This is a genomic window from Ornithinibacillus halophilus (genome assembly GCF_900129485.1).
GTDB lineage: Bacteria > Bacillota > Bacilli > Bacillales > Amphibacillaceae > Ornithinibacillus > Ornithinibacillus halophilus.
In genome coordinates this window covers 1-57234 of the sequence record NZ_FQVW01000015.1, presented here as the reverse complement: position 1 = coordinate 57234, position 57234 = coordinate 1, and the positions used below count along the sequence as shown (strand labels likewise).

The following is a 57234-nucleotide window of genomic DNA, read 5'->3' as shown; positions in this document are numbered from 1 at the left end:
CATATGCTCAATAACGTTCTGGCTAATAAAACTGCATATTTTGTGGGGGATCTATCTGTAGCAAGGGAATACATTTATACTCCAGATGGGGCTAATGCTATTGTGGAGTTGGCATTTAATAATAAATCATATGGCGATAATTGGAATATCCCTGGTTTTGGTGTAATCAGTGGAGGAGAATTAATTAATATGATACGAGATTACACTGGATTTAATAAATCTGTTAGATCAGTAAATAAACGTATGCTAGGATTATTAGGGATATTTGACAAACAAATGCGGGAGTTAGTTGAAATGCAGTATCTAAACGAAAATCCAATCGTATTAGATGGGACTAAATATCAAATTATGATAGGAGAATTACCTAGGACTTCCTATCATCAAGGACTAATAGAAACCATTAATAGTATGTCGAATAAGAAATGAAAAAAGAAGCTGTCAACTAAATGACAGCTTCTACTTATCAATCAATCTAACACAGGAGCTTTACGATGTTTTGTTGTTTGCTCATAGCTATAAGCAAGCTCTATAAGTTGGCCTTCTGTAAAGGCACTTCCTGTAAACGTAATTCCTACAGGTTTTCCATCACTAGTATATCCTGCTGGAACCGTAATTGAAGGGTAACCGGCCTTGGCTGCAATACTAGCACCATGATTATTAGCAAAAATCAATGCATCTAGATTATCCTTATTAAGTGCCATATCTATTCCTTCATCTTGTGATAGTCTAAGATCTTTTAGGCGATCATTAATATATTCTGCTTCCGTTAATGTTCCGCTTTTCTTTTCTGAATCGATTAATAGTTTTTGACCATATTTTAGTGCATCTTTTGCATGAGATTGATTGAAATTAATAATGTCTAATAAAGTATTTAATTTTAGACGATGATCAACAGTGGAAAGGTAGGCATTCAAGCCATTCTTGAACTCATGGAATAGAACTGTTGGTACTGGGAGATCAGTTGGTAGTGCAATAGGATCTACAATAGTAGCACCTAATTCCTCCATAACTATTAATGCTTTGTTTACTAACTCCAATTCTTCGTCTGGTAGATTTCCGATGTAATCGCGCGATATCCCAAGTCGTTTTCCTTTTAAACCATCTTTATTTAGATAGTTAGTGTAATCTGTGATGCTATTAGGATTCGTTTTTGTTGCTGGATCACTTTCATCTACGCCTGTCATTGCATCAAGGATGAGGGCTGCATCTGTAACAGTACGTGCCAATGGACCTGCAGTATCTTGGCTACTAGCTATAGGTATCACTCCTGTTCTACTAATTAACCCAACGGTAGGCTTAATACCGACTAATGAGTTACTACTGGCAGGACTTAAGATAGAGCCACTAGTTTCTGTTCCAATCGCCCCTAAAGCAAAATTGGCTGCAATTGCTGCACCAGGTCCTGAACTAGAACCCCCAACATCGAATTTACCTGGACCATATGGGTTTAGGACTTGTCCACCGTGTGAGCTATATCCATTTGGCATCCCAACTGCCATGAAATTCGCAAATTCAGTAAGGTTAGATTTTCCTAGAATAATAGCCCCAGCATCTCGAAGTTTTTTCGTTAAAAAAGCATCCTCTTTAGCATAATGATCTTTAAGTGCAAGTGAACCGGCAGTAGTATGAGTTTTATCCCCTGTGTCAATATTATCTTTTAATAGAAGGGGAATACCGTGAAGAGGTCCTCGTGGTCCTTTTTGTTGTCGTTCTAAGTCTAATGATTCTGCAATAAATAATGCATCTGGATTAATTTCTAATACTGCATTAATCTTGGGCCCTTGTTGATTGTATTTTGCTATCTGTTCTAAGTATAATGCGGTTAGTTTCTTAGCAGTTAAATTTCCATTTTCCATCGCCTGTTGTATGTCATTGATTGTTGTCTCATTTATCATAAATGAATTTTTCATAGGTTTTCCTCCTACTATTAGAATATTATTCTATTTTATCAGATATTTAAAAATATACACTAAAAGTAATAGTTGTTGTCTATTTTGGTAAGTCTAGTAAAGGGCAAATAATTGGAAAGAATGCTATTACTTTGTTAGAATAATCCAGCTATAGAATGAAAGGAGTTCAGCAAATGAATTATATAACATTAAATAATGGACTTAAAATGCCACAATTAGGTTTTGGTGTTTGGCAAGTACCAGATGAAGAAGCTACACCAGCTGTTGAAAAAGCATTAGAGGTAGGTTTTCGTTCAATTGATACAGCAATGGTTTATAAAAATGAAGAAGGGGTAGGACGTGCTCTGGCTTCATCCAATATTCCACGGGAAGAACTTTTTATCACTACAAAAGTTTGGAATACAGACCATGGTTATGAAAATACACTGAAAGCATTTGATGCCAGTTTAGAGAGGTTAGGTCTTGACTATGTTGACCTTTATTTAATTCACTGGCCAACTCCACAATACGATGAGTATGTTGAAACGTATAAAGCACTAGAAAAACTATATAAGGATGGACGAGTAAAGGCGATTGGAGTATGTAATTTCCACATTGAACATTTACAACGTCTAATAGATGAATGTGAGGTCGTTCCGGCAGTCAATCAGGTAGAATGTCATCCTTATCTACAACAGGTTGAATTAAAAGCATTTTGTAAGCAACATGACATTTATTTGGAAGCGTGGAGCCCACTAATGCAGGGTGGAGAAGTATTAGAGAATGGTATCGTAAAACAAATTGCAGAGAACCATGGAAAAACTCCAGCACAAGTTATCATTCGTTGGCATATGCAGTATGATAATATTGTTATTCCTAAATCAGTAACTCCGTCTAGGATTGAGGAAAACTTTAATGTTTTTGACTTCGAGTTAACAACTGATGAAATGGATAAAATGGCTAACTTGAACCGCAATCAACGAAAAGGCCCAGATCCAAATGATATGAACGTTAGGTAACATATGAATGATAAAAAGAAGGCTTAGAGAGACAATTCTCTAAGCCTTTATAATAGATTAAAACAACTAATCCTTAAAATTTAATAATACCTAGTGCATCTAAAAATACAATAATAATGGCAATTGGTGCGATATATTTTATGGCTAAGAACCAAATTGCAAAGAGTTTTTTAGATTTACTTGAACCAGAGCTAATCTCTTCAAGTAGTTTATTCTTAGGTATAGCAATTGATGCAAATATCGCAATTCCTAAGGCTCCTAAAGGCATTAATATATTTGATACTAAGAAATCAGCAAGGTCAAAAACGGTTTTTCCAAATAAGGTAAAGTCGCTCAGTACCCCATAGGAGAGTGCTGAAGGAATACCTATCATAAAAATAAATAAACCATTTAGCCAAGTAATTTTTTTACGTTTCGAACGGTCCCCTTTTGTAATTGCTGCAACAATAATTTCTAACATAGAGAAGGCAGAAGTAAGTGTTGCAAACAAAAACAATACTAAGAATATAACTAGGAAAACAGAGCCGAATGGCATCATATCAAATACTGCAGGAAGAACAACAAATAATAATCCAGGTCCTTCTGCAGGCTCAAAGCCGAAGGAGAAAACAGCTGGGAAAATAGCAAGACCAGCTAATAGCGAGATAAAGATATTCATACTAACAATCATTAGTGCTGATTTTGGTAAATTCTCTCCTTTTGGCAAATAGGAACTGTAGGTTACCATCACAGATGACCCTACACTAATTGAAAAGAATGATTGCCCTAAAGCAAACAATATCGTATCAGATGTCATACTAGAGAAATCAGGATATAAGAAAAATTCTAGTCCTTCACTTACATTGTCAAGTGTTAGTGAACGAATAATTAAAATAATAAAAGCAATAAATAATGTTGGCATCATAATTTGACTTGCCCGCTCAATTCCCTTTTCGACACCTCTAGCTACAACTATTATCGTAACTAATATAAAAATAAATTGGGAAATAACTGCAATTAATGGATTGGCTATAGAACCTTCAAAAATTACACCAAAATCATTATCCGGAACATTTGATAATTGTCCTGTTATGGTTTTAATAATATAAAGTAATACCCAGCCCCCAACAACGCTATAAAAAGACAATACAATATAGCTAGTAATTACACCTAACACCCCAACTAAATGCCACTGTTTACCAGGGGCAAAATGAGTATAGGCGGAAATGGCATCTTTTTGAGAGCCTCGTCCAATAATAAATTCGGCCAGTAAAATAGGAAGGCCAACAAAAAGTGTAAATAAAATAAAAATGAAGAAGAAAGCTCCCCCACCAGAAGTACCTGCTATATAAGGGAATTTCCAAATGGCTCCAAGTCCAATTGCTGAACCAGCTGTAGCTAAAATAAAACCTAATTTTGATGTCCACTGTTCTCTACGATGTCCCATAAATCCTCCTTAATTAAGTCGAACTTTCCACTATACGGATTAATGGAAAGTGGTAGGCAGTATAATAATCTTCTTGTTATTTTTTCTAACAAGTGAGTTTTTAGCCTAAAAACACATAAAAAGTATTTTAACATATTCATTAACGAAAAAAAGGATAAATGTTAAATTAAATTTTACCGTGTAGAATTAGTGAAGCTGTTTCCTTGGAATATTTCTGAAGAATTTCAATAGATTCATCTTTAAGGACATTCCCCAAATAGTTATGAACTCGTTTTTTGAGATATGGGTTAGATTGTATAAAATGATCCATAGCCATATATTTATCTTCAATTGCAAAAACAATATTTCTTATATTAGCCATGACAATAGTGGGAAGACACATAACACATGGTTCAACGGTAGTGTATAGAATGCTTTCTCTAGCGTGTTCTCTTATGTATCCTGGGTTGCTGTGGATGGCATTAATCTCGGCATGTGCAACATTATTATTTGACGTTTCAATACTGTTTGCACCTTTAGCGACAATTTCTCCATTATGTACAATGACACAACCTATTGGACGGTCACCACGTTTTCCAGCTAAGTCAGCCTCAATAAGAGCTTCTTTCATAAATTCCTCATGATTAATTTGATTGAAATTTAATATCATAGAAAAAAACCTCCTTATTAGCTAGTGAAAACCCTGTGGACTGCTTTCTCAAATTCATGAAAATAACTTGGAACCTCATCATCATTCAGGCCTACAAACATATTTTCTGCGATGGAACGATTATACCAAGCTTGCTGCTCAATACCTGCATTGAAATTATTCCAAACATGAACGCCTTGTTCTTTTAAATCCTTTTCTAAGCTAAGTAGATTATCTAATTTGTCAGCCACAATTAAATACTTCACTTCTTTTTCGCCATTTTTAATGGTATCAATGGTGTGTTGCTTTCGTTCTTTCCATGTTTTTGTTTTATCTTCTGTATGTGCTAATACTAGGGTCGCAACACGTTCTCCGAATAACTTTTTAATATCTTCAATATCATAAGGGGTATCTTCTACCACATCATGCAAATAACCAGCACAAATTAATTCTTCTGAGAATCCAGCTTCTTCTAAACGTTTTGCTACGCGAATTGGGTGGGTAATATAAGGGACATCAGAATTTTTTCGAGACTGTCCTTGGTGAGCCTTTTCAGAAAATTCTTTCGCTTTCTCCGTTAACTGCGACATTTTTTAACCTCCATTGATAAAATATATTAGTACAAGTTTACCATAATAATTAACTGAAAAGTTTGGAATAATCTTATGGAGAGTATTAAAAGCAGGATAAAACAACAATGTACCACTAATGAAATGTAGATGTTGCACGTGAAGTACAATTCACTTTCAATAAACTGCTGAAAACAGTAAACTAAACATGAAAGCATATAAAAATATGATTGAGTGATACGGTTTCGATTTCAAATTAAATATTGTTATCATAAAGTGTAGATAATAGGAACGGAATTTAAAAATAGTACAGTAAGGGTGGTAATGATGGCAGAACAAGGAATTAATAAAAGGAAAACAGAACATATTCGGCTTTGTTTAACAGATCATGTTGAAGGGGTAAATAAGTCAACAGGTCTTGAGGGGATTTCATTTATACATAATGCATTACCTGAAATAAACTTTCAGGATATCAACTTAGAAACTAGTTTCTTGAACAAAAGCCTAAAAGCACCATTTTTAGTTAGTTCTATGACTGGTGGATCTCAAATGGCAGAAGAAATCAATAAAAATTTAGCTATAGCTGCAGAAGAACGGGGCTGGGCAATTGCACTTGGCTCAACAAGGGCGTTACTTGAAGGAGATAAACATCAGGATTCCTTTTTGATTAGAAAACAAGCTCCTACTGTGCCATTAATAGCAAATCTTGGTGCGGTGCAATTAAATTATGGTTACGGTGCCGAAGAAGCGCAAAAATTAGTTGATTTAACAGAAGCAGATTCCTTATATCTTCATCTAAATAGTTTACAGGAAGTCATTCAAGATGAAGGGGATTTGAATTTCGAGGATTTATTACCAAAAATTGAAGAAGTTTGTAAAAAAGTTACTGTACCTGTGGGTGTTAAAGAAGTAGGTTTTGGTATTGATGGGCATGTTGCGAGACAATTATACGATGCTGGTGTATCTTACATTGATGTGGCAGGTGCAGGTGGTACCTCATGGAGCCAAGTAGAGAAATTAAGGTCTAAGGATCCTTTGAGAAAAGCAGCTGCTGAAGCATTTAATAATTGGGGAATCCCAACAAAAGACTGTATAGTCTCTGTCCGAAGCGAGTTAAACAACGTACCATTAGTTGCTAGTGGTGGGATGAAAACAGGAGTAGATGCAGCAAAAGCAATCACAATAGGTGCCGATATTATTGGTTTTGCACGTTCTTTACTAAAAGCAGCAACAACATCTTCAGAAGAGGTAATGAAAGTAATGGAACAAATAGAATTTGAATTGAAAATTACGATGTTTGGTATCGGAGCAAAAAATCTTGATGAATTAAAAAACACAAATCGAGTTGAAATAATGGGAAGGTCATTAATGGAGGATAAAGATTAACCTTGTTTGTCTTTAACCTTAAGCAGAATGCTATTAAATAAGAAAGTCACTATGCTAAAATATGATTAAAAGTGAGGTGTGACTTATGAAAATCGAGGTATGGTCTGATTTCGTATGCCCCTTTTGTTATATAGGTAAACGAAGATTGGAAGCTGCTTTAAACAACTTTGAGAATAAAGATAACGTGACTGTTGAATATAGAAGCTATGAGCTTGATCCGAATGCAGAAGTTAATCCTGGTAAGAGCATTCATGAATTACTTGCAGGAAAATACGGAATGAGTGTTGAAAAAGCAAAGGCAATGAATGAGAATGTAGGATTACAAGCAAAAGAAGTTGGTTTAACGTATCATTTTGACACGATGAAGCATACGAATACGTTTGATGCACATCGACTAGCACAATACGCTGATGGAAAAGGGAAAGGCAAAGAAATGACTGAACGGCTGCTTTATGCATACTTTACCGAGTCAAAACTGCTAAGTGATCATCAAACATTAATTGAACTTGCAGAAGAAGTTGGCTTAGATGCAGAGGAAGTAGAGGAAATGCTTAAAACCGATGAATATGGAAACAAAGTTCGTTTTGATGAAAATCAGGCGAAACAAATTGGTGTCCAGGGCGTTCCTTTCTTTGTATTCAATGAGAAATATGCTGTATCCGGGGCCCAACCAGTTGAAACCTTTAAAGAAGTATTAGATAAGGTATGGGAAGAAGAAAATGAAAAGCCAGTATTAAAATCTCTAAATCCTAATAACTCAAAAACAACCTATTGTACCGATGAAGGATGTAATATTGAGGAAGAGTAAGAAAAAGACTTATTGAGAATATATTTCTCGATAAGTCTTTTTCTTGGCATAGGAAATGAGAATATATATGAAAACGGTATAAAGGTTGATAAATTCACTAATTTGTAGAAAATTGTTGGGTGCTTTTTATTGACGAATGTCACATATATGCTATACTCAACATAGATAATCTAATTGATAATGAATCTCATTCTTATTTAGATTCATTTGTACGTAATAATTATTATTAATAATAGTTAAGAAGGATATTCTATGAAAATACGATACTTGGTTATTGCACTTATTGTTTTATCATTTACATCGATATTTATTGGCGTCTCTGATCTGACACCAATGGATTTGTTTAGCTTAACGGAAGACCAAGCTCAGATCTTATTAGTAAGCCGTATTCCACGATTAGTTACAATTCTAATCGCTGGTATGAGTATGAGTATCTGTGGGCTAATTATGCAGCAGTTAAGTAGAAATAAATTTGTTTCCCCAACTACTGCAGGTACTCTCGATTCTGCAAGATTAGGGGTATTAGTTTCTTTAATGATATTTACGGCTGCTAGCCCAATGCAAAAAATGCTAGTTTCCTTTATCTTTGCTTTAATTGGTACATTTGTCTTTATGAAAATTTTGGAAAAAATTAAGTTTAAAGATGCCATTTTCATTCCTTTAGTTGGTTTAATGTTTGGGAATATTATTGGGTCATTATCCACTTTCTTTGCCTATCGTAATGACTTAATACAAAATATGTCATCATGGATGCAAGGCGATTTTTCAATGATTATGAGTGGTAATTATGAACTCATGTATATCAGTATACCTATACTAATGGTTGCATTTTTCTATGCTAATAAATTTACTATTGCAGGAATGGGAGAAGATTTTTCAAAGAATCTGGGGTTAAATTATCGTCAAGTTGTTAATCTTGGTCTTATCATTGTTGCATTAGTTACAGCATCTGTTGTTTTAACGGTAGGTGTCATACCATTTTTAGGATTAATTATTCCTAACATCGTAACAATTTATCGGGGAGATCACTTGAAGAAATCCTTAATTCATACAGCATTGTTAGGAGCATTATTTGTTTTATTCTGTGACATCATCGGTAGGGTAATCATCTATCCATATGAAATTCCGATTAGTTTAACAGTTGGTGTTATAGGTAGTGCGATATTCATCTACCTGTTGTTAAGGAGAAAGAAATATGGACTTTAAGAAGAAGACTATCATCCTGGCGGGTATTTCTGTACTGCTTGCAGCCTTGTATATATTTTATGACTTACGTGGAAACATTGGTTATATTCTACCCAGAAGAGCCATAAAAGTATTAGCGATTGTCATGACAGGTGGAGCAATTGCATTTTCTACAACCATCTTTATGACGATAACCAATAACCGTATATTAACACCAAGTGTATTAGGGTTAGATTCTCTTTATATGCTAATACAAACAGTTATCATCTTTATCTTTGGCGCAAATTCACTAGTGATGATGAGTAGCAACCTTAACTACTTAGTATCCATTTCAATAATGGTACTATTTTCACTGGTTCTGTATCACTTTCTCTTTAAAGGGGAAAAAAACAATATCTACTTCCTCTTACTAATTGGAATGATATTAGGAACATTCTTTGGCAGCTTTACAGATTTTATGCAAGTCCTTATTGATCCAAATGAATTCATGGTTGCGCAAGATCGAATGTTTGCAAGTATTAACAATGTGAATACAGATTTAGTTTACATTTCGTTAATTTTAATTGGAGCATGTGTAATTTACTTTATGCGGTTTTATAAATATTTAGATGTTATGGCATTAGGGAAAGATAATGCAGTTAACTTAGGAGTACCATATGATGCCATTGTGAAACGCCTACTTGTTATTGTTGCTATCCTAATTTCAGTAGCAACTGCGTTAATTGGCCCAATTACATTTTTAGGTTTATTGGTTGTGAATGTCGCTTATGAGATGATGAAAACTTATCGGCATCTGTATATTATTTTAGGATCTGTATTCATCAGTATAATTGCTTTACTCGGTGGACAGTTTATCGTTGAGAGATTGTTTGCCTTTGAAACAACAATTAGTGTCATCATCAACTTTGTTGGTGGAGTGTACTTCATATATCTATTGTTAAAGGAGAATAAGTCATGGTAGATATCAAGAATTTATTTAAAACGTATAATCAGAAGAAAGTTATTGATGATGTATCGCTTTCGATTGAAAAAGGAACAATTACATCATTTATTGGCCCGAACGGTGCTGGAAAAAGTACGTTGATTTCTATGGTTAGCCGATTGATTGCTAAGGACAATGGAGACATAACGATTGACGGCCAAGATATTATGAAGACCAAGAATAATGAATTAGCTAAAAAGATTTCTATTTTGAAACAATCCAATTCGATTAATTTAAAGTTAAGTGTACGTGAGTTAGTTGCATTTGGTCGTTTCCCTTATTCACAAGGGAAATTAGAAAAAGAAGATTGGGTTAAAGTAGATGAAGCAATTGATTATATGGAATTAAGAGATATTCAAGATAAATACCTTGATGAGCTAAGTGGTGGTCAACGTCAGCGTGCACATATTGCCATGGTTTTAGCACAGGATACAGAGTATATTCTGTTAGATGAACCATTGAATAACTTAGATATGAGACATTCCGTACAAATTATGAAGACATTAAGAAAGCTTGTTGATGAATTAGGTAAAACAATTTTAATTGTAATTCACGATATAAACTTTGCATCCTGCTACTCCGATCAAATTGTAGCATTGAAAGATGGAAAAATTGTGAAACAAGGACGTACATGTGACGTCATTGATCAATGTGTATTGAAAGATATCTATGATATGGATATTGAAATTCAAAACATTGATAATAAACGTATTTGCGTTTATTTCTAGTAGTTGATTTTCCACCTAAAAAGGTGAAGTTAATTTGTTTAATAACAAATGATGGTATGCAAAATATTTGCAGTATCCAATAAGGCAAAAAAAACCCCTTTATAAAGAAGATAGCAGACGTGCTAAATCCTTTATAAAGGAGAATACCTTACTTATAGTTTACCGTATACATAGAAATAGGTAAACGAAATTGCCTATTATAAAATAAATAAATAAAAATAAAATAAAAAAATGTATGTTTGAGCGCTCATGCATACCAAAATAACAAATGCCTATATTATTGGTATACCTGAGATGTTTTGCTAATGCCCTCATTTGATTATATATATTAAAAAAGGAGCATCCTTATGAAAAAAATACTTATGGTATTAGCAATTAGTTTTATTACACTCGTTATTACTGCATGTGGTTCCACAGAGGATAACGAAAATACAAATACAGGTTCAAATTCTAATGATGAAGTAACCATTTCACATGAATTGGGTGAAACAGATGTACTTGTTAATCCGAAAAAAGTAGTAGTATTTGACTTTGGTATCTTAGACACACTTGATGCATTAGGTTTAGAAGTAGCAGGAATTCCAAAATCATCAACAACACCAGATTATTTAGAAAAATATTCCGGTGATGATTATGAGAATGTTGGAAGTCTTAAAGAACCTGATTTTGAGAAAATAGCTGAGATTAATCCAGACCTAATCATCATCTCTGGTCGACAAGCATCTTTAATTGATCAATTTGAAGAATTAGCACCAACAATACACCTTGGAGTTGATACAACAAGGTACATGGAGTCATTTAAAGAAAATATGAATGCAGTTGGTCAAATTTTTGATAAGCAAAAAGAAATCGATGAGGAACTAGCAGAGATTGATACTTTAATTCAAGAGTTAAATGATAAAGCCTCTTCAACGGACAAAAATGCACTTATCATATTAGCAAATGATGATAAAATTAGTGCGTATGGAGCAAACTCCCGCTTTGGGTTAATTCATGATGTATTTGGAGTGACACCTGTAGATGAAGGTATTGAAGCTTCTACGCATGGAATGAATGTAACTTTTGAATATGTAAAGGAAAATGATCCTGATTTATTATACGTTATTGACCGAAGTGCTGTTGTTGGTGGAGAGAGCAATGCAAAGCAAATCGTAGAAAATAAATTGATGGAAAACACAAAAGCATATCAAAATGATACAATTTACTACCTAAATCCAGATTACTGGTATTTATCTGGTGGAGGACTGATCTCTGTTAAGGAAATGATTAAAGAAATCGATGGAACATTGAACTAAATCACTTATAAAGGTAACTCCAGTTAGAATGGAGTTACCTTTTTTATACTCATCCAACAATGTTGATATGATAGGGTTTAATTAGATTTTAAAGTTTCATAAAACTTGAATTATAGGTACATTCTATGGTTGAATGGAATTATCATCTTTTGAAATGAGGTATAGGAATGAAGAAGCTATTTTTACTATTAATTGCTTTTAGTCTTGCATCAGTAGTCACTGCATGTGGAGATGATGATAATAATGAATCAAATAATGACGGGAATACAACGGAACAATCGTTTGAAGTTACTGACGAAGAAATAGTGGATGAAGAGGAAGTTGTCCTTTCAGTAAACGATAAAGATATCTTTGGTAATAAATATAACCCAGTATACTACCAAACAAAGCAACGTTTATATCAAGCTGGTCAGGATATAAGTGATTTGGAATTAGTGAAGGAACAAACATTTAATGAATTAATTGCTCAAGAATTAATTAGACAAGATGCAATCGAAAGTGGACTTGAAGTCACTGATGAAGAAGTTGAGAATCGATTAGAAAATGTGAAATCAGAAGATGAGGAAGGCTACGAAGCATATCTTAAACAGTTTGACTTAACAGAGGATGCTTTCAAAGAACAATTAAAGTTTAATTTACTAGTCGATAAATATATGACTGATGTAATTACAGTTGAAGAAGTACCAGAAGAAGAGATTAAAGAACTATATGAGCAATTAAAAGAACAGAATGAAGATATCATGGAATATGATGAAGCAAAAGTATTCATCGAACAACAATTAACACAACAAAAGCAATCTGAACAACTTTTAACTAAAATAGAAGAATTAGAAGAATCAGCAGACATTGAGAAAATGCTATAAAGACTTTTTAAAGGAGACTGGTAAATCGGTCTCCTTTTAATATTGTCATATCAAACCTGCTTTATGAGTATTTTTGCTATTGTTTTCATAAGCTCCATCATGTCATTGTCCTTACCAATCGTTATGCGTAAATAATTATCGATAGGTGCTTTGTTGAAGTGACGTACAAGTATATTTTCTAATTTGAGAGCTTGATAAAGGGATTTGGCTGAAAGGCTATAATGACTAACAAATAAAAAGTTGGCTTGAGAAGGTAGCACTTGAAACCCTAGTTGTTTCAATTCAATAGAAACCCATTCTCTTGTCTTTAGAATCTTTTCAATAGTTTCCTGATGATAATCCTTATCTTCAAATGCTGCCTGTGCACCTGCGATTGCTAACCGGTCAATCGTATACGAGTTAAAAGAATCTTTAATTCTAGTTAAACCCTCGATTAAATCAGGGTGTCCTAAAGCGTAACCAACCCTTAATCCTGCTAATGAACGTGATTTAGAAGTAGTTTGTATAATAAGAAGGTTATCATACTTATTCAATAGAGAGACAGCTGATTCCTGGGCAAAATCAATATATGCTTCATCAATAATCACCACATTATCTTGATTTTGTTGGACAATTTCTTCTATCTTGTTAATAGAAAGGAAAAGGCTAGTTGGTGCATTCGGATTTGGGAAAATTACCCCACCTTCTGATTGGAAGAACCTCTCTACAGGTATAGTGAAATCACGGTTTAAAGAAATTTCTTCATAAGAAATATTAAATAGTTTACTATAGACTGGATAAAAACTATACGTCACTTCCGGAAAGCGTATCGTTTTACCAGGCTCAAAGAAGGCCATAAAAGAGAATGCCAAAACTTCATCCGAACCGTTCCCAATAAAAACATTTTCCTTTTTTAGTGAAGTATTACTAGCCCTTGCTATAACTTCACGTAATTGTTCGACTGTTGGCGATGGATATAATTGAAGGTTGTGCTTCATTTCATTTGAAATGGCATTTAGAACACTAGGTGAGGGAGGGTAAGGATTCTCATTCGTATTCAATTTTAAAATTTGCCCCTCCAGTTGTTCACCTGGGACATAGGGATCCGTTCGTTTAAGCATCGTGCTCCAATAGTTACTCATCTTTTACACCTATCTTTTGTAAATGTCTTTTAACGAGTTCGTTCTTAATGTCCTCATCACTAACCTCTAGTAATTCCATTAATACTAGTAGATGATAGGTTAAATCAGCAATCTCCCAAGTGACTTCTTGCTTATCATTATTTTTGGCACCAATAATCACTTCACTAGCTTCTTCCCCAACCTTTTTGAGTATTTTATCAATCCCTTCTCGGAATAAATACGTAGTATAAGAATCCTCCACCGGATTTTTTCTTCGGTTATGAATGTTTTCCTTAAGGATTGGGATGATATTATGAGTAGTAGTTCCCTCATCGAAGACATTGTTATAAAAGCAAGTATGCTCTCCCGTATGGCAAGCTGGTCCAAGAGCCTTAACTTGAACTAATATAGCGTCTTGATCACAATCATAGGATATCTTTTTTACAAATTGTTTATTGCCTGATGTGGCACCTTTATTCCAAAGTTCCTTTCTTTTTCGGCTAAAGAACCATGTTTCTTTTGTTTCAAGCGTTTTACGATAAGCCTCTTGATTCATATAGGCTAGCATTAAAACTTCACCTGTCGCTTCTTCTTGAATAATAGCAGGAATTAATTTGTTTTCCGTAAAGTTTGGTTCGATATTACCCATTTGCAATTCTCCTCATAGGAATAGTTTTATTCGCAAGTTGTTCTTTTAGCTCAGGTATACTAATTTCTTTATAATGAAAAACCGAAGCTGCTAATGCTGCATCAGCTATATTACCCCTAAGGACTTCTATGAAATGCTCTCTTGTTCCAGCCCCGCCACTTGCAACAATTGGAATGTTAACACTAGATGAAATTTCCTTGGTTAAAGGAATGTTATAGCCATTTTTTTCTCCATCAGAATCAATAGAATTTACAACGATTTCTCCTGCACCGAGCCTTTCTCCCTTTACAGCCCATTCAATCGCATCTAATCCTGTGTTCTGTCTCCCACCATTTATAAAAACGCTCCATTTGTTTTGAGACACTTCTTTGGCATCGACTGATAAAACAATGCATTGTGAACCGTATTTTTTTGCTGCCTTTGCAATAAGCTCTGGGTCTTTTACAGCAGCACTGTTGATGGATACTTTATCTGCACCTGCACGAAGTACATCGTGAATATCTTCCAATGTACGTATTCCACCACCAACCGTAAAGGGAATTGAAATTTCAGCTGCTACTCTTTCCACAACATCTATAAAAATACTTCTCTCTTCATTAGAAGCAGTGATATCATAAAATACTAACTCATCGGCACCGGAATCACTATAAAACTTAGCCATTTCAATTGGATCTGCGACATCCTGGATATTTTGAAATTTTTTTCCTTTGACGACTCTTCCTTTATCCACATCAAGACAAGGGATAATTCGTTTAGCGAGCATTTTTATCACCTTCCAAAAGGGTTTCTAAGAAAATAGAACCGTCATAAAGTGCTTTTCCGATAATTGCTCCATATAGATTCATAGATTTTAAGGTGTCTACATCATTGGTATTGGTAATTCCACCTGAAGCAATAACTTGTATAGAAGACGCATCATTCATTACTTGTAGTTCTTCAAAATTAGGGCCTTGAAGCATTCCATCTTTAAATATATCTGTATAAATGATTGTTTTCACACCAATTTCTTCTAGCTCTTTTAATAAATCAATTGCCTGGATTTTACTTGTGTTTTTCCATCCATTCGTAGCAACGTAGCCATTACGGGCGTCGATGGAAACAGCAATTTTATCCTGATATGAAGTAACTGCTTTTTGTAATAATGTTGGATTCTCTATTGCAGCAGTTCCAAAAATAACGCGACTAATTCCATTGGATAAATATGATTCTACTTGTTCGAATGAACGAACTCCACCACCAACTTGGACGGGGATAGTTACGTTTTTAGCAATATCAATTATTATTTCTTTATTTGTTGCTTCACCAGTTTTTGCTCCGTCTAAATCGACCAGGTGTAATCCCTGTGCACCTTTTTTTTCCCAAGTCAAAGCCATTTCTAGCGGGGAGTTGCTGTATACCTTCTCTTTGTCATAATCGCCTTGGATAAGTCGTACACAGTTCCCATTTCTAATATCTATTGCTGGAAAAAGAATCATGAAATCATCTCCCCAAAATTTTTAAGTAATTGCAGTCCAACTCTCCCGCTTTTCTCAGGATGAAACTGCATACCAATAATGTTTTCCTTTTGAACAATTGCTGGGATCGTGACACCATAATCAGTACTACTAACTAAGTCTTTAGAGTTCTGGTTAGTTGCATAAAAAGAATGGACGAAATATACATAAGGATTTTCTGGTAACCCTTTAATAATCGGACGGTTCTGATTGATGGATAATGTATTCCAACCCATATGAGGAACTTTAACTGTGTCAGGAATTCGGTTTATCGATCCTTGCAGTAAATTAAGACCTTCAGTAAAACCGTCTTCACTACTATTCTCATATAATAGTTGCATACCAAGGCAAATCCCAAGTAGCATTTTTCCTTTGTTTACCTCATTTTTTATGACATCCACTACGTTCGCATGTTGGAGTTCGAGCATGGCTTCTTCAAATGCCCCGACCCCCGGTAGAATAATCGCATTACTACTCTCAATCACATCTTGGTTGGTTGTTATACATGAATCTATATTTAACTTGGATAATGCAAACTGTAAACTTTTTAAATTACCTGCACCATAATCAATGATAGCAATCATAGAAAGCCTCCTTTTAATAAATATGACATTGAAGTTGTCGAGTTCATCTATAGTAAAATAGAACGCGAAACTCGGTTTAGGTCCATACATCCGAAGGAAAAGCTACTTATGTTTAAAGAACCCCTTTTGTAGAAGGAACTCCTTGAATTCTTGGATTTTTTTGACTGGCTTCATCTAAAGCTCTTCCAAATCCTTTAAAAATCGATTCAACGATATGGTGGCTATTTCTGCCGTACTCTAAATTAATGTGTAAGTTAATATTTGCTTGATTAACAAAAGCTTGGAAAAATTCTTCAACTAATTCAGTATCAAAGTTGCCGACTTTTTCTTTTAATCCTTCTACGTTGAACACCAAATATGGTCTTCCACTAATATCAATGGTTATGGATGATAGTGATTCATCCATTGGTGTTTTTACGGAGGCATAACGGTTTATTCCTTCCTTGTTACCGATTGCTTGAGAGAAGGCTTGACCTAAGGCAATTCCAATATCTTCAACCGTATGATGTTGGTCAACTTCTAAATCACCTTGGCAAGAAACAGTTACATCAAATAATCCGTGTTTTGTAAATAGTGTGAGCATATGATCAAAAAAGCCAACCCCAGTATCAATGGTGGAGATTCCACTTCCATCAATAACAAAATCCAAATTGATATTTGTTTCTGACGTCGTACGGGATATGGAATAGTTACGCATCTTCATCTTCCTTTCGAACAAGAATTGAATTTGCATGTGCTGTTAAGCCTTCAGTACTAGCGAGCTTTACAATTTGGTCAGAAGCTTGAAGTAAAGCTTCTTTCGAATAATGAATAATACTAGATTTTTTAACGAAATCATATACACCAAGTGGGGAAGAAAACTTAGCTGTACCACTTGTAGGTAAAGTATGGTTTGGACCGGCAAAATAATCACCTAAAGGTTCAGGAGAGTAGCTTCCTAGAAAAATGGCACCTGCATGTTTGATGTATGGTAATTTCTCTGTTGGGTTTTCAATCATTAATTCTAGATGTTCGGGTGCCAACTCATTTATAATTTGAAAAGCATTTTCCAATGAGTCTGCTAAAACAATTCTTCCGTAATTTTCTATAGAGCTGGATGCAATTTCTTTTCTCTCTAATTTGTCGAGTTGTTGATAAACTTCATTACGGACTTTTTCAGCAAGACATGAACTAGTAGTAATACAAATTGCTCGAGCTTCTTCATCATGCTCAGCTTGAGAAAGTAGGTCTGCAGCTATATAAGTTGGATTAGCATCTTCGTCGGCTAGAATACAAATTTCACTAGGTCCAGCAATCATATCAATAGCAACATCGCCAAACACCCATTTTTTGGCTCGAGCAACATAGGAGTTACCTGGACCGACAATTTTATCGACCTTATTAACCGTCTCTGTTCCATATGCGAGTGCGGCAATGGCCTGAGCTCCACCAAGTTTATAAATACGTTTAATTCCTAATAGTGAAGCAGCAGCTAATACGTATGGATTTACCTTTCCAGCTCGATTAACTGGAGTTGTGATTGAAATTTCATTAACACCAGCTATTAATGCTGGGATTCCATTCATTAATACAGTTGAAGGATATGCAGCCTTACCTCCAGGAACATAAATCCCAACTCGATCAAGTGGGGTGATCTTTTGTCCTAAAAGAGTACCGTTTGTTGATTCAGTAAACCACGATGTTTCTCTTTGGTTGGAATGGTAAGATATGATGTTATCTTTTGCTTGTTTTAATGCCAAAGTGAAATCTTTGTCAACGGAATCGTTTGCTTCATCTATTTCTTTCTCAGATACTAAAAAGTTATCTAATTGAACAAGGTCATACTTCTTTGTATAAGAATATAAAGCTTCATCTCCATTTTGTTGTACATTATTAATGATGGATAATACCGTTTGGTCAATGTCTAGATTTTGGGAATAAGAGGGCTTGGACTTTTCAATAAACTCATCAGCAGCTATGATTTTCACGATATTCACTCCAATGCATTTTTTATTTTAGAGATAAAGGGCTCTAATAAAGCAGATTTTGTAGCGAAACTAGCTTTATTTACAATTAATCTAGTAGAGACATCCTCAATTTCCTCAATAACAGAAAGACCATTTTCTCGTAATGTTCTGCCAGTTTCTACGATATCGACAATGAAATCGGCCATACCAATTAATGGTGCTAGTTCTACCGAGCCGTTTAGTTTGATTGTTTCAATTGGGATGCCTTTACTCTCAAAATGAATTTTGGCAACTGAAGGATATTTTGACGCAACTGTTAGTTTGGTTTTCGTATTCAGTTTCTGTTCAGTTAATCCAGCCACTACCAATTTGCATTTTCCAAATTTGAGGTCTAACAGTTCATAAACACTGGATTGAGACTCTAGAATATTATCTTTTCCAACGATACCTACATCAGCTGCTCCATTTTCAACATAGGTTGGTACGTCTAGAGCTTTAACTGAAATGAGTTTAATTTGTTGTTCAGTATCATAGAATACTAGTTTTCGAGTTTGATCATGAAAGTCATCAAAATGGAATCCAGCGTTTTGTAATAGGGCGATGGATTTTTCTGATGTACGCCCTTTTGCTAAGGCAAGTGTGATAGATTCCATTTAATTTCCTCCTTCTAATTTTTGGATGATTTTTAATAATTCATTACTACTCTTAACCTCATATGAGTCCTTTTGATAGGATAGTGTGTATGAATTTTTATTAAGCATGATTATATATTTGCTCTTTACTTTTTGTTGTTCATTTGAAAGAGTGACACTGTAATTGTGCTTTCTTAAAAATTGAGCGGTTTGAATGCCTTTCTCTTTATTAGACTGGTTATATTGAATGGTACAGTTGAGTAGTGTATCCGTTTGCTTAGGTGACTGATTAACCAATAGATCTACATCAAAGGCAAATCCAATGGCAGGAATGGAGGAATGGAACTGATTAGCTAATTGGTCATATCTTCCACCAGATAGAATAGGTTTTCCGATATTCTCAATATAACCCTGAAAAATGACGTCAGAGTAATACTCCATATGGTTAATTAGTCCTAAATCAAGAATCACATGTTCCTCATACCCATATGAAGACAATGTTTCGTAAATAGCTTTAATTCTATTTAGTTTTTCTACCATTGATTTTGTAAGACTAAGCATTTTGGCCTTTTCAATAACCTTGAGTGGTTCACCGTAAAGAAAAGGGATTTCTTGAATAAGCTCTTTAACGCTTTCCTCAATTTCTAAGTGATGTAGGAATTCCTCTAGTCCAGGAATGTTTTTAGCCTGTATAAATTGTTTTAGAAGTTGTTTTTCTTCTTTTGATATGGAAACCATTTCTAATATTTCTTTAAAAAATGCAGCATGGCCAATTTCAATTGTGAATTTCTTGAACTTTAAATCTAGTAATGTTTGATTAGCTAGGGCAATCACTTCTGCATCGGAGTCAGCAGTTTCGTTTCCAAAAAATTCGATGCCAGCTTGTGTCTTTTCATAATCGTGTTGTTGGTTGAATGTCGTTCGATATACGTCTAACACGTAAAAATATCGTAGTTCTTCTGATTGGTGATTTACATAGGAGGCTACTTTTTGTGTAATTGGGATCGTGATATCTGGTCTCAGAACCAACACACGACCAGATGGGTCCATAACTTTTATCATGTCATCGGGATGAATGGTTCCAGTCACTGTTGTATATAAGTCATAAGGCTCAAACGCTGGTGTTTGAATTTGTTGATAGCCATAGGACATAAATCTGTCTCTCAATTTCTGAATTATGTATTCTTTTTGTTTAAAGCTTGTAATATTAACATCCGGTTTTAACTCATCTAAGTAGGATTGCATAAAATCTCCACCCCGTTCATCCACTTTATTACTTTATCGCTTTAATTAAGTAAAGTTATATAGTATTCTAGTAGTAAGAAACGAAATTGTCAACCAATAGGGGGAGATATTTTATGTTTGATTACCATATTCATAGTGATTTTTCAGCTGATTGTGATACACCAATGGAAAAGACAATTGAAAAGGCCATTGAATTAGGGTTAAAGGAAATTTGCTTTACTGAGCATATAGATTATGAGTATCCAGACCAATCGATTGACTTTGCTTTAGATATCCCGTCTTATAATCAGAGATTAATAGAAATGAGGACTACGTATGGGGAGAGTTTAAAAATCCAAAAAGGAGTGGAGATTGGGGTACAACCCAATTTATTAGACAAATACAGAGCTTTATTCAAAGAGGAAACTTTTGACTTTATTATTTGTTCCATGCATACAACGGAAAAAAAGGATCTTCATTCTGGATCTTTTTTTCAAAATAAAACTTTAGAAGAGGCTTATTCGAAGTATTATGAGGAGCTGTTGTATTGTGTGAAAAACCTAGAAGAATTCTCAATCCTTGGTCACCTAGATTTAGTGAAACGGTATACAAAAAAAGAAAGTAAGAATTTGTTTCATGACATTATTGCTGAGATATTTAAGGTGATTATACCAAGAGGGCAAGGGATTGAAATTAACACTTCTGGGTATCGTTATGGGTTGGAAACTGCGATGCCAAGTAAAGATATTTTAAAGCTTTATAAGGAGTGTGGAGGAGAAATTATAACAATTGGTTCTGATTCACATATAGATTCTACTGTAGCATTTAAGTGGAATTCATCTTTAGAGTTATTAGATCAACTTGGATTTAAGTATGTCACCACATTCGATAAGTTAGAGCCGACCTTTCATTCGATTAAAACACTGCGTTAACCGTCAAATAATTGTCGGAACTGTAATCAGCCAAATTTAATTATGATTGTTATAATAGGAGTAACGAAAATATCTCAATTTATAGCTGGTGGTACGCGTGAATTATTTAAAGAAAGTTTTCTTAATAATTAGTGGCTCTCTTTCATTGGGAATAGGTATTCTAGGAATATTCCTTCCTTTAATTCCTACAACTCCAATGTTATTATTAGCTGCTGCTTGTTATATACGAAGTTCAGAACGTTTATACAATTGGTTAATTACCAATAAATATTTTGGTCCTTATATTAGGAATTACCGAGAAGGAAAGGGAATTCTATTGAAAGCCAAAGTGATTGGGGTTTCTACAATATGGATTTCAATGTTGTATACAATCTTTTTTGTTGTTCCATTATTATTTGTTAAGTTACTGCTAGCATTAATTGCTGCTTACTTTAGCTGGTTTATCTTAAAGCAAAAAACATTGGATAAAGCCCAGGTTTCTATCCATACAAATATAAATAAACCAATTTCAGAGCAAACGCATATAAATAAAATATGATATTCGCCCAAAGAAAGTTTTGTATTCCATTAAAGTGGGTACCAATATTAGATGTGCCATTTTTTTCGTAATGATAAAGAGTGGCACATTTTCTTATTGCTTTCCAATTGGGACTGTTACATGTATAAATTAGGAAGGAAAAAAAAACTTACTATTCATGCGTGACACTTTACTCGTTATGTCTTACAATATAACAGATGGTCATTAATTACATCGTCTATAAAGGAATGATTTATTTGACAAATATGTACGAAAAAATTGTTGACATTGTTTCTGAAGAAAATGTCATGTCTAAAGAACCATTAAAAAATCATACGTACACTCGTTTGGGTGGTGTGGCTGACTATTTAGTAACACCTACTACCTATGAACAAGTACAAAAAGTAGTAAAATTAGCGAATAAAGAAAATATAAAGTTTACATTGCTAGGAAATGGTTCCAACTTAATCGTAAAAGATGGTGGAATTCGTGGAATCGTAATGAACTTAAATAAATTAACTACCATTCTAACAGATGATAAAAAAATTGTTGCACAGAGTGGCGCAAGAATAATAGATGTATCTAGAGAAGCATTGAAACAAACGTTAACAGGACTAGAATTTGCTTGTGGTATTCCAGGTTCCGTTGGTGGCGCTTTGTATATGAATGCTGGTGCCTACGGTGGAGAGATAAAAGATGTGTTGGAAAGTACCATCGTTGTTGATCAAGATGGAGAATTACTTTCTTTAAAAGCAGAGGATCTAGATTTATCCTATCGCACAAGTAATATTCCTGACAATGGATATATTGTACTTGAAGCGACATTTGCACTACAAGAAGGTAATTATGAAGAGATTAAAGCTGTAATGGATGATTTAACCTTTAAGCGTGAATCGAAACAACCTTTAGAATATCCATCTTGTGGAAGTGTATTCAAGCGACCACCAGGATACTTTGCAGGAAAATTAATTCAGGATAGTGGACTGCAAGGAACTCAAATTGGTGGAGCACAAGTTTCCTTGAAACATGCTGGTTTCATTGTTAATAAAAATGAAGCAACAGCACAGGAATATATAGATTTAATAAAACATGTACAAAAAACAGTGAAAGATAAATTTGATGTGAGTCTTGAACGTGAAGTTCGAATAATAGGAGAAGATTTACAAAATAGCTAGTTACTTAGCACCCTTAATTGCAGTTTGACAATACTTAATCATTGTCATCTTGTGGTTAGGGGTGCTATTTTTAATTGCAAAATATACTATAAAAACATACTTATCTTTACAATAGTTAAGTTTTACCTTAATAATATTATTAATATTATTAAAAAATACTTTAACTTTATTTATAAACATGTTAAAATAATCTTAACAAAATAAAAGAAGGAGGGATTATTTTGGATTCAAATAAAATTCCAAACTGGGTTTTAACATTGGAAAATGAAGACATAGAATTTATTAAGAACTTTATTCTAAACTCAGGATCATTGAAGGAAATTGCGAAGGTTTACGATGTTTCTTATCCAACAGTAAGAATTAGGCTTAATCGCCTAATTGAAAAAATTAAAATGAGTGATTCATTTGAAAATGAGGAGTTTATAAAGTTTATTAAAAGTCTCTCAATTGATGATCGTTTAAGTGTAGAAGATGCCAAACTGATAATTGAAAAATACAAAAATGAAAGGAATGAGTAGAAGTGGACTTTAGTTTTTACGGGGTTTTTATTATTGCAGGAATTTTTGCAATCCAATTCTTCTTTTCTACGAGAAGAAATGTATCTTGGGGAGCAATTTTACCAGTAGCATATATTGTATTATTGACTTGGCTTTTAGTAATAAATCGTATTGGTAGTTCTATTGAATATATTTTATATTTACTATTAGGATTACTTTTTCTTATTGCAGAATGGAGTGGAGGAAGAAAGTATCTACGTGAGAAAGTAAAAAAAGAATTACATAAAATGAATTCTTTAGATATAAATTAGGATCATATTGAAAACTTGATAAAAAGCAAATAACAGAAGTGAACCAAATATTGGATCACTTCTGCTATTTGTAGTGTATGATGCATCCTGTGCATTTCTTAATTACTAGAACGGAAACGATGTAAGAACTGTTGGAGACGTTCATTATCAGAATGCTCTAGTACTTCACTTGGAGTGCCTTCTTCTGCAATAACACCTTCATCAAGGAAGATGACACGATCTGCGACATCTAAAGCAAAGTCCATTTCATGTGTTACAAGAATCATCGCCATTTCGCCTTCTTCAGCTAAGTCACGGATAACTTCTAATACTTCCCCAACTAACTCAGGGTCAAGTGCTGAAGTTACTTCGTCAAATAGCATAACCTTTGGCCTCATAACTAATGCACGTGCCATTGCTACACGCTGCTTTTGTCCACCAGATAATTGACTAGGGTAATTTTCTAATTTATCACCAAGACCAACTTTTTCAAGCATTTCAATCGATCGTTTTCTAGCACTTTCCTTATCTTCTTTTTGAACGTGGATAGGTGCAGTCATGCAATTTTCTAAAATAGTCATATGTGGGAAAAGATTGAAGTGCTGGAATACCATGCCGATATCACCACGAACCTCTCGTAGGTGCTTCTCATTGGCAGGAACCTTTTTCCCGTTCTTTTCCATATGCCATAAGTTTTTTCCATCAACGATGATTTCACCAGCAGACGGTTCTTCTAACGTCATTAACATTCGAATGATCGTTGTTTTCCCAGAACCACTTGGTCCAATCAGTGCAACCTTTTCAGCAGGTTTAATATCTAAATTTATCCCTTTTAAGACATGAACATCACCAAATGATTTTTTTACATCTTTATAGCTAACAATTACATCCTCATTATTAGTGGATGTCTCTTGTAGACTTTCACTTTTAACTTCAGGCATTATGACACCGCTCCTTTACTTTCTTTAAGAACTGCTTTCTTATCAAAACGACGGTTCATTTTCACTTCTAGTTTCTTAATAAGAATTGCAGATGGATAGCTTAATACTAAGAATAAAATCGCAACAATTGTTAATGGCTCAAGGTATCTAAAGTGTTGCGCGCCATAGTTATTTGCTAATTGTAAGATACCAACAACCCCAACAGTGGATGCTAGAGGTACTTCTTTAAACATAATAATTAAATAGTTACCTAGCATTGGAATGGTTGGTGGTATTGCTTGTGGTAAGATAATTTTAGTCCACTTCTTACCGGTTGAGAAGTTTAATGCTTGCGATGCTTCCCATTGACCTTTATCTACACTATCAATACCGGAGCGATAAACTTCTCCGATATACGTACTATAATGGACACCTAAACCTAAAATGGCACAAGTAAATGGATCTAGTGCTACTCCTATAACTGGAACCATTGGTAACCCAAAATATAAAAAGAATAACTGAACAAGTGGTGGAGTCGAGCGAATAAACTCCATAATCCATAAAAGAATCCATCTTAAAGGTTTAAATTTCATACGACGAATAAATGTCCATACAAAACCAACGATTAAGGCGCATAAGTAACATGCAAAAGTTAGTGATATCGTAATTCCTAATCCCTGTACTACCATGGGGAAGGCATCAAAGAATGTATCCCATTGCCATTTACTCATTAGCTAGCCACCCCTTTCTTAGACATTCCTTCCATTTTCTTCGTTAACCAGATTAATGGAAGAGCAATAATAAAGTAGAATACTAGTACTAAAAAGTATACTGTAGGTGCTAAAGAAAGATTAGCATCTTTTAATAGATCTCCTTGATATAAAATGTCTGCCATACCAATTAAGGAGACAAGGGATGTTGATTTTAACATTAAGATTAGGTAATTACCGAATTCTGGTAGCATCATTCTTACTGCCTGCGGTAGGATAATTAACCTCATACGCTGAAAACGACTCATGTTTAAAGCAGTGGATGCCTCATATTGACCTTTAGCTACAGATTGGATCGAACCACGCACAATCTCTGACATATATGCTCCATAGTTTAAGGAAATAGCTAATACACCAGCCCAAAAGTTACTACCAATATCCCAACCAAACAACATCGGTAACGCATAATAAAGCCAAAACAATTGAACAATTAAGGAAGTACCGCGAAAAACTTCGACATAGAAGCCGGTGAAGCTACGGAGGATAATATTGTTGGAAAGACGGCAAAACCCAGCAATAAATGCCATGGAATATCCTAGTAAAATTGATGCGAAGAGAACTTTAAGTGTTATTTCCACACCTTTCATAAGTGCGGGGAAAATCTCTATAATCGCACTAATGGTAATCACTCCTTTACTGTTTTAATTAAATAAGGGTCAGACTCCCTGGGCGAGGGAGCCTGACCCTATGGAGTCATGAATAAATTAAATTAATAATTAGTATTGATCTCCGCTACAAACTCCTGCTGTAGTAATATCTTCTGGAACTTCATTATTTAAGAACCCATTTTGTTCTAATAGTTTCGCAACTGTTCCATCTGCTTTAAGTTCAGCTAATTTTTCATTATAAGCTTCACGTAATTCGTCGTTGTCTTGGTGGAAGGCTGCAGCACCGTAACTTGGAATACCTTCAATATCTGGTTGTTCGAAGTTCTCAACAAATTCAAGGTCGTCACCAGAAGTTTCTAATGCCATTCTAAGTGTCATCTCTGTACCAGTTGTTGCATCAGCACGTCCAGAAGCAACAGCTGAGAATGTTGCAGGAATATCTGCAGCCGCTTGGATTTGGCTGTCTTCTACACCTTCAGATTTTACATATTCATTTTCAGTAGCACCTGACATAATTGAAACTGTTGCTCCAGATTCAGCAATGTCAGCGTAGCTATGTAAATCTAATGGGTTACCTTTTTGAACAACAAGACCTTCACCATAAACCATTTCTGGTTCACCGAAATCTACTTGTTCACAACGATCTGGATTGATTGCCATACCAGCAGTAACAACATCAAATTTACCTGCATTTAAACCAGGAATTAGCTGACCGAAATCAGAAAGTTGGGATTCCATTTCTTCGATCCCTAATTCGGCGAATACTGCAGCTGCGATATCAACAGCAGCACCTTTTAATTCTCCATCTTCTTGATAAGCATAAGGTTTTTCGTTAGCGAAACCGATTGTTACTTTACCTTCTTCTTGTAGTTGTGCTAGTAGACTATCGTCTCCACTATTTGCACTGTCTCCATTATTAGAGTTGTTTTCACTTTGATTGTTGTCTCCACTATTATCATTGTTTCCTTCGTTGTTTGAATCATCTCCACAAGCAGCTAATAGTAGAATCAATGAAACACCTAGTACAGAAGCTAATAAAAACTTCTTCATATTCTAAATGACCTCCCAATTTTTTTTATACTATATAATAGTTGGTCAATGACCAATTATTATTGTATTTTCGCGCATACAACTGTTTGATTAGTTTTTGAATGTTGTCCAAAACTTTCACACTATAACTATATTACTAGTTACAAATCAGTATTTTTCCGGAAAAATTGTGATTAATAATTATTTTTATATGCTCAAACAGCTATAATATAATGGTATCGTTATTAAGAAAACGTTTCAAATACGTTATTTTTTGATAATTTGGAAATAAACACTGTATGCTTGTTTCTCACGAATTATGCTTGGTTATACTAATTTATGCTATATAAATGTTGCCTTTTACTCTGAAATCCCCAAAATTCGCTAAAAAAGCATGTTTACCTAATTCTATTCATCTAGTAAAAATAATATTCAAACTTTATGTTGGAAAATTTTAGAAATAGGTAATTTAAACTATCTATGAAATTGTAAAATATGGCTGGATTGTTTAGAATGAGTTGTAGAATGTGTTTAACGATGGATAGGTAGTTTAAGAAAGGAGAAATAATATGATTTGGTATATTGTCATTGCAATCGTTATTATAATAGCAGTTTTATTATTATCATTGATGACCATAAATAAAGGATATGCATATAAACATACAATAGATCCGTTGCCTTCAGAAGAAAATGAAACGGAGAACAACGAAGAAGAGAAATAAAAATGAGGAAAGAGGATAAACTCTTTCCTTTCTGTTTTCAATATATTATTATTCATTTTGCTTCGGGCGCAGTCCTCTTTGTAATTGAGAAATGCTTAGTCCATAAGTCATTTCCAAATGAGGATAGTCCTTAAAATTTTTCCAGTCTCCACCCCATTCAAATCCAAGTTCTTTTGCAATTTCACCTACTTCGAACCAGTCAATCTCACCATTACCATTTCCATCATATGTATAATCCCAGGTCTTATTACCGGTATGGTCAATTAGGACAAAGTCTATGGCTAATCCATAGTTATGGTATGATTCCCCACCTTTTGCATACGTCACAATATTCCCTTCAGTAGATCGACCTTGTTCATACAATTTATTTTGTCTTTCTACCGATCGCAATCCTTCTGTAATTTCTATAAGAATGCCTTTTTTTTCAGATGTTTCTATTAATATATCTTTGTTTAAAGCAACACCAGGGTCTAATTCTGTTGGCATTGGAGCATTTTTTCCATGATTAACGTATTTCCCATATCCATAATAATGAAATATGTAAATTATGAGAACAGAAATACATAGTATAATGAAAGTAGCGATACCTTTTTTCATTTAATTCCCTCACTCTTTAATAAAATAAGTAGTATTTTTTTGTTACGATAAAGAAGAGAAATCTAGCTAGGAGGTGAACTGATGTACTACCTAGTTTCTTGTTTAATTGGTTATATGTTTGGTTGTTTACATGGTTCCCAAATCGTAGGAAAACTAAAAAGTATTGATATTAAAAATTCAGGAGTTAAAAATGCTGGAGCATCGAATACGACAATATTATTAGGGTGGAAATATGGGATTCTAGTTGGACTTATTGATATTTTTAAAGCGACTGCGGCAATACTATTAGTATTATTTATATTAAATGAAAACGGGATTATTGGTAATTTGCAAATTTTTCTTGTTTACTTAACAGCCTTCTTTATTATTATAGGACATAATTTTCCTATTACCATGAATTTTAGTGGAGGAAAAGGTACTGCTTCACTAGTAGGAGTACTTTTAGCCATTGACTGGAAAATTGCTGTTATCGGTATTGGAATCTTGCTTTTATTTACGATTGCAACGGACTATCTAGTAATTGGTGTATTATTTATGTACGTTTCTTTTTTAGCTTCAACTTACTACTTTTTTGGTATTGAGCCAGCTATGATTGTAGTGCTTTTATCAGTATTAAGTATAATGAAACATATAGAAAACTATAAACGTATTATTAATAGAGAAGAGAAAAAGTTATCAAGTATGTTTAAGAAACAAATAGATTAGTTTATAAGGTGGAATAATAGGAGGTATTGAATTTATGCTAGATGTGATTATGTGGATTATTATAATAGCTTTATTTATTTTAAGCTTTGTAGGATTGTTATTTCCAATTGTTCCATCTGTTTTAGTATTATGGGTTGGATTTTTACTGTATCATTTCGTATTAAATGGTGACCAACTTAATATAGTCTTTTGGATAGCGATGGTCTTTTTTACAATTATTCTTATTGTAGCTGATATCGTAGCAAATAGTTACTTTGTTAAACGGTTTGGTGGAAGTAAATGGGGAGAGCGTGGGGCAGCAATTGCTGTTATTGTTGGCTCATTTGTCGTACCACCATTTGGAATTATTATCGTCCCGTTTATAGCTGTTTTACTCATCGAAATTATTCAAAAGCGTACGATGAAAGAATCAGTTATGGCTTCCATAGGTTCTCTATTAGGGTTTTTAGGTGGGACTTTTGCTAAAATAATAGTACAGTTAATTATGATTATATGGTTTTTACTTGTAGTTATATTCTAGAGAATTTTTAAGATAGGTAGTGATGTTATGAATTTTCCAAAACGTGTGATGACAATTGCTGGTTCTGCTGCAGGAGGTAGTGCAGGAATTCAAGCGGATTTAAAGACCTTTCAAGAACTTGATACATATGGGATGAGTGTAGTAACGGCAATCGTTGGGAGACATCCAGAAACAAAGAAAAATGTTCATATGCAAACTATTGAGGCCATTGAAGCACAATTTGATACAGCTATGAAACAGGTTGGAGTTGATGCACTGAAGACAGGGATGCTATTTTCTTCAGAAGTGATCAATAAAACAGCTGAATTAATTCGTCATTCATCTATTAAACAAATAGTAATTGACCCAGTAATGGTGGGTAAATTAGACTCCAAATTACTTGCAGATGATGCAATAGAAGTGTTAAAAAAAGAGCTACTTTCATTAGGTACTATTATTACTCCAAATATGCCTGAAGCATCTGAGTTACTAGGTGGAAGGAAATTAGAGAGTGTAGATGATTTAAAACAAGCTGCAATTGATCTTTATGAATTTGGTCCTAAATCGGTATTGGTTAAAGGTGGTCGACTAACTGGTCCTGCAGTGGATGTATTATATGATGGAAAAACATTAACCACGTTTGAAGCACCAAGAATTGATACCGTCAATACGAGTGGTGCGGGATGTACGTATTCTGCAGCAATTGCGGCATACTTAGCAAAAGGGTCCACTATTCAAAATGCTGTTCACAAGGCAAAAAGCTTTGTGACGACGGCCATTCAATATGGTTTTTCTTATACGGAAATGGTAGGTCCAACCTATCATGCAGCGATGAGAAAAAATGGCGCGGCATTTGAAATTAAAGTAAATTAAGGAATGACTTATTAAATAGACCTCATAGAATAATGCAGAAAATGGATTAATAAAATGAGGAGGATTTTTAATGGGGAAGCGAGCACTAGTTAATGTTGATTACACATATGATTTTGTAGCAGAGGATGGTAGATTAACTTGTGGAAAACCTGGGCAAGAAATTGAGTCCAAGGTAGTTTCCATTACTAAGGAATTCATTCAAGCAGGAGACTATGTTGTTTTTGCAATTGATGCACATAATGAAGGGGATGAGCTTCATCCTGAAACAAAGCTTTTCCCACCACATAATATTAAAGGTACCAAAGGAAGAGAATTATTTGGTGAATTGGGAACTGTTTATGCCGAAAGTAGAGAAAATGAGAATGTGTATTACTTTGATAAAACTCGTTATAGTGCATTTGCTGGTACCGATCTCGAATTAAAGCTTCGTGAGAGAGGTATCACTGAGGTTCATATTATTGGGGTTTGTACCGATATTTGTGTGCTACATACTGCAGTTGATGCGTACAATAAAGGTTTTAACATAGTTGTTCATAAAGATGCAGTTGCAAGTTTCAATCAACTAGGTCATGAGTGGGCACTCGATCATTTTGTGAAGACACTAGGTGGAGAGGTAGTTTAATTAATAATCTCTTTATAATCCAAATACAATATGGTTATATCGTTAATAAGGTACCAATGAAACGAATGGATAATCATTCAATGAAACAATTGCAACAGAGTTTGCTGAAGAAAATGATGTACACAATATAGAAAAAATTATAAACAAAAAAGAGATTAGCAACATAACTTGACTTTATAGGTACATCCTTATATATTTAACAATAAATAGGGAAACGTCGATAAGGACTAGTACAGTTTAAATGTCTTTAGCAGAGAGGAAATGGTTGGTGCAAATTTCCAAAGGCTTAAGCTGGAACCTACCTTGGAGTTCGCCATCAGATAAAGCGTTGCTTTTGAAGGTGTGCGCGGTTCATAACCGTTATCAAGAAGAGTGTGTAGTTCAATAGTAATCCACTGTATGGGTGTTTTTGCTATTGTACACTACAAACAAGGGTGGTACCACCAGACCTCGGTCCCTTTTTATGCGGATGGAGGATTTTTTGTGTTCTAAAAAAAATTTATATAAATGAGGTGTTTGCTGTGGGTAAGAAGAATAAACAATTTGTTGAAAAGATTACAGCCATGGAAGACGATTTTGCCCAATGGTATACAGATGTTGTTAAACAGGCAGAGTTAGTTGATTATGGACAAGTTAAAGGAACAATGATCATTAAACCTTATGGTTATGCTATTTGGGAAAATGTGAAAGATGAACTGGATCGCATGATTAAGGAGACAGGCCATTCAAATGTAGCCTTCCCATTATTCATACCTGAAAGTTTACTGCAGAAAGAAAAAGACCATGTAGAAGGGTTTGCGCCTGAAGTTGCATGGGTTACACACGGTGGGGAGGAAAAACTTCAGGAGCGTATTGCTGTACGTCCGACTTCAGAGGTGCTTTTCTGTGAATACTATGCAAAAAATATTCATTCCTATCGTGATCTGCCTAAGCTGTATAATCAATGGGGAAATGTGGTTCGTTGGGAAAAAACAACACGTCCATTCCTTCGTTCATCTGAATTCCATTGGCAAGAAGGGCATACTGCACATGCAACCGATGAAGATGCTGCTAAAGAAACAGATAGAATGTTGAATGTCTATGCAGACTTAGTAGAGGAATATCTAGCTATCCCAGTACTTCGTGGACGCAAAACGGAAAAAGAAAAATTTGCCGGTGCGAACTATACATTAACGATCGAAGCATTAATGCATGACGGAAAAGCATTACAATCTGGAACTTCTCACCACTTCGGTTCAGGATTTGCTGAGGCTTTCAATATTACTTATTTGGATGAAAATGGGGATAGCCAATACGTCCACCAAACTTCATGGGGATTATCCACTCGTATCATGGGTGCATTAATTATGGTTCATGGAGATAATCGTGGGTTAGTTGTTCCTCCACGTATTGCACCAACACAGGCAATGATTGTTCCAATTGCTCAGCATAAAGAAGGAGTATTGGATAAAGCGTATGACCTTCGTGACAAGCTTAGCAATTTAGTACGTGTTGATATTGATGCAAGTGATAAAATGCCAGGATGGAAGTTTAATGAGTATGAAATGAAGGGGATCCCAGTAAGAATTGAAATGGGTCCTAAAGATATCGACAAAGAACAAGTCGTACTCGTGCGTCGTGATACTGGGGAAAAAGAGTTCGTTGCTTTAACAGAACTAGAAACTCGTTTACCAGCCTTATTAGATGAAATCCAACAAAACTTATATAAGAAGGCATTAGATCACCGTAATGAAAAAACATCTGTTGCTAAAAATATGGATGAATTAAAAACAGTCCTTGATAACCAAGGTGGATTCATTAAAGCAATGTGGTGTGGCGATATCGCATGTGAGGAGAAAATTAAAGAAGATACAACTGCTACATCTCGTTGTATTCCATTTGAGCAAGAAAAGGTTTCTGATACATGTGTATGTTGTGGTAAAGACGCTAAAGAAATGGTGTATTGGGCTAGAGCATATTAATACAAAGAGGTTGTCCAATCAGAGAGTGATTCCCCTGATATTTTGGGGAGTGTCATACTTTGATGGATGGCCTCTTTTTATATTGCTTTATCTCAGGTTCTCTGCGCTGTTATTCTTTGATATGTACAATTAAGTAAATCATGGATTACCAGTTCTCGACTTATATCATCAAATGGTCTATGTCCAATGCCTCGAAGACTTCTTCGTTATTTGCAACTGGGAATGTATCCTCCAATATTTTCATAACTATTCCTCTAAAATTAACTTAATAATAAGAAAATATAAATAAAATGTTATCGTAAATTTTTCTAAGATTAAAGTGTAAAAAACTGTTGCACAAAATTAAATTGAGTGGTATAAATATATTTAATAATTAATAAATATACATAAAGGTGAATAAATATGAATAAACAATTAGAAAATGAATTACTTACGATTAAGGATGATTTGGAAAGTATGAGTGATTACCTCTATAAAAATCCAGAACTTGGTGATCAAGAATATAACTCTATGAAATTACTAACAGATTATCTTAAAAAACATGATTTTCTTGTAGAAACCGGAATTGTTGATCGACCAACTGCTTTTAAAGCATTATTTGATAGTGGAAAAGCAGGTCCAACGATTGCTTATTTGGCTGAGTACGATGCATTACCTAGTGTAGGACATGGTTGTGGCCATAATTTGATTGGGACTATGAGCGTTGGTGCTGGTGTAGTGATAAGTAAGCTTTTAAAAGAAATAGGTGGTAGTGTAGTAGTTTTGGGGACGCCAGCTGAAGAAACGAATGGTGCAAAGGTTCCAATGTCAGAACAGGGGATATTTGACGATATTGATGTTGCTATGATCTTGCATCCTAGTGACCAATCTTATGAAAGTGGAGAGGCGCTTGCAATGGATGCTATACAATTTGCATATAAAGGAAAAGCTTCCCATGCTGCAGCATCACCTGAACAAGGGGTTAATGCATTAGATAGTGTCATCCAATTATTCAATGGCATTAATGCCTTAAGAGAACATCTTCCAACAGATGTGCGTATTCATGGAATTATTGCTGAAGGTGGCCAGGCAGCAAATGTAGTTCCAGACTATGCAGTAGCGCAGTTTTACATTCGTGCAAAAGAAAGAACCTATCTGAATGATGTAGTAGATAAGGTGAAAAACATAGCAAATGGAGCGACTTTAATGGCTGGTACTTCTTTGGAAATATCAAACTACGAATTGAGTTATGACAATATGAAGACAAACCAAACACTGTCTAAAGTATTTAATAAACATTTACAAGAATCTAGTAATCAACCAGTACTTCCTCCCAAAGAAGGGTATGGATCAATTGATATGGGGAATGTGAGTCAGGTAGTGCCTGCAATTCATCCATATATTAGTTTAAATAAGCCTGGATTAGTAGCACATACGAAAGAGTTTGCTGATCAAACAATCACAGCTGCTGGTCACCAAGCATTGTATTCTGGTGCATTAGCTCTAGCATACACAGGTTATGATGTTTTAACAGATTCCGAATTATTAGAAGCAATTAAGAATGAATTTTTTATACATAAAAATGTATAAAAATAAAATAAATTTAATTAAAATTAGAGGAGAGATTTATATGAAAAAAGGGTTAATTCAAGTTTTATTAATTGGATTTTTATTAAGTTTGTTAGTGGCATGTGGCTCAGAAAGCAACAATGGAACAGCAGCAAATAATGAGTCAGACCAAAATGATGAAAAAGAAGTACTTATAATGGCGACTTCAGCAGACTTTCCTCCGTTTGAATCCTATGATACTGACGGTAATTTTGAAGGATTTGATATTGAAATAGCAAAGGTAATAGCTGAAGAACTGGGATATGAATTAGAAATAGAAGATATGAGTTTTGATGGATTAATTGGGGCACTACAGTCAGGCCGAGTAGATTTTGTGATGGCTGGGATGAGTGCAACAGAAGAACGACGCCAAAATGTTGATTTTTCTAAAGAATACCATCGTTCAGGTGAAATGTTTATTTATCAGCCGGATGAATCAATAAACGGATTGGAAGAGTTAGAAGGGAAAACAGTAGGGGTACAATTAGGAACCATTCAAGAAGAGGGAGCAGACGTTTTAAGTGAAGAGTATGGGTTTGAAGTGAAAAAGGTCGATGATGCAAGTGTGTTAATTCAAGAATTAATGTCTAATCGTATTGACGTCGCTTATATGGATAAAACGGTAGCCACTGGTTATATCAATTCACAAGGTTTAGAAGGATTTGATGATCCAACAACTAGTTCACCAGGTATGGGTATAGCCTTTCCTAAAGGCAGTGAGTTGGTAGAACAAGTAAATGAAATTTTAACTGCTCTTGAAAAAGATGGAACGATTGATGAATTAGAAGAAGAATGGCTATCTGAATACGAATAGGTTGCTACTAGAAGGAGAGGTGTTAAGGCATGAATTTGGATTTCAGCCAAATCGTGCCTTATATTCCTTTTATCTTAAAAGGAATAGGGGCCACGTTACAATTTGTTAGTGTTTCAATTATTATTGGATTATTTTTAGGAATCATTTTAGCATTATTTAAAATTATGAAGAAGCCCATACTTAGATGGTTTGCAGATGCGTATACATCCATTTTTAGGGGTACGCCATTAATCTTGCAATTATGGATCATTTATTTTGCAGTGCCACAGTTAAGTGGTTACGATATCTCAGCATTTTTATCTGCCGTGTTAGCATTTGGCTTAAACTCTGCAGCTTATGTATCTGAAATTATTCGGGCAGGGATTTTAGCTGTTGATAAAGGACAAACCGAAGCGGCAGAAGCGCTAGGTGTTCCGTACAAGTCAATGATGGCAAATATTATTTTACCACAAGCTATTAAAAATATATTACCAGCCTTAATGAATGAGTTTATTACATTAACTAAAGAATCAGCTTTAGTTGCTACAATCGGCTATTTAGATCTAATGAGGCGTGCACAAATTGTTGGGGCAGATTTGTATCGAAACTTTGAACCCTTGTTAATTGCAGGAGTTATTTATTGGGTTATGGTTTTTGTCTTAACTAAAATTGGACGAATGCTGGAACGGAGGTTAAGAAAAAGTGATTAAAACAACGGAATTAACGAAAGTGTTTGGAGAGAATACAGTTTTAAAGAATATATCAACAACTATCAAGCCGGGCGAAGTGGTGGCAGTTATTGGTCCTTCAGGATCAGGGAAATCAACTTTCTTGCGTTGTTTAAATCTTTTAGAAGAACCTTCAGCAGGTGATATTGAAATTGATGGAAAAGTAATTACCACTCCAAAAGTAAACAAATTAGAGGTACGGAAAAACATAGGAATGGTATTTCAACATTTTCACTTATTTCCTCACATGACTGTTTTAGATAATGTAACCTATGCACCTATAAAAGTGAAAAAGTTCAGTAAGGAAGCAGCTGAGGAGATGGGGAAGGAATTGTTAGCAAAAGTGGGTTTATCTGATAAGGTAGAGGCTTACCCCAATCGATTATCAGGTGGACAGAAGCAGAGGGTTGCCATTGCGCGTGCACTGGCTATGGACCCAGAGGTCATGTTATTTGATGAGCCTACTTCTGCATTAGACCCAGAGATGGTGAAAGAAGTCTTAGATGTTATGAAAGATTTGGCACAAACAGGTATGACAATGGTTGTAGTAACTCATGAAATGAACTTTGCTAAAGAAGTTGCAGATCGGATACTGTTTTTAGATAATGGGGTCTTAATGGAAGAAGGAGAACCAAGTACGTTTTTCGCCAAGCCTAAAACACAAAGAGCAAAAGACTTTCTTGATAAGGTGCTTTAAATCCTGATTACTGATAAATTAGAGGTTTTTTTACCGATATATGGTAAAAGATCCCCGATAAACTAGAGATATTCACCGATATACTTAATAAGTCCCCGATAAATCTAGACTATTTGCCGATACTAATTCATCCCTATAGAAAAAAGCTTGAGGATAAAAACCTCAAGCTTTTCATATTATGCTTCTTGTTTTACGTTTTCTTCTTCAGCAATAATTGCTAGTCTACGGTCAATTTCCTCTTGGGAAAGGTTATGTTTTTGAACGTAGAGGTTTCTTGGGCTAACACGGCATTCATGTGTACAGCCACGCATATATTTATGCTCATTTTCTTCAGAGCAGAGAATTTGTTTGTTACATTCAGGGTTTGCACAGTTAACATAGCGTTCACATGGTTCGCCATCAAAGTAATCTTTACCTACGACAACGTGTTCTTTACGGTTAACAGGTACAGAAAGACGTTCATCAAATACGTAGCATTGTCCATCCCATAGTTCCCCTTGTACTTTAGGGTCTTTACCGTATGTCACTATTCCACCGTGAAGCTGTGCAACATCTTCAAAACCTTCTTTAATCATCCAACCAGTGAATTTTTCACAACGAATTCCACCGGTACAATACATAAGAACTTTTTTACCTTCGATCAAATGTTTGTTTTCACGAACCCATTTTGGCAAGTCGCGGAACGTTTTAATATCAGGGTTAACAGCGCCACGGAAGTGTCCTAATTCATATTCGTAGTCATTACGTGTATCGATAACGATTGTATCTTCACGCTGCATTGCTTCGTACCACTCTTGCGGACTTAATTTTTCACCTGTAAGTTCTTTAGGATCCGTATCTTCATTTTCATCTAAACGAAGTGTCACTAATTCCTTACGAGGGCGTACGTGCATTTTTTTAAATGCATGTCCATCATGTTCGTCAACTTTAAAAACAATTCCCTCAAAGCGTGGATCATTTTTCATTGTTTCCATGTACTTATTCGTATTCTCTACAGTACCAGAAACAGTTCCATTAATTCCTTCTTTGGCGACAAGAATTCTACCTTTTAATTCAATGTCCTTACAGAACTTTAGATGCTGATCAGCAAAGCTTTCAGGATCTTCAATGTCTGTGTAATAATAATACAATAATACTCTGTAATCTTTCTTCTCCATGTAATTACCACCTATCCATTCATATTTGCAAGATATAAATGTTTGGTAGTTGATATTTATTTTTTATAATCTTGCAAGAGTATAGTTTACCAAACAACACGCCGGTTTTCAATATATACACAGTATTAATATGCAAAAAAATGACGATTTCTGATGTATTTTTCAATGAAAATCGGACATGATAAAAATGAATCTATTCTAGATTTGTAAGGAAATCACTAAAGTAGAGCATTTTTAAAATTATATAGTGATTTACTTGCAATTTAATTTAGAAAAGGGTAAAGTTAAAGTGCAAAAGGAAATTGAAATTGGTAATACTTTACGATCTCTTTAACAAGTGGGTGTAAAAGTATTAAGATTCAATTATACTTTGCACGATATTTGTAAAAGGAGGTCATTTTAATGACTGGTAAAGTAAAATGGTTTAACGCAGAAAAAGGTTTCGGTTTCATCGAGCGCGAAGACGGAGACGACGTATTCGTACACTTCTCAGCAATCCAAGCTGATGGTTTCAAAACTCTTGAAGAAGGTCAAGAAGTTGAATTCGAAATCGTAGAAGGTAACCGCGGACCACAAGCAGCTAACGTAGTTCGTATATAATTACAAAATATATAAGGCCTATCTCATCAGGAGGTAGGTCTTTTTTAGTATTTTAGAGGCGGTGGAATTAGTGGATTCGTTTAATTGGAAAGAAGAAGCTAAAGATCAGTGGGATAACCGGGCTTCATTTTGGAATAGTCGAAGCCAATCAATGTGGGAGCATGGAAGTAGAAAAGATATTATTTCTTTTATAAAGCAACATATCATATCTGGACACAGGGTATTAGATGTTGGATGTGGAGATGGTTATGGTTCTTACAGATTACAACAAGCAGGTTATGAGGTAACAGGTGTTGATTTATCCCCCAAAATGATAGTAAAAGCAAAAGAACAATTTAACGATATTGAATTTTTCCAAGCAGATGTAGGTGAATTACCATTTGAATCAAAGTCATACGATGGGATTATGACCATTAATGTATTGGAATGGACTGAGATTCCTGCGATGGCGTTAAAGGAATTGAGTCGGGTGTTGAAGGACGATGGATTGTTATGTGCTGGGATATTAGGTCCTACAGCTGGCCCAAGGTCGACTAGTTATCCAAAGGTATATGGCAAAGAAACGATTAGCAATTCGATGATGCCATGGGAATTCCAAAAATTAGCTAGTGATTTGAATTTTGAATACATAGATGGATTTGGAGTTTACAAAAAAGGTGTAACCAATTCACATACAAATGGGTTAAGTACCGAATTACAACAAGCACTATCATTTATGTGGGTATTTATGCTAAAGAAAGTGAGTGGAGAAAAAGATGGATCCTAAAGAGATAGAAAAACAAGTAATTGAAAACTACCAGAATGATGAGAAGATGATGATTTTGATTTATGCACAGTGGTGTATCAACCATGATTTGGATCCTATTTCATTGTATGAGGAAGCTTATCCTGGGCAAATGAAAAATACTGCTCTAAAAGAAGCCATGGAGTTAACTGTTCCCAAAAAGGAGTCGGAAGAGATACCTGTCCAAACGGTTCTTAATGTTTTACAGCTTTTTGGGAACGATGATTTAGCTTTTCTAGTTCAACGAGAAGTGGACAAAAAGAAATGATTACTGATCAAATAGCTTAATTAATGCTTGTGTTCCACTGTCTTCTTCCCCGTTTTCTGCTAATTCCTTATACAGGGATAGGGATAAGTTTAAACCAGGTGTATCTAGCCCCATCTCTTGTGCAGATTCTAAGGCAATCGTCATATCTTTTATAAAATGTTTGACATAAAAGCCAGGGGCGTAATCCTCTTTTAACATTCTCGGTGCTAAATTTGAAAGGGAAAAACTTCCTGCAGCCCCTGTTGAAATGCTGTCTAATACTAAACTAGGGTTTAATCCTGCTTTTTTAGCATAGATAATCGCTTCACAAACTCCTACCATATTGGAAGCAATAGTAATTTGGTTGCTTAATTTCGTATGTTGTCCTGCGCCTGCTGGTCCTTGTAAGATTATGTTACTACCTAATACATCAAAAATAGGAAGAACTGTATCAAAGGCTTGTTTGTCTCCACCAACCATAATCGCTAAGGTTCCGTTTTGGGCACCAATATCCCCACCAGACACTGGAGCATCAAGAGAATGAAGTCCTTTTTCAAGTGCTTGTTGGTATATATCTGTTGCCAATTGTGGCTTCGAAGTAGTCATATCAATAAGGTATGAGCCCTTCTTTGCATTCTCAATAATCCCGTTACTACCGAAATAAACCTCCTCTACATCTGAGGGATAGCCAACCATCGTAATAATGACATCTGACTCTTTTGTTAACTCAGCTACAGAATTGCTCCACTGGATACCTTCCTCTAATAAATCCAAAGCTTTTTCTTTTGTTCGCGTGAATATTTTTACTGTGTAACCCTTCTTATGTAAGTTTCGTACCATGCTTTTCCCCATTACACCTATCCCAATAAAACCAATCTTCTGCTTAGTTGTTTGCATCTCTTTCCCTCCAACTATTTTAAATTTCTCCTATTTTCATTATATAATATCATTCAAGGGAGTGTGGAATAATGGAATGGAATATTAAAAAATTTACGGATTTATCTAATAAAGAAATGTACGAGTTGTTAAAAGCAAGGGTAGATGTATTTGTTGTTGAACAAAATTGCCCGTACCCTGAACTCGACAACTTAGATCAACAGTCTATCCATTATTTCTTAAAAGTGGATGGAGAAATTGCTGCAAATGTTCGATTGCTACCGAAAGGACTAAAGTATGAAGAGGCAGCATCCATTGGAAGAGTGTTAGTGGTTGAAAAGTTTCGGGGAAATGGCTTTGCCCATGAAATAATGAAAAGAGCCATTCGCTTTATTGAAGATGAGTGGAATGAAGAGTGTATTAAGATTCAAGCACAAGAATATTTGAATGATTTTTATGGTTCTCATGGATTTGATCGAATTTCAGATACATATTTAGAAGATGGGATTCCACATATTGACATGTTACGAAAAAGAAATTAGAGAATCATTACAAGGCTTTTACACATAGTATAATTAGCAACCTTTTTAGGAATGTTTGACTAAACAAAGCGCGTGCACTTATCTCTTTATAAGGAGGCTAATTATATGATTAGTGGTGAACAGTTACAAAAACTTAAAGAAGCATTATTACAGCGACAAAATGAATTGATTCATCATGTACAGGACCATTTTGGGAAGACAATGGAAATGGCTAAAGAATCAATGGGAGAATTATCGAATTATGATAACCACCCAGGTGATCAAGGAACCGAACTTTTTGAACGAGAAAAAGATGTTGCTTTAAATGAACATGCTGAAAAAGAGTTAGAAGAGATAAATGCAGCATTACATGCTATAGATGAGGGAACGTATGGAATTTGTACGGAATGTGGTGCAGATATTCCATTCGAGCGATTAGAAGCTATTCCTACCACAGACCGTTGTATAGAACATGCTACCAATAATACATTTGAGAGCAATCATCCTGTGGAAGAGGAAGTCGTAAGTCCTAACATAAATCCAAATGAAGTGACCGAAGAAGAGCAAGTGGGGTATGATGCAGAGGACGCTTACCAGGAAGTTAGTCGGTATGGAACATCGGAGACTGCTTCAGACTTTTACGGAGACCAAGAACATTATAATGAAATGTTCCTTAATAGTGATGAAGAAGTTGGTGCAGCAGAAAATATCGAGGAGTTTTTAGCAGCAGATCAACATGGGAAATTCACAGGCGTCACTCCAAATCATAATAAATATGAGGAAGAATACGACAAGAATGAGGATTAAATAAATACAAGAATAAGTGCGCAAATCCATTTATTTGTGCGCTTTTTTGTGAAACCAATACAGCGATTTTAACGTAAGAATTAATAAGGAGAGTGATACAATGAGTGAACATGGATGTATTAAATGTGGAAGTACAAATGCAGAGCAGAAAGAAGTTGCGATGACAGGTACAGGATTATCTAAAATGTTTGATATTCAGCACAATCAATTCATCGTAGTTTATTGTAAGAATTGTGGATACTCGGAGTTTTACAATAAACAAAGTTCTGGCGGAAGTAATATTTTAGATTTATTTTTTGGATAAAGAAACAGAGGCTGTTATCTGGAACAGCCTCCGAAAGATCCTCTACTAATAAGATTTATTAAATTGAGTCACGATCTGCAAGTTCTAATTCAACTGTATGTGCTTCTCCATTACGGTAAATTTCAATCGAAACTGTTTCACCTACGGATGTTTCAGAATACATATATTTACGTAATTCTAGGATTGAGGTTACGGCTTCACCATTTATCTTGGTAATTACATCAAATTGTTGTAATCCAGCATAATCAGCAGGAGAACCTGTCTCTACACTTGCAATAACCATTCCACCCTCAATATCTTCTGGTACTTTAATGTTATGTTGATACTGTGGTGGTACTTGATGAATAGCTGCTGTACTAATACCAATGAATGGACGAGCAACTTCACCATTGACTTCTAGTTGTTCCATAATTGGTAATGCGGAGTCTATTGGTATTGCAAAACCAATCCCTTCTACTGCGCGAGTTGCAATTTTCATGGAGTTAATACCAATAACTTTTCCATCAGCATCTACTAATGCACCGCCGCTATTTCCAGGGTTGATGGCAGCATCCGTTTGAATAACCTCAGTAATCCAGTCGGCAGAACCGTCTCTATTCGTATCAATGCTCACAGAACGATCCTTCCCACTAATAATGCCTTTCGTAAGTGAATTCGCAAATTCCAGTCCTAAAGGATTTCCGATAGCAAGAACAGTTTCACCAACTTTAATGTCACTAGATGAACCTAGGCTAGCAACAGTATCTATCTTGCTGCCATCGACTTGCAAAATGGCTAAGTCTGTTAATTCATCAGAACCTAACACTTTTGCGGCAATTCGGTCTTCATTGTTTAACACAATTTCAACTTCTTCTGCACCATCAACTACATGGTGATTTGTCACAACATATGCCTTTCCATCTTCTTTTTTATATATAATACCGGACCCAGTACCTGCTTCCTCACTAGTGGTCCAGATGCTCTGTCTTCTCAAGTTGACGACCCCGACTACTGCTTTTGAAGCTTCTTCGATAGAGGAAGCTGATACAGCATCATCGGTAGCTAATGTCGTAACAATTTCAGGTTCATTTTCTTGTTGGCTAGCACTTGCAATGAACGTATTATCAGGTTGTTGTTGAATTGGAAGTACATTATTTATAATTAATAAGATGACGATGGTTGATGGGATAAGTCCACCAATTAAACCCACAAAAAAGCTTTTTAAGTTTGGATTACTCTTTTTAGGAGTTACTTGATTTTGTAAGGTGTTCTCCTCGCGATTATAATTAGTATGATAAGTATTTTGTTTGTCTTCATAATTAAGAGTGTTTTGTTCCTCTCCAAAAGGTTTATTGTTGTTTTCCATACTATGTCACCCTCTACTATATGATTATCGTGAAAATACCATTAACAGTATTATCACTTCTATAAATAATCATACAAATAGGTCTAGGGATAGCTTGGGAAAAATTGTGGAAAAAATGTGTAAAAATATTCTTTCGTTGTCCAGTAATCCTTAATTATGTAAAAATAAGAGTAAATAAGTTGCGTGGCTAGGGAGGTACGGTTTATGAATCAACACATAGGGATTGTGGAAGATGATCCGAATATCCAAAATATTGTCTCTGCCTTTTTAAAAAAAGAGGGATTTGAAGTAACAGTATTGGGTTCTGCAGAGGAAGGATTGAAATTATGGGAGTCAAATCCTCCAGATATGTGGATCTTAGACATTATGTTACCTGGTATGGATGGCTATGAATTCTGTAAAAAAATTCGTAACGAAAGTGATGTACCAATTATTATAATATCCGCAAAAGATGAGGAAATCGATAAGATACTAGGCATTGAATTGGGTGGGGACGATTATTTAACTAAGCCATTTAGCCCTAGAGAGTTAGTTGCTCGGGCTAAACGATTATTCAAGAGAGTACAACCTACGTTAACAAAGGAAGAGAGTGAAAATTTAAAAGTAGAAAAACTCGAAATTTACCCAGAAGAGCGTCGTGTCTTTTGGAATGGTCAGGAAAAGGAAGTGACTACAAAAGAGTTCGATATGCTTCGTTTATTTGCTGAAAATATAAACCGAGCATTTTCTCGTGAAGAATTACTTGTGAAAGTTTGGGGAGAAGATTATTTTGGTAGCGATCGGGCAGTAGATGATTTAGTCAAAAGAATTCGTCGAAAGTTTGCTGATTTACCTCTAGAAACAGTCTGGGGTTATGGGTATAGATTAAGGATGAAAGAGGAATAGATGCATGAAACTTCAAAATCAGTTAATTGCTGCGTTTACTGGGTTACTACTTATTATTATGGCTGTTACAGGTTATGTGATCTATTCTTTAATTTTGGATTTACTTATTCAAGATGAACAACGTCAATTAGAGCAAAAAGGAGAAATTTTAGTTTCTGTTCTAAATGAAACATATAGTACTCGACAAAGTATGGAACAATTAAATGATTTCTTAAAAGAACAAGACTTACAGTTATTTCTCTATGATCGAAAACAGAACGCAGTTTTACAATCTACTATGTCCAATCAAGTTGTAACTGGATTTTTCCTAAATAATGACTTTTCAGATACAAGTGAAGAACTATGGGAATTCGGCAATAATAAATTTGTAACATCACGTATCAAGTTTTTACCAGAAAGTTTAGGAATTGAGATGATTCTTTTAACCCCCTTAACGGATTTACAACTGGTTCAACAAGATTTTATTAAGAGGATGTTACTAGTATTTCTAATCGGGGCTCTTATTGCTATTCTACTCAGTTACTTCTTAACTAAAAAGCTAGTGACACCACTGTCCAACTTAAAACTGCAGTTAAAGAAAATTGAAAATCGCAAATTTAATGAAGTGGAACCTGTTGTTGCTTCAGGTGAAATAAAAGAAGTCGCTCAGAGTGTATATGAAATGGCTAATGAACTTCAAAGATACATTAATACGCAACAAACCTTTTTTCAAAATGCGAGTCATGAGTTAAAAACTCCACTAATGACAATTCAAGGTTATGCAGAAGGAATAAAAGAAAAAATTTTTGATGACAAAGAGCAAGAAAAGGGACTTGAAGTGATGGTTTCTGAGGTCAATCGGCTCAAGAAGATTATTAATGAAATGATTCTCTTAGCTAAGCTAGAGAGTGAACAATCTGTTTATAAGCGAGAGAGAATAATTGTTAATGACCTAATAACGAAAGTGAACGACAGACTAAAGCCATTGATGAACGAGAAACATTTAAGATTGGATTACAAAATAGAAGAAGAAATATATTTATACGCAGATGAAGAAAAAATGCTAAGGGCGCTTTTGAACTTATGTTTCAATGCAGTTCGCCATGCAAAAACTCTCGTTCAAATACATGTGACGAAACATAAAAATCAAGTGAAAATTACAATAGAAGATGACGGTGAGGGCATATCGGAGGAATTAATCCCTCATATTTTTCAACGCTTCGTAAAAGGTAAAAGTGGGGAGACTGGTTTGGGTCTTGCCATCGCTCGTGCAATAATTGAGCAATCTGGTGGAAGAATAGAAGTAGGTAATACGCATCAAGGTGGTGCAATATTTACCGTAGTATTTCAGCCAGTTAACCAATAATGGATAACTATATTAGCATCAAAAAAATAAAAGACATGCTTTAGTGATTGTGTTATACTAATATGGTTTGATTCATTTCGTATGAAAGAGGAGCGTACTTTTTATGCAATTAAGAGAAGATATTCGTAATATCGCAATCATTGCCCACGTAGACCATGGTAAAACAACACTTGTTGATCAATTACTGAAATACTCAGGAACTTTCAGAGAAAATGAACAAGTTGATGAACGAGCTATGGACTCTGGTGACATTGAGCGCGAACGTGGAATTACAATTTTGGCAAAAAATACTGCCATTAATTATCATGATACAAGAATTAATATTTTAGATACACCAGGACACGCCGATTTTGGTGGAGAAGTTGAACGTATCATGAAGATGGTTGATGGTGTGGCACTAGTTGTGGATGCCTATGAAGGAACAATGCCACAAACACGTTTTGTTTTGAAAAAAGCTTTAGAACAAAAATTAACACCAATTGTTGTATTAAATAAAATCGATCGCCCAAATGCAAGGCCACAAGAAGTGGTTGATGAAGTACTTGATTTATTTATTGAACTAGGTGCAGATGATGAACAATTGGAATTCCCGGTTGTTTATGCTTCAGCAATTAATGGCACATCAGGACTAGAACCAGAAGAGCAAGAAGAAACAATGGATCCAATTTTTTCAACGATCTTAGAGCATATTCCTGCTCCTGTAGACACTAGAGAAGATCCTTTACAATTCCAAGTAACTTTACTTGATTATAACGATTATGTAGGAAGAATTGGGGTTGGACGTGTTATTCGAGGAAGCATTAAAGTTGGACAGCAAGTAGTCGTTATGAAGAAAGACGGGTCAACTAAATCATTCCGTATTAGTAAGTTATTCGGATTTATTGGTTTGAAACGTATTGAAATTGAAGAGGCTGTTGCCGGCGATATCGTAGCCGTCTCCGGTTTAGATGATATTAATGTTGGTGAAACGATTTGCCCTGTAGACCATCAGGAAGCATTGCCTTTCTTACGTATTGATGAACCTACACTACAAATGACTTTCTTAGTAAATAATAGTCCTTTTGCAGGTAAGGAAGGGAAATTCGTTACAGCCAGAAAAATTGAAGAACGTTTAATGAAACAATTAGAGACAGATGTAAGCTTACGTGTTGATCCAACCGAATCACCAGATGCATGGGTCGTATCTGGGCGTGGAGAATTGCACCTATCTATTTTAATTGAGAATATGCGTCGTGAAGGTTATGAATTGCAGTTATCGAAACCAAAAGTAATCATTAAAGAAATTGATGGTGTGAAATGTGAGCCTGTTGAACGTGTACAGGTTGATGTTCCTGAGGAGTATACTGGTTCTGTCATGGAATCATTAGGAGAACGTAAAGGTGAAATGCTTGATATGGTGAACCACGGGAATGGACAAGTTCGTATCGAATTTAAAGTTCCTTCTCGAGGATTAATTGGGTATTCTACTGAGTTTATGTCTCAAACACGTGGATATGGTATTTTAAATCATACTTTTGAGGCATATGAGCCATTGATTCAAGGGCAAGTTGGAGGAAGACGCCAAGGTGTACTTGTTGCTTTGGAAAATGGAAAAGCCTCCACTTATGGAATTATGCAATTAGAAGACCGTGGTATTATCTTTGTAGATCCTGGTACGGAAGTGTATGCAGGAATGATCGTAGGAGAACATAACCGTGATAATGACTTAACAGTTAACATTACGAAAGAAAAACATTTAACAAATGTTCGTTCTGCTACGAAAGACCAAACATCTACTATAAGAAAAACAAGAAAGATGTCTTTAGAAGAAGCGCTTGAATATTTAAGTGAAGATGAGTATTGTGAGGTAACTCCAGAATCAATTCGTTTACGTAAAAAGATTCTTAACAAGAGTGAACGTGAAAAAGCGGCAAAACGAACAAAATTAGTTTAAAAAGTGAAAACCGACAATTGTCGGTTTTCTTTTTTTTTGTTGATGTCTCAAAAAGAGGGGTATAAAAGAAATCTTAGATAAAAGTTATGACTATAACTAATAAGGGTAAAATACAAAAGAGAATTGTAAAAGTGAACCTTAAGGCTAAAATAATAATACTGAACTATAAAGGAGGTTCCAATGGTGACGCTAAATAATAATGAGATTTTGATCTATGCTCCATTAACAGGGAATGTTATATCCTTAGAAGAAGTACCAGACCCAACATTTGCTCAAAAAATGATGGGGGATGGTATAGCAATTGCCCCCACTGATGGAAAAGTTGTTGCTCCATTTGATGGTGAAGTTATACAGGTGTTTCCTACTAAACATGCAGTTGGACTAGTTAATGAAGCAGGAGTAGAAGTACTTATTCATATAGGTTTGGAAACCGTTGCACTCGATGGAAAAGGATTTGAAGCTCATGTAGAATCTGGTGCAACCGTCAAAACAGGTGATCCTATCATTAGTTTTGACTTGGATTATATTAAGGAAAATGCAAAAAGTACGATTACACCAATCATCATTACTAATGGAGATCAATATGCTCCATTAGAGAAAACGGAAGAAAAGGATGTCGTTGCAACTGACTCTGTCTTATTAGGAACAAAATTAAAAAGTGTAGAAGAGCCAACGAAACAGGACACATCTACAGCTAAAAGCTCTAGTTCTGTGGAATACGGTGACGAAGCAAAGACGATTGTTGCAGCAGTTGGTGGTACAGATAATATTAATGCAGCGACTCACTGTGTAACTCGCCTTCGTTTTGCTTTAGATGATGAAGATAAAGTCGATAAAGACAAGTTGGAAGATATGGACCTTGTTAAAGGTTCTTTTTCAGCAAATGGCCAATTTCAGATCGTTATTGGACAAGGTACTGTAGATAAAGTTTATAAAGCAATGGTACAAGAATCAGGAATTTCTGAAGCGTCTAAGGAAGATGTAAAAGCAGCAGGTGGAAAAAAACAAAATCCATTACAACGAGGAATCAAAGTATTAGCTGATATCTTCATCCCAATATTACCTGCAATCGTAACAGCTGGTTTATTAATGGGGATTAACAACGTGTTAGCTAATCCAGGAATCTTTGGTAGGAATGCACCAGCACTCATAGAAACCTACCCACAATGGGCGGGGATTGCCGATATGATCAATATCATCGCAAATACTGCCTTTACGTTTCTACCGGCTTTAATTGGTTGGTCTGCTGTTAAACGATTCGGTGGGAGTGAATTATTTGGAGTAGTGTTAGGTTTAATACTAGTCCATCCTGACTTAATGAATGCTTGGGGATATGGTTCTGCAATAACTGAAGGGGAGATACCTACTTGGAATCTATTTGGATTAGAAATTGAAAAAGTAGGGTATCAAGGACAAGTATTGCCAGTACTACTTGCTTCATGGGTATTAGCAAAAATAGAAATATTTTTGAGGAAACGAGTGATGGATTCCTTGCAATTACTGGTAGTTGCACCAATTGCACTGCTAGTGACAGGATTTTTAGCATTCATCATTATTGGCCCAATCACATTTACACTTGGAAACTGGATTACAGAAGGCTTAGTATCCATTTTTGACGCTTTTCCAATTGTTGGTGGTTTATTATATGGTGCCCTTTATGGTCCGTTAGTTATTACAGGAATGCATCACACCTTCTTGGCAGTTGACTTACAATTATTAGGTAGTACAGGAACTACATTCTTATGGCCGATTGTAGCATTATCTAATATTGCTCAAGGTGCTGCTGTTTTTGCGATTATGCTAGCAGCCAAAAATGAGAAATTAAAAGGTCTAGCAGGTACATCAGGAATCTCAGCATGGCTTGGTATTACAGAACCTGCAATGTTTGGTGTAAATTTACGGTATCGTTACCCATTCTTTGCAGCAATAGCTGGAACTTCCATTGCTGGTGCCTTCATTACATTTCAGAGTGTAAAGGCTAATTCTATTGGTGTAGGCGGAATCCCCGCCCCGTTATCTATTGTTGCAGATGACTGGATTTCCTACCTAATAGGCATGGCAATTGTTATTATCGTTCCATTTATCATTACCTTTTTAATAGCTAAACGCAGATTAAATGAAGAAGAATAACTATGGGGGTGTACGTCATGAATGAATCATGGTGGAAGAAAGCAACCGTTTATCAAATATACCCAAAAAGCTTTAATGACACAACAGGAAATGGAATTGGTGATATTCAAGGGATTATTGAGAAACTTGATTATTTAAATGAACTAGGTGTCGACGTTATTTGGTTGACACCTGTTTACCAATCTCCACAAAAAGATAATGGATATGATATCAGTGATTATTTTTCCATAGAACCTACTTATGGAACGATGGATGATTTCCAGCAACTATTAGATGAAACTCATAATCGTGGAATGAAGCTGATTATGGATTTAGTAATCAACCACACTTCAACAGAACACGAGTGGTTTAAACAGTCAGCTTCTTCGAAAGATAATCCTTATCGAGATTTCTATATTTGGAAAGACCCGGTTAATGGAGAGGAACCTTCAAATTGGGAATCGAAATTTGGGGGCTCTGCATGGAAATTCGATGAAAAAACTGGTCAATATTATTTACATTTGTTTGATGTAACTCAAGCAGATTTAAACTGGGAAAATGAAAAAATGCGCAATGAAGTTTATGATATGATTCGTTTTTGGGCTGAGAAAGGTATTGATGGATTTAGGTTAGACGTTATCAACTTAATATCTAAGAATCAAGAGTTTCCAAATGATAATAGTGGTGATGGAAGAAGATTTTATACGGATGGTCCTAGAGTGCATGAATATTTGCATGAAATTAATCAGGCTGCATTTTCCCCGTACAATATGATGACCGTTGGTGAAATGTCATCTACTACCTTGGAGAATTGTGTTCTTTATACGAATCCAGAAAGAAAAGAATTAGATATGACTTTTCAATTTCATCATTTGAAAGTTGATTATCCAAATGGAGAGAAATGGACAAAAGCGCCCTTCGATTTCCTAGAATTAAAGAAAATCCTTACTCATTGGCAAGTTGGTATGTATGAAGGTGGGGGATGGAATGCATTATTTTGGTGCAATCATGATCAGCCACGGGTTGTTTCAAGGTTCGGTGATGATAATGACTACCGTACTGAATCTGCGAAAATGCTAGCTACAACTATTCATATGATGCAAGGAACACCGTATGTGTACCAAGGAGAAGAAATAGGAATGACAAATCCAAACTTTACATCTTTGGAGGACTATCGGGATGTAGAGTCACTTAATGCATATGAAATCCTTAAGCAAAAAGGAAAGTCTGACGAGGAAGTCATTGAAATTTTAAAGCAAAAGTCTCGTGACAATGCTCGCACACCAATGCAATGGTCAGCAAATGAAAATGCAGGTTTCACAAGTGGAACACCTTGGATTCAGCCAGCAGCCAATTATAAAATGATTAACGCAGATAGTGAACTAAAGCGTCCAGATTCAATTTTTTCACATTATCAAAAGTTAATCCAATTACGCAAAGAGTATGATATTATAACATATGGAGATTATCATCTATTGCTTGAAGAAGATCCGAAGATTTTTGCATATACGCGTAAATGGAATGATGAATTACTAGTTGTAATTAATAATTTTTATGGTGAGGAATCGGCGTTGAATTTAGAACTAACAGGGTTTGAAGACCCAACGATATTAATTTCTAATTACAAAGATTCTGGGATGAATATAAGCGGTACAACGTTAAGACCATATGAGTCAATTGTATATTATGTGAAAAAATAATCTCATTCACCATCCAGGGCATCATCCAAGATTGTCTGAAATAGCCCATGCTCATAAGGGGGAGTTCGATGCGCTGGTTAAAAAGAATTGGTTTTTTGTTAAAATTTCATAAGTCTATTCCTTTTCTATGGGGATTTTTTCGTTCTAAAGAAGTAAACCTTAAGAAAAAAGTGTTATTTATATTTATTATGCTAGGATATATTGCTTTTCCAATGGATCTTATTCCGGATTATCTTATTGGAATAGGAATTGTTGATGATATAACAATCGCGATTTTTATTCTTCAATTGATGGTTAAGGTAGCGCCTGAATCATTGAAAGAGAAGTATGATTTTTAATCGAAAAAAAGAACCCAATCAATTCTTGGGTTCTTTGTCATTATTTTTATCAGGTATATACTTTGTGTAATATGCAGCAAATACTAAGCTGATTGAAGTTAGTCCCCAGGTAACAATTCCTGACCACTGAAGGTCAAACTGCAGACCTATAATTAAGATAAGAGCACTAATGACCAAAAATATTGCTGTTAAATACCGTTTCATAGGACACCTCAGGGAATAATTTGTACTTCATTCTATTTATACCACAAGTATGATAAATTAATAAGTATTATTACCTATTTTATGAGATTTCAGATGTCTAGCTCTACGCTTATTCTTCAATAATCGTTTTAGGCTTACGAGCGAAGCACATGATACCAGCGATAACATAGAACAATCCTGCAAAAATTCCTGCTCCAAAGGTTACAACGGCAAACACAAGTGCTGTTGCTATGAAAATAATCCCTGCAATCTTTGGCTGTTTATTTCCTTTAAGCAATACCATAGCAACAATACCTAATATAACAGCTATAATGGCAGCTATAAGAATAAAAGTACCACCTGAGCCAATCCCTTCAATAATGTCACTAGTTGATACGCCTAAATCATCAGGTGCTTCGGCCAATGCCTCCTCTAAAAATTGAGGATTGTTTTTTAGCCAAATAGCAAAAACACCCATTAATGCAAGAAAAGAATAAAAAACGGCTCCCACAATCCCTAAAATTACCTCACCAGTTCTTTTCATAGTAATTTCCCTCCTATACTATACTTAGTCAACAAATAGTAATACGTATTATATTTAATATTGTTTCATAAAAACGGCTATTGGTAAAATATTTTATTGCCCATATAGTAGTACCTCAATTCCTGAAGTAATTGAATGGGCATTCATATACTCGTCTTATTTTCTAGAGTTTTCATAAAACTTATAATAAAATAAAAATGAGGTGATTAAATGAGAGAAGTAGTAATCGTAGATGGATGTCGAACAGCAGTAGGTCGTCGGAAAGGGTATTTTTCAGATTATCGTGCAGATGATTTAGCTGCAGTTGTTTTAGAAGAAGTTGTTAAACGTTCCAAAGTGGAAAAAACAGAAATTGAGGACGTCATACTAGGTTGTGTTACTCAAGTAAATGAACAAGGGGGAAACATCGCTAGAACAGCTGCTTTAATCGCTGGTTTTCCGACCTATGTACCTGGGGTAACAATTGACCGTCAATGTGGCTCTAGTCAACAGGCAATACATTTTGCTGCACAAGCGATTGCCTCAGGTGACATGGATATCGTGATCGCTGGTGGTGTTGAAAGTATGACACGCTCACCGATGTTTTCTAATATGGGCAATTCAAAGCCGAGCAAAAAACTAACGGATAAATATGAAATTGTAAATCAAGGAATTTCTGCTGAAAAAATTGCAGAGAAATGGAATTTGTCACGAGAACAATTGGATGCGTTTTCATTAAAAAGTCACCAAAAGGCATTACAAGCTATAAAAGAAAATAAATTTCAACAAGAAATTGTTTCAGTTGAAGTACCGGACGATGAAGGGAATACAAAAATAGTAGAGATTGATCAAGGCCCTCGTGAAGATACATCTTTAGAAGTGTTGTCCCAATTGTCACCAGTTTTCCAAGAAGGTGGAAAAATAACTGCAGGTAATGCTAGCCAGATGAGTGACGGGGCTAGTGCTGTCTTATTAATGTCTGCTGACAAAGCAAAAGACTTAGGTTTAAAACCAAAAGCACGAATTGTTGCTCGATCAGTGGTAGGGTCTGACCCGACCTTAATGTTAACAGGTCCAATAGCAGCAACAGAAAAGGTATTATATAAAGCAGGATTAACAATAGATGATATGGATCTTTATGAAGTAAATGAGGCCTTTGCATCTGTTCCACTTGCTTGGTTAGAAGAAACTGGAGCGAACCCTGATAAATTAAATGTAAATGGTGGTGCAATTGCGTTAGGGCATCCACTGGGAGCGACAGGGACAAAATTAATGACAACACTACTGCATGAATTAGAAAGAACGAATGGACGTTATGGGTTACTTGCTATTTGTGAAGGTATGGGGATGGCTAATGCAACCATCATTGAAAGAATAGAATAGGAGGGGGAACGATGGATTCTAGAGATGTAGTAGCCATTGTAACTGGAGGAGCTTCCGGGCTTGGAGAAGCAACGGTAAAAAATATTATAAATACTGGTGGAAAAGTAGCTATTTTTGATTTAAATAAGGATCGTGCTAACAGATTAATAGACGAAATAGATCAACCAGATAAACTCATATTCTTTACAACAGATGTAACAATCCCATCCCAGGTAGAAGAGAATATAAAAAAAGTAAGAGAGTATTTTGGAACTATAAATGTACTGGTTAATTGTGCTGGGATTGCTACACCAGGTAAAGTTTTAAGTCGTAAGGGTCCAATGTCGTTAGAAGCTTTTCAACAAGTCGTTCAAATAAATCTAATAGGGACGTTTAACGTATTAAGGATTGCTTCATCTTACATGGTTGAAAATATGCCAAATCAAGAAGGAGAGCGTGGTATCATCATAAATACGGCATCTGTAGCTGCCTTTGAAGGGCAGATTGGTCAAGCGGCCTATAGTGCTTCTAAAGGTGCTGTTGCAAGCATGACACTGCCAATAGCACGGGAATTTGCAAATCAAGGAATACGTGTGATGGCAATTGCACCTGGATTATTTGAAACTCCGATGTTTGATACATTACCAGAACCTGCTAAAGAGCAATTAGGTCGTTCCGTTCCCTTTCCTAATCGATTAGGCTATCCGAGAGAATATGCAAGATTAGTAGAAAGCATTATTACAAATCCGATGTTAAATGGAGAAGTCATTCGATTGGATGGAGCCATTCGTATGCAGCCAAAATAAAGGGAGTGGATTTCATGGGTAAATATCGATTTGAAACGGAAGAACATGAATTGTTTCGTTCAACTATTAGGAAGTTCCTTGAAAATGAAATTGAACCATACTATGAGGAATGGGAAAGAAATCGAATAATACCTAGAGAGATTTGGAAGAAGTTTGGGGAAATGGGATTTCTATGCCCACATGTAGAGGAGCAATATGGGGGACTTGGGTTAGACTTTAGTTATTCTACCATTATCCTTGAAGAACTAGAACGTATTGGTACTAGTTTAATTGGTATCGGGTTACATTCAGATATTGTCGTCCCATACATTGAGTCTTATGGAACTAGTAATCAAAAAAGTAAGTGGTTACCAGGATGTGTCTCAGGGAATTTTATAACAGCAATTGCAATGACAGAACCTGGTGCTGGTTCAGATTTAGCAAATTTAAAAACAACAGCCATTCCAAATCGGGATCATTATGTAGTTAATGGGCAGAAAACATTTATCACAAATGGAATACATGCTGATTTAGTATTAGTTGCTGTTAAAACTGATCCTGATGCAAAGCATGGAGGAATTAGTTTGTTGATGATTGAAGAAGGAATGGAAGGCTTTTCCCGTGGTAAGAAATTAGACAAAGTAGGGTTACATGCACAAGATACAGCGGAATTATATTTTGAAGATTGCAAGGTACCTAAAGAGAATCTAATAGGTGTAGAAGGAGAAGGATTTAAATATTTAATGGAAAAGCTTCAGCAAGAGAGACTGGTGGTTGCTATAGGAGCACAAGTAGCTGCAGAAGATATGTTAGAGATGACACTTGATTATGTGAAGTCAAGAGAGGCTTTTGGTAGATCTATTAGTTCTTTTCAAAACACAAAGTTTAAGCTAGCAGAGATTGCTACTCAGGTAGAACTAGGTCATTCTTTTATTGAATCATTGATAGAGGACCATATTAATGGTAAAGACATTGTCACTCGAGTATCAATGGCCAAGTACTGGCTAACAGAAACGGCCAAAAATATCTCATCAGAATGTATGCAATTGCATGGTGGGTATGGGTATATGGAGGACTATAAAATAGCAAGACGATATCGCGATATTCCGGTTGCAGCCATCTACGCAGGTACCAATGAAATAATGAAAACGATTATCGCAAAAAATATGGGGATATAAGAGTAGAATTAAAAGTATGAGTTATAGTAAGAAATAGGAACTATACATTAATCTTTTGGAAATAAATGGGGACAAAATATGTTATGATTGGGTAAAAAGAAAGAGGAGTATCTATCTATGAAAAGGTTTGGGTCAGTAGGAATTATCCTCATACTAATTATTTTATCTGCATGCTCAATTAATCAGGAAGAACAAATTGCTAATCATCACATTGAAAAGAATATGGAGGCTATTGAATATCAAGCACCAAAGCCAATTGAACGAGAAATTACCTTTTCTGCTATTGGAGATATATTAATACACGGCACTGTTTACAACGATGCAAGAACAGAAAATGGCTTTGATTTTAAGCCAATGATTGAACGAGTAAAGCCATATTTAAGTGATACCACTATCTCAATTGCGAACCAAGAAACAATGATTGGTGGAGAGGAACTAGGGTTATCTACATATCCAACTTTCAACAGTCCCACGGAGGTAGGGGACGCATTAAAGTGGGCTGGTATTAATGTGGTTACATTGGCAAATAATCACACTCTTGACCGAGGAGAAGAGGCCATTCAACGTGCAATTGAACATTGGGAAACGATTGATATGATGTATACAGGTGCTTATAAAGATGAAATGGACCGGGAGCAATTAAGAGTCTTTGAAACGGATGAAGGAATTTCGGTAGCATTATTATCTTATACGTATGGGACCAATGGAATTCCTGTACCGATTGGAAAAGATTACTTAGTGAATTTAATTGATCAACAGCTAATTGCAATGGAAATTGAGGAAGCAAAAGAAAAGGCAGACGTTGTTGCGCTTAGCTTACATTTTGGGAATGAATATGAGCGCTTACCTAACCAATTTCAGAAAGATTTAGTTCAGTTTGCATCTGACCAAGGTGTTGACGTAGTGATAGGTCATCATCCACATGTTCTGCAGCCAATTGAGTGGGTGACAGGTGAAAATGGAAACAAGACGTTAGTTGCTTATTCATTAGGGAATTTTCTTTCTGGTCAAGATAAGTTTTATCGTCAAATTGGTGGGGTATTTAAGTTTTCTGTGAAAAAAACCACAGAGGGAAGAAGTGAATCCATTGAAGTTCACTCACCAAAATTCCTTCCAACCTATGTGAAAAATACAGGGAGAAGGAACTTTGAAGTAATCCCAATGTACCAACTAACAGAAAGTGACTTACCGAATGCAAGCTATCACTATGAGGAAATTAAGGAACACATGGCGCAATGGTTGCCAGAATTGGAGTTTATAGAAGGATAAGAGGCTGGGACAAAAGTATTCTAATAAAGCACAAACCCGAACAATGTTATGTTTG

63 protein-coding genes and 1 other annotated feature (1 of these 64 only partly in view) are annotated in these 57234 nt (G+C 35.3%); of the genes, 40 read left to right on the top strand and 23 right to left on the bottom strand.

Going from position 1 to position 57234, the window contains the following annotated elements:
- On the top strand, window positions 1-426 hold the end of the coding sequence (locus tag BUB12_RS08245) for an NAD(P)H-binding protein (RefSeq protein WP_072889923.1). Its footprint begins 474 nt before the window's first position; only the last 426 of its 900 coding nucleotides appear in the window; the start codon falls outside the window, past its left edge; it ends in the stop codon at window positions 424-426.
- A 41-nt stretch (window positions 427-467) separates the two neighbouring features.
- Here the strand turns inward: BUB12_RS08245 and BUB12_RS08240 are convergent, their stop codons facing one another.
- Window positions 468-1910 (bottom strand): amidase family protein, encoded by a 1443-nt coding sequence (locus BUB12_RS08240; RefSeq protein WP_072889920.1) that lies wholly within the window; start codon window positions 1908-1910, stop codon window positions 468-470.
- Between the two features lie 173 nt (window positions 1911-2083).
- Here BUB12_RS08240 and BUB12_RS08235 point away from each other — a divergent pair, with 173 nt between their 5' ends.
- Window positions 2084-2908 (top strand): aldo/keto reductase, encoded by an 825-nt coding sequence (locus BUB12_RS08235; protein WP_072889918.1) that lies wholly within the window; start codon window positions 2084-2086, stop codon window positions 2906-2908.
- Between the two features lie 73 nt (window positions 2909-2981).
- On the opposite strand, the gene BUB12_RS08230 is transcribed toward BUB12_RS08235, so the two are convergent.
- From BUB12_RS08230 to BUB12_RS08220, 3 genes are all read right to left on the bottom strand, one after another.
- The gene (locus BUB12_RS08230) at window positions 2982-4334 is read right to left on the bottom strand and encodes a sodium-dependent transporter (protein WP_072889916.1); all 1353 of its coding nucleotides are present in this window, start codon (window positions 4332-4334) and stop codon (window positions 2982-2984) included.
- A gap of 166 nt (window positions 4335-4500) precedes the next feature.
- The gene (locus BUB12_RS08225) at window positions 4501-4983 is read right to left on the bottom strand and encodes a nucleoside deaminase (protein WP_072889914.1); all 483 of its coding nucleotides are present in this window, start codon (window positions 4981-4983) and stop codon (window positions 4501-4503) included.
- Window positions 4984-5000: 17 nt separating this feature from the next.
- The gene (locus BUB12_RS08220) at window positions 5001-5552 is read right to left on the bottom strand and encodes an HD domain-containing protein (protein WP_072889912.1); all 552 of its coding nucleotides are present in this window, start codon (window positions 5550-5552) and stop codon (window positions 5001-5003) included.
- Window positions 5553-5858: 306 nt separating this feature from the next.
- On the opposite strand from BUB12_RS08220, the gene fni reads away from it, so the two are divergent.
- From fni to BUB12_RS08185, 7 genes are all read left to right on the top strand, one after another.
- Complete coding sequence (fni, locus tag BUB12_RS08215) at window positions 5859-6917, top strand: type 2 isopentenyl-diphosphate Delta-isomerase (RefSeq protein WP_072889910.1); 1059 nt, start codon at window positions 5859-5861, stop codon at window positions 6915-6917.
- 85 nt (window positions 6918-7002) lie between these two features.
- Entirely contained in the window at window positions 7003-7725 is a 723-nt protein-coding gene (locus BUB12_RS08210; RefSeq protein ID WP_072889908.1) for a DsbA family oxidoreductase, read from the top strand.
- 252 nt (window positions 7726-7977) lie between these two features.
- Window positions 7978-8931, top strand: a complete 954-nt coding sequence (locus tag BUB12_RS08205) for an ABC transporter permease (protein WP_072889906.1) — start codon at window positions 7978-7980, stop codon at window positions 8929-8931.
- Window positions 8921-9871, top strand: coding sequence for an iron chelate uptake ABC transporter family permease subunit (locus tag BUB12_RS08200; RefSeq protein WP_072889904.1), 951 nt, complete (start codon window positions 8921-8923; stop codon window positions 9869-9871). The genes BUB12_RS08205 and BUB12_RS08200 overlap by 11 nt, the downstream gene beginning before the upstream one ends.
- Complete coding sequence (locus BUB12_RS08195; protein WP_072889902.1) at window positions 9865-10620, top strand: iron ABC transporter ATP-binding protein; 756 nt, start codon at window positions 9865-9867, stop codon at window positions 10618-10620. Before BUB12_RS08200 ends, BUB12_RS08195 begins: the two co-directional genes overlap by 7 nt.
- Before the next feature lie 347 nt (window positions 10621-10967).
- The gene (locus BUB12_RS08190; RefSeq protein WP_072889901.1) at window positions 10968-11915 is read left to right on the top strand and encodes a siderophore ABC transporter substrate-binding protein; all 948 of its coding nucleotides are present in this window, start codon (window positions 10968-10970) and stop codon (window positions 11913-11915) included.
- Window positions 11916-12082: 167 nt separating this feature from the next.
- Window positions 12083-12778 (top strand): SurA N-terminal domain-containing protein, encoded by a 696-nt coding sequence (locus BUB12_RS08185; protein WP_072889900.1) that lies wholly within the window; start codon window positions 12083-12085, stop codon window positions 12776-12778.
- Between the two features lie 50 nt (window positions 12779-12828).
- Here BUB12_RS08185 and hisC read toward each other — a convergent pair whose 3' ends face one another.
- The 9 genes from hisC to hisZ all read right to left on the bottom strand — a co-directional run bounded on the left by hisC (window position 12829) and on the right by hisZ (window position 20427).
- Entirely contained in the window at window positions 12829-13899 is a 1071-nt protein-coding gene (gene hisC / locus BUB12_RS08180) for a histidinol-phosphate transaminase (RefSeq protein ID WP_072889899.1), read from the bottom strand.
- The gene (gene hisIE, locus BUB12_RS08175) at window positions 13892-14527 is read right to left on the bottom strand and encodes a bifunctional phosphoribosyl-AMP cyclohydrolase/phosphoribosyl-ATP diphosphatase HisIE (RefSeq protein WP_072889898.1); all 636 of its coding nucleotides are present in this window, start codon (window positions 14525-14527) and stop codon (window positions 13892-13894) included. The genes hisC and hisIE overlap by 8 nt, the downstream gene beginning before the upstream one ends.
- Window positions 14520-15290 (bottom strand): imidazole glycerol phosphate synthase subunit HisF, encoded by a 771-nt coding sequence (gene hisF / locus BUB12_RS08170; protein WP_072889896.1) that lies wholly within the window; start codon window positions 15288-15290, stop codon window positions 14520-14522. Before hisF ends, hisIE begins: the two co-directional genes overlap by 8 nt.
- Window positions 15280-16002 carry a 1-(5-phosphoribosyl)-5-[(5-phosphoribosylamino)methylideneamino]imidazole-4-carboxamide isomerase gene (gene hisA / locus BUB12_RS08165; RefSeq protein WP_072889894.1) on the bottom strand — a complete coding sequence of 241 codons (723 nt, stop codon included), beginning with the start codon at window positions 16000-16002 and terminating at the stop codon, window positions 15280-15282. The genes hisF and hisA overlap by 11 nt, the downstream gene beginning before the upstream one ends.
- The gene (gene hisH, locus BUB12_RS08160; RefSeq protein ID WP_072889892.1) at window positions 15999-16604 is read right to left on the bottom strand and encodes an imidazole glycerol phosphate synthase subunit HisH; all 606 of its coding nucleotides are present in this window, start codon (window positions 16602-16604) and stop codon (window positions 15999-16001) included. The genes hisA and hisH overlap by 4 nt, the downstream gene beginning before the upstream one ends.
- Window positions 16605-16716: 112 nt before the next feature.
- The gene (gene hisB / locus BUB12_RS08155) at window positions 16717-17301 is read right to left on the bottom strand and encodes an imidazoleglycerol-phosphate dehydratase HisB (RefSeq protein WP_072889890.1); all 585 of its coding nucleotides are present in this window, start codon (window positions 17299-17301) and stop codon (window positions 16717-16719) included.
- Window positions 17294-18571, bottom strand: a complete 1278-nt coding sequence (gene hisD, locus BUB12_RS08150; RefSeq protein ID WP_143155613.1) for a histidinol dehydrogenase — start codon at window positions 18569-18571, stop codon at window positions 17294-17296. The genes hisB and hisD overlap by 8 nt, the downstream gene beginning before the upstream one ends.
- 5 nt (window positions 18572-18576) lie before the next feature.
- The gene (gene hisG / locus BUB12_RS08145; protein ID WP_072889889.1) at window positions 18577-19203 is read right to left on the bottom strand and encodes an ATP phosphoribosyltransferase; all 627 of its coding nucleotides are present in this window, start codon (window positions 19201-19203) and stop codon (window positions 18577-18579) included.
- Window positions 19204-20427: an ATP phosphoribosyltransferase regulatory subunit gene (hisZ, locus tag BUB12_RS08140; RefSeq protein WP_072889887.1), complete on the bottom strand. Its 1224-nt coding sequence runs from the start codon at window positions 20425-20427 to the stop codon at window positions 19204-19206.
- Between the two features lie 113 nt (window positions 20428-20540).
- Here hisZ and BUB12_RS08135 point away from each other — a divergent pair, with 113 nt between their 5' ends.
- The 5 genes from BUB12_RS08135 (at window position 20541) to BUB12_RS08110 (ending at window position 23838) form a co-directional block, all read left to right on the top strand.
- A complete protein-coding gene (locus BUB12_RS08135) occupies window positions 20541-21338 on the top strand; it encodes a histidinol-phosphatase HisJ family protein (protein WP_072889886.1) in 798 nt (265 codons plus the stop codon).
- Between the two features lie 88 nt (window positions 21339-21426).
- Window positions 21427-21876 carry a YbaN family protein gene (locus tag BUB12_RS08130; protein WP_327196139.1) on the top strand — a complete coding sequence of 150 codons (450 nt, stop codon included), beginning with the start codon at window positions 21427-21429 and terminating at the stop codon, window positions 21874-21876.
- Window positions 21877-22103: 227 nt separating this feature from the next.
- The gene (gene murB, locus BUB12_RS08125) at window positions 22104-23030 is read left to right on the top strand and encodes a UDP-N-acetylmuramate dehydrogenase (protein WP_072889883.1); all 927 of its coding nucleotides are present in this window, start codon (window positions 22104-22106) and stop codon (window positions 23028-23030) included.
- 221 nt (window positions 23031-23251) lie between these two features.
- Window positions 23252-23548 carry a DUF2089 family protein gene (locus BUB12_RS08115; RefSeq protein WP_072889880.1) on the top strand — a complete coding sequence of 99 codons (297 nt, stop codon included), beginning with the start codon at window positions 23252-23254 and terminating at the stop codon, window positions 23546-23548.
- A gap of 2 nt (window positions 23549-23550) precedes the next feature.
- Window positions 23551-23838, top strand: a complete 288-nt coding sequence (locus tag BUB12_RS08110) for a hypothetical protein (protein WP_072889878.1) — start codon at window positions 23551-23553, stop codon at window positions 23836-23838.
- Between the two features lie 98 nt (window positions 23839-23936).
- On the opposite strand, the gene ehuA is transcribed toward BUB12_RS08110, so the two are convergent.
- The 4 genes from ehuA to ehuB all read right to left on the bottom strand — a co-directional run bounded on the left by ehuA (window position 23937) and on the right by ehuB (window position 27165).
- Window positions 23937-24758 carry an ectoine/hydroxyectoine ABC transporter ATP-binding protein EhuA gene (gene ehuA / locus BUB12_RS08105; protein WP_072889876.1) on the bottom strand — a complete coding sequence of 274 codons (822 nt, stop codon included), beginning with the start codon at window positions 24756-24758 and terminating at the stop codon, window positions 23937-23939.
- Window positions 24758-25468, bottom strand: coding sequence for an ectoine/hydroxyectoine ABC transporter permease subunit EhuD (ehuD, locus tag BUB12_RS08100; protein ID WP_072889874.1), 711 nt, complete (start codon window positions 25466-25468; stop codon window positions 24758-24760). The genes ehuA and ehuD overlap by 1 nt, the downstream gene beginning before the upstream one ends.
- Window positions 25468-26127, bottom strand: a complete 660-nt coding sequence (gene ehuC, locus BUB12_RS08095; RefSeq protein ID WP_268801936.1) for an ectoine/hydroxyectoine ABC transporter permease subunit EhuC — start codon at window positions 26125-26127, stop codon at window positions 25468-25470. Before ehuC ends, ehuD begins: the two co-directional genes overlap by 1 nt.
- Before the next feature lie 96 nt (window positions 26128-26223).
- The gene (gene ehuB / locus BUB12_RS08090) at window positions 26224-27165 is read right to left on the bottom strand and encodes an ectoine/hydroxyectoine ABC transporter substrate-binding protein EhuB (protein ID WP_072889873.1); all 942 of its coding nucleotides are present in this window, start codon (window positions 27163-27165) and stop codon (window positions 26224-26226) included.
- Window positions 27166-27713: 548 nt separating this feature from the next.
- On the opposite strand from ehuB, the gene ytzI reads away from it, so the two are divergent.
- Complete coding sequence (gene ytzI / locus BUB12_RS08085) at window positions 27714-27866, top strand: YtzI protein (protein WP_072889871.1); 153 nt, start codon at window positions 27714-27716, stop codon at window positions 27864-27866.
- Between the two features lie 48 nt (window positions 27867-27914).
- On the opposite strand, the gene BUB12_RS08080 is transcribed toward ytzI, so the two are convergent.
- The gene (locus tag BUB12_RS08080) at window positions 27915-28463 is read right to left on the bottom strand and encodes a M15 family metallopeptidase (RefSeq protein ID WP_072889862.1); all 549 of its coding nucleotides are present in this window, start codon (window positions 28461-28463) and stop codon (window positions 27915-27917) included.
- Between the two features lie 81 nt (window positions 28464-28544).
- Here BUB12_RS08080 and BUB12_RS08075 point away from each other — a divergent pair, with 81 nt between their 5' ends.
- The 9 genes from BUB12_RS08075 (at window position 28545) to BUB12_RS08035 (ending at window position 36928) form a co-directional block, all read left to right on the top strand.
- Window positions 28545-29168: a glycerol-3-phosphate acyltransferase gene (locus BUB12_RS08075; protein ID WP_072889861.1), complete on the top strand. Its 624-nt coding sequence runs from the start codon at window positions 28545-28547 to the stop codon at window positions 29166-29168.
- A 34-nt stretch (window positions 29169-29202) separates the two neighbouring features.
- Window positions 29203-29688 carry a DUF456 domain-containing protein gene (locus tag BUB12_RS08070; RefSeq protein ID WP_072889859.1) on the top strand — a complete coding sequence of 162 codons (486 nt, stop codon included), beginning with the start codon at window positions 29203-29205 and terminating at the stop codon, window positions 29686-29688.
- Between the two features lie 27 nt (window positions 29689-29715).
- Window positions 29716-30540 (top strand): bifunctional hydroxymethylpyrimidine kinase/phosphomethylpyrimidine kinase, encoded by an 825-nt coding sequence (thiD, locus tag BUB12_RS08065; protein ID WP_072889857.1) that lies wholly within the window; start codon window positions 29716-29718, stop codon window positions 30538-30540.
- A gap of 70 nt (window positions 30541-30610) precedes the next feature.
- Window positions 30611-31162, top strand: coding sequence for a cysteine hydrolase family protein (locus tag BUB12_RS08060; protein ID WP_072889855.1), 552 nt, complete (start codon window positions 30611-30613; stop codon window positions 31160-31162).
- A 208-nt stretch (window positions 31163-31370) separates the two neighbouring features.
- Window positions 31371-31624 (top strand) — a binding site (T-box leader).
- Window positions 31625-31683: 59 nt separating this feature from the next.
- On the top strand, window positions 31684-33123 hold the full coding sequence (proS, locus tag BUB12_RS08055) for a proline--tRNA ligase (protein ID WP_072889853.1): 1440 nt from the start codon (window positions 31684-31686) through the stop codon (window positions 33121-33123).
- A gap of 402 nt (window positions 33124-33525) precedes the next feature.
- Window positions 33526-34692: a M20 family metallopeptidase gene (locus tag BUB12_RS08050; protein WP_072889851.1), complete on the top strand. Its 1167-nt coding sequence runs from the start codon at window positions 33526-33528 to the stop codon at window positions 34690-34692.
- Between the two features lie 40 nt (window positions 34693-34732).
- A complete protein-coding gene (locus BUB12_RS08045) occupies window positions 34733-35524 on the top strand; it encodes a transporter substrate-binding domain-containing protein (RefSeq protein WP_072889935.1) in 792 nt (263 codons plus the stop codon).
- Window positions 35525-35553: 29 nt separating this feature from the next.
- Window positions 35554-36213: an amino acid ABC transporter permease gene (locus tag BUB12_RS08040; RefSeq protein WP_072889849.1), complete on the top strand. Its 660-nt coding sequence runs from the start codon at window positions 35554-35556 to the stop codon at window positions 36211-36213.
- Window positions 36206-36928 (top strand): amino acid ABC transporter ATP-binding protein, encoded by a 723-nt coding sequence (locus tag BUB12_RS08035; RefSeq protein ID WP_072889847.1) that lies wholly within the window; start codon window positions 36206-36208, stop codon window positions 36926-36928. Before BUB12_RS08040 ends, BUB12_RS08035 begins: the two co-directional genes overlap by 8 nt.
- A gap of 176 nt (window positions 36929-37104) precedes the next feature.
- Here BUB12_RS08035 and trhO read toward each other — a convergent pair whose 3' ends face one another.
- Window positions 37105-38085, bottom strand: coding sequence for an oxygen-dependent tRNA uridine(34) hydroxylase TrhO (gene trhO / locus BUB12_RS08030; protein WP_072889845.1), 981 nt, complete (start codon window positions 38083-38085; stop codon window positions 37105-37107).
- Window positions 38086-38487: 402 nt separating this feature from the next.
- On the opposite strand from trhO, the gene cspD reads away from it, so the two are divergent.
- The 3 genes from cspD (at window position 38488) to BUB12_RS08015 (ending at window position 39737) form a co-directional block, all read left to right on the top strand.
- Window positions 38488-38685 carry a cold-shock protein CspD gene (cspD, locus tag BUB12_RS08025; protein WP_072889843.1) on the top strand — a complete coding sequence of 66 codons (198 nt, stop codon included), beginning with the start codon at window positions 38488-38490 and terminating at the stop codon, window positions 38683-38685.
- 70 nt (window positions 38686-38755) lie between these two features.
- A complete protein-coding gene (locus BUB12_RS08020; RefSeq protein ID WP_084063274.1) occupies window positions 38756-39451 on the top strand; it encodes a class I SAM-dependent methyltransferase in 696 nt (231 codons plus the stop codon).
- Complete coding sequence (locus BUB12_RS08015; RefSeq protein WP_072889840.1) at window positions 39441-39737, top strand: hypothetical protein; 297 nt, start codon at window positions 39441-39443, stop codon at window positions 39735-39737. The genes BUB12_RS08020 and BUB12_RS08015 overlap by 11 nt, the downstream gene beginning before the upstream one ends.
- Here the strand turns inward: BUB12_RS08015 and BUB12_RS08010 are convergent, their stop codons facing one another.
- Window positions 39738-40613: an NAD(P)-dependent oxidoreductase gene (locus BUB12_RS08010; protein ID WP_072889838.1), complete on the bottom strand. Its 876-nt coding sequence runs from the start codon at window positions 40611-40613 to the stop codon at window positions 39738-39740.
- 71 nt (window positions 40614-40684) lie between these two features.
- Here BUB12_RS08010 and BUB12_RS08005 point away from each other — a divergent pair, with 71 nt between their 5' ends.
- From BUB12_RS08005 to BUB12_RS07995, 3 genes are all read left to right on the top strand, one after another.
- On the top strand, window positions 40685-41134 hold the full coding sequence (locus BUB12_RS08005; protein WP_072889836.1) for a GNAT family N-acetyltransferase: 450 nt from the start codon (window positions 40685-40687) through the stop codon (window positions 41132-41134).
- A gap of 105 nt (window positions 41135-41239) precedes the next feature.
- Window positions 41240-41920, top strand: a complete 681-nt coding sequence (locus tag BUB12_RS08000; protein ID WP_072889834.1) for a TraR/DksA C4-type zinc finger protein — start codon at window positions 41240-41242, stop codon at window positions 41918-41920.
- Window positions 41921-42020: 100 nt separating this feature from the next.
- Window positions 42021-42224, top strand: coding sequence for a zinc ribbon domain-containing protein (locus BUB12_RS07995; RefSeq protein ID WP_072889832.1), 204 nt, complete (start codon window positions 42021-42023; stop codon window positions 42222-42224).
- 58 nt (window positions 42225-42282) lie between these two features.
- On the opposite strand, the gene BUB12_RS07990 is transcribed toward BUB12_RS07995, so the two are convergent.
- Window positions 42283-43569 carry a S1C family serine protease gene (locus BUB12_RS07990; protein ID WP_072889830.1) on the bottom strand — a complete coding sequence of 429 codons (1287 nt, stop codon included), beginning with the start codon at window positions 43567-43569 and terminating at the stop codon, window positions 42283-42285.
- 204 nt (window positions 43570-43773) lie between these two features.
- Here BUB12_RS07990 and BUB12_RS07985 point away from each other — a divergent pair, with 204 nt between their 5' ends.
- The 6 genes from BUB12_RS07985 (at window position 43774) to BUB12_RS07960 (ending at window position 51879) form a co-directional block, all read left to right on the top strand.
- Window positions 43774-44454 (top strand): response regulator transcription factor, encoded by a 681-nt coding sequence (locus tag BUB12_RS07985; RefSeq protein ID WP_072889828.1) that lies wholly within the window; start codon window positions 43774-43776, stop codon window positions 44452-44454.
- Window positions 44455-44458: 4 nt separating this feature from the next.
- The gene (locus tag BUB12_RS07980) at window positions 44459-45799 is read left to right on the top strand and encodes a sensor histidine kinase (protein WP_072889827.1); all 1341 of its coding nucleotides are present in this window, start codon (window positions 44459-44461) and stop codon (window positions 45797-45799) included.
- A 103-nt stretch (window positions 45800-45902) separates the two neighbouring features.
- Window positions 45903-47732: a translational GTPase TypA gene (gene typA, locus BUB12_RS07975; protein ID WP_072889825.1), complete on the top strand. Its 1830-nt coding sequence runs from the start codon at window positions 45903-45905 to the stop codon at window positions 47730-47732.
- Between the two features lie 180 nt (window positions 47733-47912).
- Window positions 47913-49862: a PTS system trehalose-specific EIIBC component gene (gene treP / locus BUB12_RS07970; RefSeq protein WP_072889823.1), complete on the top strand. Its 1950-nt coding sequence runs from the start codon at window positions 47913-47915 to the stop codon at window positions 49860-49862.
- A 17-nt stretch (window positions 49863-49879) separates the two neighbouring features.
- A complete protein-coding gene (treC, locus tag BUB12_RS07965) occupies window positions 49880-51541 on the top strand; it encodes an alpha,alpha-phosphotrehalase (RefSeq protein WP_072889822.1) in 1662 nt (553 codons plus the stop codon).
- Window positions 51542-51609: 68 nt separating this feature from the next.
- Complete coding sequence (locus BUB12_RS07960; RefSeq protein WP_072889820.1) at window positions 51610-51879, top strand: YkvA family protein; 270 nt, start codon at window positions 51610-51612, stop codon at window positions 51877-51879.
- Window positions 51880-51897: 18 nt separating this feature from the next.
- On the opposite strand, the gene BUB12_RS07955 is transcribed toward BUB12_RS07960, so the two are convergent.
- On the bottom strand, window positions 51898-52083 hold the full coding sequence (locus tag BUB12_RS07955; protein ID WP_072889818.1) for a hypothetical protein: 186 nt from the start codon (window positions 52081-52083) through the stop codon (window positions 51898-51900).
- 109 nt (window positions 52084-52192) lie between these two features.
- Entirely contained in the window at window positions 52193-52606 is a 414-nt protein-coding gene (locus tag BUB12_RS07950) for a DUF4064 domain-containing protein (RefSeq protein ID WP_072889817.1), read from the bottom strand.
- Between the two features lie 210 nt (window positions 52607-52816).
- On the opposite strand from BUB12_RS07950, the gene BUB12_RS07945 reads away from it, so the two are divergent.
- The 4 genes from BUB12_RS07945 to BUB12_RS07930 all read left to right on the top strand — a co-directional run bounded on the left by BUB12_RS07945 (window position 52817) and on the right by BUB12_RS07930 (window position 57179).
- Window positions 52817-53968 (top strand): thiolase family protein, encoded by a 1152-nt coding sequence (locus tag BUB12_RS07945; protein ID WP_072889815.1) that lies wholly within the window; start codon window positions 52817-52819, stop codon window positions 53966-53968.
- 11 nt (window positions 53969-53979) lie between these two features.
- Entirely contained in the window at window positions 53980-54753 is a 774-nt protein-coding gene (locus tag BUB12_RS07940; protein WP_072889813.1) for a 3-hydroxyacyl-CoA dehydrogenase, read from the top strand.
- Between the two features lie 14 nt (window positions 54754-54767).
- Window positions 54768-55910, top strand: coding sequence for an acyl-CoA dehydrogenase family protein (locus BUB12_RS07935; RefSeq protein WP_072889811.1), 1143 nt, complete (start codon window positions 54768-54770; stop codon window positions 55908-55910).
- A 117-nt stretch (window positions 55911-56027) separates the two neighbouring features.
- The gene (locus BUB12_RS07930) at window positions 56028-57179 is read left to right on the top strand and encodes a CapA family protein (protein WP_072889809.1); all 1152 of its coding nucleotides are present in this window, start codon (window positions 56028-56030) and stop codon (window positions 57177-57179) included.
- The last annotated feature ends 55 nt before the right edge of the window (window positions 57180-57234 follow it).

What these genes read in the sequence shown, in the direction of transcription:
- BUB12_RS08005 (WP_072889836.1), top strand. Translation starts at nt 40,685, where the DNA reads ATGGAATGGAATATTAAAAAATTTACGGATTTATCTAATAAAGAAATG.
- BUB12_RS08185 (WP_072889900.1), top strand. Translation starts at nt 12,083, where the DNA reads ATGAAGAAGCTATTTTTACTATTAATTGCTTTTAGTCTTGCATCAGTA.
- hisC (WP_072889899.1), bottom strand. Translation starts at nt 13,899, where the DNA reads ATGAGTAACTATTGGAGCACGATGCTTAAACGAACGGATCCCTATGTC.
- BUB12_RS08050 (WP_072889851.1), top strand. Translation starts at nt 33,526, where the DNA reads ATGAATAAACAATTAGAAAATGAATTACTTACGATTAAGGATGATTTG.
- fni (WP_072889910.1), top strand. Translation starts at nt 5,859, where the DNA reads ATGGCAGAACAAGGAATTAATAAAAGGAAAACAGAACATATTCGGCTT.
- BUB12_RS07990 (WP_072889830.1), bottom strand. Translation starts at nt 43,569, where the DNA reads ATGGAAAACAACAATAAACCTTTTGGAGAGGAACAAAACACTCTTAAT.
- treP (WP_072889823.1), top strand. Translation starts at nt 47,913, where the DNA reads ATGGTGACGCTAAATAATAATGAGATTTTGATCTATGCTCCATTAACA.
- BUB12_RS08225 (WP_072889914.1), bottom strand. Translation starts at nt 4,983, where the DNA reads ATGATATTAAATTTCAATCAAATTAATCATGAGGAATTTATGAAAGAA.
- BUB12_RS08000 (WP_072889834.1), top strand. Translation starts at nt 41,240, where the DNA reads ATGATTAGTGGTGAACAGTTACAAAAACTTAAAGAAGCATTATTACAG.
- hisA (WP_072889894.1), bottom strand. Translation starts at nt 16,002, where the DNA reads ATGATTCTTTTTCCAGCAATAGATATTAGAAATGGGAACTGTGTACGA.
- BUB12_RS07960 (WP_072889820.1), top strand. Translation starts at nt 51,610, where the DNA reads ATGCGCTGGTTAAAAAGAATTGGTTTTTTGTTAAAATTTCATAAGTCT.
- BUB12_RS08200 (WP_072889904.1), top strand. Translation starts at nt 8,921, where the DNA reads ATGGACTTTAAGAAGAAGACTATCATCCTGGCGGGTATTTCTGTACTG.
- BUB12_RS08220 (WP_072889912.1), bottom strand. Translation starts at nt 5,552, where the DNA reads ATGTCGCAGTTAACGGAGAAAGCGAAAGAATTTTCTGAAAAGGCTCAC.
- BUB12_RS07940 (WP_072889813.1), top strand. Translation starts at nt 53,980, where the DNA reads ATGGATTCTAGAGATGTAGTAGCCATTGTAACTGGAGGAGCTTCCGGG.
- BUB12_RS08190 (WP_072889901.1), top strand. Translation starts at nt 10,968, where the DNA reads ATGAAAAAAATACTTATGGTATTAGCAATTAGTTTTATTACACTCGTT.
- trhO (WP_072889845.1), bottom strand. Translation starts at nt 38,085, where the DNA reads ATGGAGAAGAAAGATTACAGAGTATTATTGTATTATTATTACACAGAC.
- hisB (WP_072889890.1), bottom strand. Translation starts at nt 17,301, where the DNA reads ATGCGTAACTATTCCATATCCCGTACGACGTCAGAAACAAATATCAAT.
- hisF (WP_072889896.1), bottom strand. Translation starts at nt 15,290, where the DNA reads ATGCTCGCTAAACGAATTATCCCTTGTCTTGATGTGGATAAAGGAAGA.
- murB (WP_072889883.1), top strand. Translation starts at nt 22,104, where the DNA reads ATGATTTATTTGACAAATATGTACGAAAAAATTGTTGACATTGTTTCT.
- BUB12_RS08230 (WP_072889916.1), bottom strand. Translation starts at nt 4,334, where the DNA reads ATGGGACATCGTAGAGAACAGTGGACATCAAAATTAGGTTTTATTTTA.
- ehuA (WP_072889876.1), bottom strand. Translation starts at nt 24,758, where the DNA reads ATGCCTGAAGTTAAAAGTGAAAGTCTACAAGAGACATCCACTAATAAT.
- BUB12_RS08235 (WP_072889918.1), top strand. Translation starts at nt 2,084, where the DNA reads ATGAATTATATAACATTAAATAATGGACTTAAAATGCCACAATTAGGT.
- BUB12_RS08015 (WP_072889840.1), top strand. Translation starts at nt 39,441, where the DNA reads ATGGATCCTAAAGAGATAGAAAAACAAGTAATTGAAAACTACCAGAAT.
- hisG (WP_072889889.1), bottom strand. Translation starts at nt 19,203, where the DNA reads ATGGAATCTATCACACTTGCCTTAGCAAAAGGGCGTACATCAGAAAAA.
- ehuD (WP_072889874.1), bottom strand. Translation starts at nt 25,468, where the DNA reads ATGAGTAAATGGCAATGGGATACATTCTTTGATGCCTTCCCCATGGTA.
- BUB12_RS07930 (WP_072889809.1), top strand. Translation starts at nt 56,028, where the DNA reads ATGAAAAGGTTTGGGTCAGTAGGAATTATCCTCATACTAATTATTTTA.
- typA (WP_072889825.1), top strand. Translation starts at nt 45,903, where the DNA reads ATGCAATTAAGAGAAGATATTCGTAATATCGCAATCATTGCCCACGTA.
- BUB12_RS07950 (WP_072889817.1), bottom strand. Translation starts at nt 52,606, where the DNA reads ATGAAAAGAACTGGTGAGGTAATTTTAGGGATTGTGGGAGCCGTTTTT.
- BUB12_RS08040 (WP_072889849.1), top strand. Translation starts at nt 35,554, where the DNA reads ATGAATTTGGATTTCAGCCAAATCGTGCCTTATATTCCTTTTATCTTA.
- BUB12_RS08060 (WP_072889855.1), top strand. Translation starts at nt 30,611, where the DNA reads ATGGGGAAGCGAGCACTAGTTAATGTTGATTACACATATGATTTTGTA.
- BUB12_RS08195 (WP_072889902.1), top strand. Translation starts at nt 9,865, where the DNA reads ATGGTAGATATCAAGAATTTATTTAAAACGTATAATCAGAAGAAAGTT.
- BUB12_RS08210 (WP_072889908.1), top strand. Translation starts at nt 7,003, where the DNA reads ATGAAAATCGAGGTATGGTCTGATTTCGTATGCCCCTTTTGTTATATA.
- BUB12_RS08010 (WP_072889838.1), bottom strand. Translation starts at nt 40,613, where the DNA reads ATGCAAACAACTAAGCAGAAGATTGGTTTTATTGGGATAGGTGTAATG.
- BUB12_RS07955 (WP_072889818.1), bottom strand. Translation starts at nt 52,083, where the DNA reads ATGAAACGGTATTTAACAGCAATATTTTTGGTCATTAGTGCTCTTATC.
- BUB12_RS08070 (WP_072889859.1), top strand. Translation starts at nt 29,203, where the DNA reads ATGCTAGATGTGATTATGTGGATTATTATAATAGCTTTATTTATTTTA.
- treC (WP_072889822.1), top strand. Translation starts at nt 49,880, where the DNA reads ATGAATGAATCATGGTGGAAGAAAGCAACCGTTTATCAAATATACCCA.
- cspD (WP_072889843.1), top strand. Translation starts at nt 38,488, where the DNA reads ATGACTGGTAAAGTAAAATGGTTTAACGCAGAAAAAGGTTTCGGTTTC.
- BUB12_RS07945 (WP_072889815.1), top strand. Translation starts at nt 52,817, where the DNA reads ATGAGAGAAGTAGTAATCGTAGATGGATGTCGAACAGCAGTAGGTCGT.
- hisIE (WP_072889898.1), bottom strand. Translation starts at nt 14,527, where the DNA reads ATGGGTAATATCGAACCAAACTTTACGGAAAACAAATTAATTCCTGCT.
- BUB12_RS07980 (WP_072889827.1), top strand. Translation starts at nt 44,459, where the DNA reads ATGAAACTTCAAAATCAGTTAATTGCTGCGTTTACTGGGTTACTACTT.
- BUB12_RS08075 (WP_072889861.1), top strand. Translation starts at nt 28,545, where the DNA reads ATGTACTACCTAGTTTCTTGTTTAATTGGTTATATGTTTGGTTGTTTA.
- hisH (WP_072889892.1), bottom strand. Translation starts at nt 16,604, where the DNA reads ATGATTGCTATCATTGATTATGGTGCAGGTAATTTAAAAAGTTTACAG.
- ytzI (WP_072889871.1), top strand. Translation starts at nt 27,714, where the DNA reads ATGATTTGGTATATTGTCATTGCAATCGTTATTATAATAGCAGTTTTA.
- BUB12_RS07985 (WP_072889828.1), top strand. Translation starts at nt 43,774, where the DNA reads ATGAATCAACACATAGGGATTGTGGAAGATGATCCGAATATCCAAAAT.
- BUB12_RS08240 (WP_072889920.1), bottom strand. Translation starts at nt 1,910, where the DNA reads ATGAAAAATTCATTTATGATAAATGAGACAACAATCAATGACATACAA.
- BUB12_RS08205 (WP_072889906.1), top strand. Translation starts at nt 7,978, where the DNA reads ATGAAAATACGATACTTGGTTATTGCACTTATTGTTTTATCATTTACA.
- ehuB (WP_072889873.1), bottom strand. Translation starts at nt 27,165, where the DNA reads ATGAAGAAGTTTTTATTAGCTTCTGTACTAGGTGTTTCATTGATTCTA.
- thiD (WP_072889857.1), top strand. Translation starts at nt 29,716, where the DNA reads ATGAATTTTCCAAAACGTGTGATGACAATTGCTGGTTCTGCTGCAGGA.
- BUB12_RS08045 (WP_072889935.1), top strand. Translation starts at nt 34,733, where the DNA reads ATGAAAAAAGGGTTAATTCAAGTTTTATTAATTGGATTTTTATTAAGT.
- BUB12_RS07995 (WP_072889832.1), top strand. Translation starts at nt 42,021, where the DNA reads ATGAGTGAACATGGATGTATTAAATGTGGAAGTACAAATGCAGAGCAG.
- BUB12_RS07935 (WP_072889811.1), top strand. Translation starts at nt 54,768, where the DNA reads ATGGGTAAATATCGATTTGAAACGGAAGAACATGAATTGTTTCGTTCA.
- BUB12_RS08135 (WP_072889886.1), top strand. Translation starts at nt 20,541, where the DNA reads ATGTTTGATTACCATATTCATAGTGATTTTTCAGCTGATTGTGATACA.
- BUB12_RS08080 (WP_072889862.1), bottom strand. Translation starts at nt 28,463, where the DNA reads ATGAAAAAAGGTATCGCTACTTTCATTATACTATGTATTTCTGTTCTC.
- hisZ (WP_072889887.1), bottom strand. Translation starts at nt 20,427, where the DNA reads ATGCAATCCTACTTAGATGAGTTAAAACCGGATGTTAATATTACAAGC.